Origin of the sequence: Anabaena sp. CCY 9402-a (genome assembly GCF_963920945.1) — a bacterium.
GTDB lineage: Bacteria > Cyanobacteriota > Cyanobacteriia > Cyanobacteriales > Nostocaceae > Trichormus > Trichormus minutissimus.
This window is the reverse complement of sequence record NZ_CAWUDL010000007.1, coordinates 1-57671: the sequence shown is the minus strand read 5'-3', so window position 1 is coordinate 57671 and position 57671 is coordinate 1. Positions and strand designations below refer to the sequence as shown.

The following is a 57671-nucleotide window of genomic DNA, read 5'->3' as shown; positions in this document are numbered from 1 at the left end:
TGTTTATTAACTTGCACGTTATTTAAATAGTAGTGAGTAGTGAGTAATGAGTAATGAGTAATGAGTATGGAAATAATTTTGAATTTTGAATTTTTAATTGGAGCGAAGCGACTTGACTAAATCTCCAACTCCAAATAAATTACTTCCCTGGCTGGATGTCTTAGCAATTACAGCTTGGGGCGTGTTGATGTTGAGATATTGGCTAAATGGCAAGCTGAACCTGCTAATTCACCCCAACTTCTTTAGTTTAGTGGTATTAGGTGGTGTTGCGTTGATCGCCCTTGGTTTATTGAAAGCAAAAGAACTATGGCGATCGCGTCGGCGACAGCGTGATGTGATACCGAACCCTCAGCACATTAATTTTTTTGCCCCTGGTTGGGGTAGTAGCTTGCTGTTAATCACAGCGATATTAGGTTTAATCATCACACCCCAAGTCTTTGCTAGTGATAAAGCACTCCAGAGAGGAGTGACAGATTTATTGTCAACCTCTCGCGTTCAGCCCCAAGCCTTTCGTGCTTCCATTCGTCCAGAAGAGCGATCGCTTGTAGACTGGGTACGCACACTCAGCGTTTACCCTGAACCAGACTCATATACAGGTCAAAAAGTCAAGGTTCAAGGATTTGTTATCCACCCACCAGAGATAGGTAAAGAATACATATTTGTAGCCAGATTTGTACTGACTTGCTGTGCTGCTGATGCTTATCCTATAGGCTTACCTGTCAAACTCTCAACAGGTCAAGAGAGATACTCCCCTGACACCTGGCTAGAGATAGAAGGCAAAATGATGACAGAAACTATAAGCGGTAAACGCCAACTCACCATAGCCGCGAGTTCCTTGAAAAAGATTCCCCAACCAGAAAATCCCTATAGCTATTAGTAGGTGACAGGTGATAGGGGCGCAGGAGGTAGAGGTTATTCAATAGACCTCTTGCATAAATGCTGAAGCTGTCATGTTGAGCGAAGCGAAACATCTCAAAGATTCTACATTTCATTCAGAATGACTAAAAAAGCTTTTCTCCAACCATTAGATAGGGTAGCAATTGCCTGGATGTTGCTGCTAAGTTTGCTGATTGGACTACTCATTTTGCAAGGTGATGTCGTAGCAGCACGCGTGCGAGATTTTACTTGGCAAAGTCAGCAAATAGGGGCAGAAGATATCTCTTTTACTCTCACTTTTAGCCGTCCCATGAACATAAAAAGCGTGGAGGATAACTTAAAGATTGAACCACCGCTAGCAGGTAAAATTAGTTGGGCAGGACGGCGGATGGTTTATACGCTGCTGACACCTGCACCCTACGGCACGAATTATAAAGTAGAGTTGCAAGGAGCTAAAGATAGATTTGCTGATCCAGAAGATAACAAGCTAGTCATACAGCCTTTTTCGGGGCAGTTTAGCACTCGCGATCGCGTGATTCTCTATATAGGAGCTGACCAAGAAGATAAAGGACGCTTGGTTCTTTACAACTTAACGGAAGATCAAAAAAAAGTCCTGACCCCTAAAGAATTAGTCGTGATGGACTTTAAAGCCTTCCCCGATGGTGAAAAAATTCTGTTCTCGGCTCGCACCAGTAATAATCAAGACTTACTATCAGCCAAAATATATACTGTTACAACCGGAATTTCTGCCAAATCTGACACTAGAGCCGCAGCAGCAGGTCTGATTGAGCTAGTTTTAGACAATAAAGACTATCAAAATCTCAAATTCGACTTGTCGGCAGATGGGCAAACAATAGTTGTGCAACGGGGAAATAGAAATAACCCCAGCGACTTTGGACTGTGGTTTATGCCAGCTAACAGCAAACCTGGGGAAAAACCTCAGCCCCAACGCCTACAAAGTCAACCAGGAGGGGACTTTATTATTACTCCTGATAGTAAAGCTGTAGCTGTTGCCCAAGGACAGGGAGCAGCTATTTTAGCTCTTCAAAAAGATGCCAGCAAACCCTTAGATTTTCTGCCGCAGTTTGGGCTAGTGCAGGCATTTTCTAAAGATGGTTCTCAGGCAGCAATGGTCAAGTTTAATACAGATTTCACAAGAGATTTGTTTTTAGTCACCAACCAAGGTACTCAGAAATCCTTATTAAAAACTACTGGTTCTATTCTCAGTTGTCAGTTTGACCCTGCTTCACCCACTCTTTACTGCTTGTTGACACAACTTGTCTCTCAAGATCAATACATAGAACAACCTTATTTAGTAGCTATTGATCTCAAAAATAAACAGCAGAAACCATTGTTAGTGTTGCCTGTAGAACAAAGAAACGTCCAAATGAGTTTATCTCCCGATGGTTTGGCGTTGCTATTTGACCAAGTAGTTCCCGAAGCCAATGCTACTACAGCATCTGCCAACAACTTGAAAACCGATGATGGCGAGGCGATCGCTACTAGTAGTCTCTGGTTAATGCCCCTACTACCGATTTCTGATACAGCCATCAGCACTATTAAGCCAGAAAAGCTTCCACTCATTGGATTTCACCCTCGTTGGCTACCTTAACAATTCAAAATTCACTCATAGCCTACGGCTAGGCTTGCGCCTACAAAATTCAAAAATAATCCAGGGAAGCAAGTGATCAAAATGGGGCAGAGAAGTATTATTTTCCTTCACGCCCCACTTTAAATTTGATTTTCCCCATGTGTTAATCAATCCCAAATTTTAAATTTTTACCTTTTTTGTTGACTTGATAGAATATGTATTTGATAAATTATATACAGAGATAGCGTTTCTCCAGCGTGTGAATTCCTACCAGGGGGTTGCTACCACATCACTTCTAACCAAAGTCAAGCCAGCTTTAACCCAAATATTTAATATTTAAGTATCTGTACAGCAAATCATATATTTGTAGCATTTCATCTCAAAACCCCCTCGTTATCTAAGGTTGACGAGGGGTGAGTTGATAATGTTATAACGACATTAGTTATAGATGCAAAATGGGGAACACTGATCAATGATTAACTACTGACGCTAGGGGAAAATGACTTCGCTGTGAGATTAACCCCTAAGCAGTTAATCAGCAATGCTGAATATTGATAAGTGGGTGGTTCAAGAGTGATGAATGAAGCCGACACCTCAAATAACAGGACTGTGATGGAATCTCCTAATTCTTCTGCTAATTCTCTACAAACAGAACAAACGATCTGTCCTTTTTACTCAGTTGTGCCTGCTGACAATACAGTCGTTGCTAAATTTCCACTCCTTAAACCCGCAGCAGATGAACAGCATCATCCCCAAACTCCCGACTTTCCCCAAGATACCACTAACCAAAAAGATTGGGTTGTAGAGCCTGATAGTGACAAGCAAACACAGGTCGCAGATGAATTTCACCAGCTGCTGGCATTAAATGAAGAGCTGCGTGCAGCTAATAATGACTTGTACCAGCAAGTAGAAAATCTTAAAGATGACTTGGCTGAGTCAGAAAAAGCTTTGCAGTGGCAGAAAAGACGCTCTAGTGTCACGGAATCTATGCTTAATCAACAAGCACAGGAACTGTCTGCGGCTCAAGAACAGATTCAATCGCTATTCCAACAGCTAGAAACTACATCTCAAACTGCACAGCGTCAAGAAATTCTGATCGATAGTTATAAAGCACAATTACAAATTAGTCAACAACGCATTGCTCAGTTAGAACGAGAATGCGCCTTATTACAAACTAACTATAGCGAACAATCTCAGCAGGTCTTGCAATCAGAAAATGCTTGTCGGGAGCTACGTACTAGGTTAATGCGACAGCAACGTCAGACTTTGCAATTTAAAGCAGCACTGGAAAAATCACTAGAGACATCTATTCCTAGTTATGACTCTCCTGATACAGCTAATGATAAGCCTGAAAATCCAGTCACCCATAAATCGCGTTTTGCGAGGAAAGCTCGTTCTCTATTTCCTAACGCGCAGCCGATTCAACCTTGGTCAGCAGAATCTGAATCTTTAGAAGAAAATGCTGCTCAGGTGAAGAGTGAGCCTTCATTACCACCTCCATTTAGCGGCGATTACGCTGTTCCTAATCCTTCCCCTGTTTGGAATTGGCCAGTCAAGCCAGAGACCCCCCCAGCCTCAGAGCCAACTTTATCAAGGGATGCTGTAGAAAATGAGTCTTTGATTAAACCTGAAGATGTTTCCTCTGTAACTCCATCATCCGAGCTAGATGAGCAAATAGATAGTCTCATCCAAATGTTTTTTGCATCCCAGTCTGGAACTAAATCCGCAACACCACCAGCATCAGATCCTCTTCCAGACAGCCAACCCGTAGAGACTCAGGTATGGGAAACTTGGGCTACAGATGTTGAAGATGATGAAATACCAGAAACCACACCAGAACCGAAACCAGAATCGCCAGTGGAGACATTTACAAGCATCACCCTCCCCACAAATAATTCCGCAACATTATCCTTCACTTTATCCCCCACGGACGCAGAGAACCTTGCTGAAGCACCAGAGTATTTTCATCCAGAACGATCTCTAGTAGATGAGGGGGAATTACCGTTAAGTGATTTACCCCCCGAATTATTGGGTGACTTTGCTGGTGACGATCTTCCTCAATCACCTTCACCAGTGGTATATCCCCAGCATCCACCGAAGAAACGCAAGTCTTTAGCATCCGTGGAACTACCAAATTTTAAGCAAAATGGTCAATAAATAGGGAACAAATCAAGTTAAAATTCAAAATTCAAAATTAACATCCTCTTAATTTTGAATTTTGCGGAAAGTTCTGTAGGCGGGTTTCCCAACCTAGGAACGCCACTTGCTACAAGCCGGGAAACCCCGAAGTTGCTCCACTTGGGCAAAGCCCTTGGCGCAGCCTCTCGTAGAGAAGACCGCACTTCTCTTCGTCCAAGGCAGTGGCTCAAATTTTCAAGACGAATTTTGAATTGGTATTACGCCCCCCCACAGCGCAGAGTCTTGTTGTGTAATTCCTGATTTGCAACCTGCTGGGGCGATCGCGGTCTACCTGTGGTGATAGCGTAGTTAATAGTTAATAACCACAGCCATGCTCCCGGATAACGCAGTTCTAGCCGAGGTTTCACCCAGATGAGAAAACTAGGCAACCAAGCACTCAGTAAAGCACTAACTAGGGCATAACGACCAAAATTAACATAAGTTCCTAGCCACCTGAGCAAATCTTTAGGGCCAGCTAGTTCCCAAATCCACCACAGTAAGGCAGGATTTTTGCTAGCTGCTTTCAGTGCTAGGCGGTTGAAGGTCAACCAAGTACACCTATCTTTGATGAAATTATCAGCTACCTCTGGAGGTTCATCTGCTAATAACCCAAAGAAGGTATTCAGCATGGCATTGATGCGCTGGGGTGGTAAAAATTGCCCAGTAGGAACCATCATCCCTTTAGAAAATAGCCAAGTTACAGAAACGTTGCTTTGATAGGCGCGAATTAAGTTTAAATGACGACGAGTCAATAGATCATGCTGTAAAGCGACATTTAACAGGGTGGTAAGACGCTCTAAGTTACGTACTAGAGAACCAAATCCAGTGAATACCAAGGGTGATTGTAAAGATGCGGCATCACCGATCGCAATTAATCTATCAAATGCAACTTGGCGATCGCTACTACCGACACTAAAATGTCCCGGTATGTAGCCAAATGTCGGCTTTTTCCAGACCAGTTGTTCCATATCACATCGGCGGTACTCTGGTAAAATTGTGAAGAAATCTTCATACATCTCCAACAAAGAACCAGGGTTTTCTGGGTTGACTTCGTGGTAGTGAAATAGATAGATTGTCAGTTCTTCACCCGCACCAGGAAACAATTCCCAAATTAATTGTCTACCCCGCGAAATATCGCCGTGGCTGTAAAGCACGTCTCCATACTGAGAATCCCAAACACCAGGCTCAAAGCCCTTGTCAATAACTGCTCCCACTGTCGGACAGACACTATCAAAGGCACGTCCACCGTTTAATTGCCAAGCGATGGGGGAAGCAGTTCCCATTGCATCGACTAAAAGCCGACCGCTTACCTGCTTTTCTTCTTGCGTCGGTAAATGCTTCAGATGGACTAGAACTTGTGAGTCATGAATATCAGCCCGGAGAAATTCCGTCTCATCCCAGATTTCGCCACCTGCGGCCTTTAACTTCTGCCCACACAAACGCAGTAACTTATCTGAGTCTAGAGATACATTTAACACCGTAGGCGTGTGTAAGATAGGCGATCGCAGTTTAACTGGATTATTACCATCAAAAAACTTATTAAATCCGTCCTTATATTCGCGGACAATAATCGTTTCTAATTCAGCTGGCGTGAACAAACCCAAGTTAACCAAACTTTGAAGTTCATCACGGGAAATATTCCATTCCCGATTCATCCGGCCAAAAGGCAGACGTTCCACTAGTAAGACTTTGTAACCCAGTTGTGCCATCACCGCCGCATGAATTACCCCCAGTGCGCCCCCGATATAGATCAAGTCGTAGTGATGATTGGGTATTTCTCTGTCCCCTGTCCCCTGTCCCCTGTCACCTATACAAGAGAACACCACCTGACGCGGCTGCTTGGGATTTCGCACCCCTTCACGCCATCTTTGTTCCCACCAGTAAGCACGGTTGAGGTCATATTCCCCATTGGGCATTTTTTGAAAAAATTTGACCGTCAAAGGATAGTAAGGGGCTAGTGCTGCAAAAATCGACTGTTGGGATAAATCGATTGCTGGCGGTTCTGGATATTGATGGGGAAAACGTTTTCTGATTTCTGTCGTTAAGCTTTGCACAAGAGCTTTTTCTTGAGGAAGTGGTGTATCTGCCCAACAAAAAACCTTGAGGTAAGTAGTTCTCTGGACAGACCAAACAAATACAGAAATTTCTTTCGGTAAATTTTCGGAAAAATTAGCACTACTTGTTGTATATTTACTAGATATTTTCAGGCGAAATCCATTGGGAGTCAGTATTTTCTCCCAATTTCCTGGGTCAAACTCTGATTGCAGCCAACTGCATACAGTTGCTGTATCTGAAATCGGCACTTCGAGATAAAGAATTTCTTTCATGTTTTTCTGACATCTCCGGTCAATCTACTTACCCAGGCAGATATGCGAAAGGCATACAGTACGCTAAACTCCGCCCTATCGGTTTCAATAAAGATTCAGTAAAGAATTTTTAATAATTTGTCAAAAATTTTTTTCCATTTTGTAATTTTGATCAACCTACGCCATGAATTATCCCATTCCAGATAGTCCCCAAGAAATTTTTGCTTTAAAACAAAAGCCTGTAGATGAAGAATTAGTTGCCTCTGCGATCGCTGGAGTGATTAAAATCGTCCGTTCTCAAGGTCAATCTTTAGAAGAATTAACAGCACAGTTACTAGCTGATGACCCTCTGTTAGACCAACAACAACGGCGTTGGCTGAGTAAATTGGTCAGCCAGGCTTGGGAGAGTTTTACTTGAGGCCGCAGGAGACAGTCCTATTGAAACAAGTTTGATAGCCAAAGATAAAAGATGTCTTTTCCCCCATAGCCTTACACCTCCTTCTAAGAAACACAAAGAGTGGGGAAAGAAGGTGTTTGTTTCATGAATAAAGGGTAATATGCCGCCCATGCGTTGCTTTCAAGTCAAAACATAAGTTAAACTCTACAGTCTTTGTTGATCAAAAGTTAGGTTAATTCAGATTCAGTTTATATAGCTGGAAAATCTAATTGTAGGTGTAAAGTGCTGCCATCCGAATCAGATGATTGTACTAATATTTAAACTTACTGGATTTGTGAAATGAAAACGCGATCGCTGAAGTTATTCAAAAATGTACTTTTTCCCTTGACAGGTTAAAGGCTCAGGTAGGAATTTTAGTAGGTAGGGATGATCAAATATAATTGATAGAACCTGGACACATAAAACTTAGGCATGAAGCTGTGACAGAACCTGGAAGTTACAAAGATACAGTAAATTTACCCAAGACTAAATTTGATATGCGGGCGAACGCCATCAAGCGTGAACCGGAGATACAGAAGTTCTGGGAAGATAATAAAATTTTTGAGAGCCTGTCACAAAATAACCCAGGCGAATTATTTATACTGCACGATGGGCCTCCCTACGCTAACGGCTCACTTCATATTGGTCATGCCTTAAATAAAATTCTCAAAGATATTATTAATCGCTACCAACTCCTACAAGGGCGTAAGGTGCGTTATGTCCCTGGTTGGGATTGTCACGGCTTACCAATTGAATTGAAAGTTTTGCAAAATCTCAAGTCAGCAGAACGACAAAATTTAACACCTCTGCAATTACGGCAAAAAGCTCAAGAGTTTGCCTTGACTACGGTTGATGACCAACGCCAGAATTTTAAACGCTACGGTGTTTGGGGTGACTGGGATCATCCATATTTGACGCTGAAGCCGGAATATGAAGCGGCGCAAATTGGCGTGTTTGGGCAGATGTATTTAAAAGGCTACATCTATCGGGGTTTGAAGCCGGTTCACTGGAGTCCTAGTTCTAAGACGGCGTTGGCTGAGGCAGAGTTGGAATATCCGGAAGGGCATACTTCGAGGAGTATTTATGCTGCGTTTGCTGTGACTGGTTTGGCTGAGGCTGTTAAACCAGTTTTGGGTGAGTATTTGCCTGATTTGGGTGTGGCTATCTGGACTACTACCCCTTGGACAATTCCAGGGAATTTGGGTGTGGCGGTTAATGGTGAGTTGAATTATGCTTTGGTGGAAGTTGCACGCCCAGACGCAGAGGCGCAGAGAGGATTTAAGTATCTGATTGTGGCGGCGGATTTGGTGGAACGTTTGGCTGCTACTATTTCGGCTGAGTTGACTGTAAAAGCCACATTCAAGGGGAAAGATTTAGAACATACTACTTACCGTCATCCTTTATTTGATAGGGAAAGTCCGGTGGTTGTGGGTGGTGACTATATCACGACTGAATCGGGTACTGGGTTGGTACATACTGCCCCTGGTCATGGTCAAGAAGATTACATTGTGGGTCTGCGTTATGGTCTGCCGATTCTTGCACCGGTGGATGATAATGGCAACTTCACTGAGGAAGCGGGACAGTTTGCTGGGTTGAATGTCTTGGGTGATGGGAATCAGGCGGTGATTGATGCGCTGGCGGCTGCGGGTTCGCTGTTGAAGGAGGAGGCTTACGCCCACAAGTATCCTTACGACTGGCGGACAAAAAAGCCGACGATTTTCCGCGCGACTGAACAATGGTTTGCTTCAGTGGCTGGATTTCGGGATGAGGCACTGAAGGCGATCGCTGCTGTAAAATGGATTCCAGCCCAAGGTGAAAATCGCATCACGCCCATGATAGCGGAACGTTCTGATTGGTGTATCTCCCGTCAGCGTTCTTGGGGTGTTCCTATTCCGGTTTTCTACGATGAGGAAACCGGCGAACCTTTACTGAATGAAGAAACCATCAACCACGTCCAAGCGATAATTGCTGAAAAAGGTTCTGATGCTTGGTGGGAACTGTCGGTAGGGGAATTATTACCAGAGTCCTACAGAAATAATGGTCGGTCTTACCGCAGAGGTACAGACACTATGGATGTCTGGTTTGATTCAGGCTCATCTTGGGCAGCTGTAGTTAAGCAACGTCCAGAGTTACGCTATCCGGCTGATATGTATTTGGAAGGTTCAGACCAACATCGCGGTTGGTTTCAGTCGAGTTTGCTGACTAGCGTAGCGGTAAATGACATTGCACCTTATAAAACTGTGTTAACTCACGGCTTTGTTCTAGATGAACAAGGACGGAAGATGAGTAAATCGGTGGGTAATGTGGTTGACCCCCAGGTGATGATGCTGGGTGGAAAAAACCAGAAACAAGAACCACCCTATGGTGCTGATGTGTTGCGGTTGTGGGTGTCGTCGGTGGATTACACTGCTGATGTGCGTTTGGGTGGCAATATCATTAAGCAACTCAACGATGTCAGAGGTAAAATTCGCAATACGGCGCGGTTCTTGTTGGGTAGTTTGCATGATTTTGACCCGGAAAAAGATGCTGTACCCTTTGAGGAGTTACCGCAGCTAGATAAGTATATGCTGCACCGCATCGGGGAAGTATTCCAGGAAGTAACGGACGCTTTTGAAAGTTTCCAATTCTTCCGCTTCTTCCAAACTGTGCAGAATTTCTGCGTGGTGGATTTATCCAACTTCTATTTAGATGTGGCAAAAGATAGGTTGTATATCAGTGCAACCGATGCTTTCCGCCGTCGCAGTTGTCAGACAGTCATACATATCGCTTTAGAGAATTTAGCACGAGCGATCGCACCAGTTCTATGTCACACTGCTGAAGATATCTGGCAATTTCTCCCCTACAAAACACCTTATAAATCAGTGTTTCAAGCTGGTTGGGTGCAGGTAAATGAGAAATGGCATAATCCAGAATTGGGCGAATTTTGGGAAGCACTGCGACAACTCCGCACCGATGTTAACAAAGTTTTAGAACAAGCCAGGGTAGAAAAAATGATTGGTTCTTCCCTAGAAGCTAAAGCGTTGATTCATATACCACACAAACAGTTAGGTGATGCAATCAAAGCCTTTAACCCAATCAAGGGTAACGGTATTGATGAACTGCGGTATTTATTGCTGACATCTCAGGTGGAAGTATTAGACACTGCGGAAGGATTGCAAGGATTAAAATTTACCGCGCAAACAGAAGACTGGGGAATTGGGATAGTGAATGCAGAGGGGGAAAAATGCGATCGCTGTTGGAACTATTCCACCCATGTGGGAGAATCAGCAGAGCATCCCCTGTTATGTGAAAGATGCGTTCCTGCCTTAGCTGGTAAATTCTAAAAATTGATATACCTAAATATGGATAATGTTCCGTATTTAGGTATATTTTTGCCAAAAAACTTGATTTTTCACCACAAAAACGAAAAATGATACTTCTTGCTCCCCTCTCCGCGTCGGAGAGGGGCTGGGGGTGAGGTCAAAAAGACTTGTCAAACTCGCGGAGAATTTACCACAAACTATCGTCATCTAGTTTATCTAAAGCTGCGATGTCAGCTTGAAATTCCTCTGGTACATCATCCCATGCTGGTGGACTTCCTACCTGTAAAGCATGAACTATTACCTCTTCAATGGGACGATTTTGAGCGTGGGCAGTATTGACTAAACGTTGATAGAGTATTTGTGGAATTTGCAGCGTAATTGTTTCTGTGGCCATTGCTCAATTTCCTACCCATGCCTTGATTAAACCATCTTGATTTTAGTTTAATGGCGGATCGCCCTGGGACTACTCTACTACTATATAAGAATCAGCAGAGCATCTGTTATAGTGCGATCGCTGTGTTTCCGCTTTAGCTGGTGATTTTTAATTGTTTCACCACCAATGTTGCTTGCTAATTCTACTGAAATGAGAAAGCATTTACAGCAAATGAGTTAACAAACTGCGGTTTGCTTGCTGAATCTACTGAAATGAGTAAGCATTTACAACAAATGAGTTAACAAACTGCGGTTTGCTTGCTGAATCTACTGAAATGAGTAAGCATTTACAACAAATGAGTTAACAAACTGCGGTTTGCTTGCTGAATCTACCGAAATGAGCAAGCATTTGCAGCAAATGAGTTAACAAACTATGGTTTGCTTGCTGAATCTACCGAAATGAGCAAGCATTTGCAGCAAATGAGTTAACAAACTATGGTTTGCTTGCTGAATCTACCGAAATGGACTAATCAACAGCTTTAAGTGGTGAATAGATATTTCTCTATGTCTAGGTATTTTGAGATTAAAAAACTGATTTTTTCACCACAGAGACACAGAGAAGAAAATATTTAGCTGTCCCCTGTCCCCTGTCCCCTGTCACCTATCACCTATTATCCCCTGTCCCTAAAAATTCTAAATATCCTTGGCTGAGTTCTTTGACGGCTAAATCATAAAACTGTTTACCATGTTCTGGTGTGGCTAAAGCAGGGTTAGAACCCATGCGTCCATCTGGGTAACGCAATCTAAAATCTGTGGCACTATAAATTTTATGTCCAGATGCAACTTCTGGTGATAAGTATGCTTGTTTAATCGCTTCTGGATAGACGTATTGGGTGACAGCTACTTCACTAGGGGTAGCGTGAGAACCTTCTTCATCCCCATATAATTCTTTTGCTAGTTTGTAGACAGAACTGCACATAAACCAATTCGCAACCTGACATTGCACCTCTTGTGCATTCTTAATCTGCAAATCTTCCAGATGGGCGTAAGTTTCAGAAAATGCAGCTTTGAGGGTGGCGATGTTACCACCGTGTCCGTTAATGAAGTAGAACTTAGTAAAACCTGCTTTAGCTAGACTAGTTACATAGTCGCGCACTACTTGAATTAAGGTGCTGGGACGCAAACTAATAGAACCAGGAAAAGCTGTGTGATGTAATGCCATCCCTACATTGATTGTAGGGGCAACGATCGCCTGTGTCACTTCACCCACTCCACGCGCGATCGCTTCTGCACAAATCGCATCAGTCCCAATTAAACCCGTAGGGCCATGTTGTTCTGTTGAACCAATGGGAAAAATAATCCCTCTGGATGTTTGCAAATAGGTTTCAACTTCTTGCCAAGTGCTTAAGTGTAGTAACATTTTTGCTAAATATCCTCATAAGAATGTTGTTAATCAGCCAATACGTCTCAGTTCAAGGTAATTTAGGGATACAAAACCCCTCCTTTTTATCTTTAACCTAAGTTATATTTCTCTATTTTTCTATGACTCAAATAGTCACGGGTGACTCTACATAAATATTTGGTTCTTGCATAGTGAACTCAATTCCATGATTGATTAACTTTTTAGAGATTTTTTCATTGGCTAATTCTAAAAGACGCTTACGCAATTGCAATGAGTTATCACTAGAACCCAAAATAAAAAATGTCACTCTGGTACGAGTAATTTCCTTGGTTGAATGGTGATTTAAAAAAGTAATACTGGTACTTCCTGGGTCAATCCCAAACAAGGAATTGGTACTCTCAACAATTACTTGCTGAACTAAGGCTTGTTCTTTCTCTGCAAGTAAATGTAAAAAATCAAGGTAAAGTAAAACCATGATTTTCTTTCCGCGAGTAATATTTTCTATTTCTAAATTCGCCAAGATAGAATTTGGAATAATAAATAAGGTACTTTTGGCGGCTGTACGAATTTTAGTGGAACGTATACCAATTGATTCCACTCTACCAAACAAACCTTCAGGAATTTGTGGCGATCTTTGCAACCGGATATATTCCCCAGGAACGAAGGGTCTATCTAAATACAACACTATTGTTCCTAACAATTGTTCAAGGGTTTTCTGAGCCGCAAAAGCCACGGCTAAACCACCAATTCCTAAGCCAGTTAATAACCCGATTAAATTAAACTGTTGGCTTTGGGCAAATGCTAATACAGCAATAAATCCAATAATGACGTTTGCTAAAGTTTCAAATACCAAAAGTAATTCGTCTACTTCTCTCCCAAATTTCCGCACTAATTCGATGCCATACACACGAATAAATTGACGGAATAAGCTTGATGCTAGCCACGCCAGACTAACAATAACAGCTAAATCTACAATTGGTGACAAAAATCTATAAACTGATGTATATTCTTCAATCCATGATAAGGATAAGGAAATAAGAATTAATGTACCTGCAATTTTAAATGAGTTCCTAATTGGTTCAATTAAGTTGTTGTAAATACTAGCAACTTGCTGCGGAGCAAAACGCTGAATAATAATTCGCACGAAGCTAGGGGTATAGCGTCCTACTAACCATGATAAGAGAATAAAAAAGAAAAATATACCAAACTTAGTCAGAGCATATATTGTAGTGTCCCGTTGCAGAAACTTGAGAATCAGGTTAGAAAGTGCTGTCATCATTTCTAAATGGTAATTGGTGAATCCACATAAATCGTTGGTTCTTCTATCTCAAAAGCAATACCATATTCTTTTAAATATTGAGTGATGCTTTGAGTAGCCAAATCTAGAAGTTGACGACGCAATTCCATTGAGACATCGCCAGAACCTAAAATGAAGAAAGCAACTTGTGCTTGTGTGATCTCTACATCTGTCAAATGAGTAATATTTTTAAAAGTGATGTCTGTATTGCGAGAGTCTATCCCGAAAATATCGCTGGTACTTTCGAGGATGACCTGACGAATTAAAGCTCTTTCTTGACTACTAACCACGCGAAAGAATTTTAAATAAAGAATAGACATTACTTTCTTAGCACCAGTGAAGTTTTCAATATTCACTTGTGTCAGGGAACTATTGGGAACTATGACTAATGTGCCTTTACCAGAGGTTCTAATGCGGGTAGACCTTAAGCCAATTGACTCAACTCTACCAAAAGTTCCATCAGGTAAACCAATATAATCATCAATCACAAAAGGTCTATCAAGATAGAGAACAATTCCACCTAAAACTTGTTCTAATGTTTTTTGAGCGGCGAAGGCTACTGCTAAACCACCAATACCTAAACTGGCTAGTAACCCTAAAATATTAATTTGATGTGTTTGCGCGTAGACGAAAATAGCTACAAATACAATTACCAGATTAGCTAACCACTTGAAAAGAATTAGTGACTCGCTACTGACTTTTTGTCCACTCTTAAAAGCAGCATTTAATAAGTAGAAATCAAAGAAGTTTTTAAATACTTGTGCTGCTAACCAACTGGTAGCGATCGCAAAGATTAAGCTATTGATAATTTCAAAGGAACTAGTACCCTGATTTTTGGGTAATATAGCTGTAAAAGTCTCAATAATGCCAATTATAATCACAACAGTTATTAAACCCTCATTTGGCTTAATTAACTTTTGATAAGGATCACTAAGTTGTACATTAGATAAGTTCTCCCAAAATGACTTAATCTGTCCTATGAATAAACGTCCGGCTATAAATATAAAACATCCTAATAATAGACCGAATAAACCAATTTGTAGCTCTCCAATTGTCAGATTTTTGGGTAAATAAATCAGCATTTATCTCAATTATGACACAAATTAATACTAGGCAAATCTCTCAAATATTTGCCATGATATGATTAGGTCTCTAATTATTAAAGACCTAATCATATTCACAGTGCATTGTACAACAGTCAGTTCACTCATTTAGATGCTGAGAAACTGAAAGCCACAAGTAAACACTGGAAAGGTAAGCTACAGCTATGATGCAGATAGTAGAGACAAATTCAAAATCATTCATGATTTTTAATAAATTTAGAGTGCGTGAGAAGTGAACAAGTTAAATTAGAAACGTTGAAACTGTGCATTTGCTTCTCAAAATGCAGCAAAAACAAATTTTCAACCAAATTTTGGCTTAATCAAGGATAATTAGGTCATAACACTGATGAAGCTTCTTCTGTAGGGTCAGTTTAGATATGACTAACCTCAGACAATCTGCATCACTGATTGACCGGAAAAATAAATGCAACTTTTGAACAAAATGCCAAAGTTTTGCCGAAAAGAGAACAATATCATCCTATTTGGGAATTAATTCCCATTAGATACATCATCAAATCTAAAATTTGATGGAAACTTATACCTATAAAGAACTCTCAGTAGCACAGATTTTAAAATAATTCCTGGCTGCTGTTAGCAAAATCTGGGTATAGCCCATGCTTCTATTTTTGGTAGAATTTCCTCAACTCTGTTGAGGTAGATGGCTAAATAGTAGTGATGAATTACACTGGTTTTATTTTTGGCTAGCTTTTCACCAAAACTGTAACTGTGCTACTAACTCTTAACTACTGTATATATCAGCAGCATCAACAAGGTAGCTAGCATCTCTTAGCCAATGACTATGATGACGATTTTTTGAACTACATTTACTCTATTTTAAAGCAAATTGGCAAAACTTGGCAAAAAAATATAGTTGAAAATTTAGATATGGAAATAAATCAACCTATGTTAACTAATGTAAAACTATCGAAATCGATTTCGTAGTCAGGACTTTAGCTATTCACTAACAAATAAATTTCTTGCTGAAACAATTTTTAGCATATTCTTTTCCATTCACACATATTTACTTTTGAGTCTAAAAAATATTTCTGCTCATTTAAACATTACTCAAGATGAGTTACCTAAATAGTTTTTATACTTTTAACATCTACGAGTAAAGGTAAAGTGATCATGTATTCTAAGATTCAATTTGTTGTAAATGCTGTCAGTCTAACTACTGTGGCTTTAGTTTGTTTGGGTATCAGTCATTCATCTGCTGCACAGCCCCCTAGACCACTCTTAACTAGTGACAGTACAATTAACCAATTAAAGTCCTCAACCACTTTTACTGATATTGCTGGTGTTTCCGGCGAGACAGAAATTAGACAACTAGCAGCACTAGGAGTATTAGAAAGTACATCAGGTCAGTTTAAACCACAAGCACCAATTACTCGTGGTCAATTTGTTGCTTGGCTAGTCAAGACTTATAACCAGCTACACAAAGAGCCAATTACTATACCTGAGAACACCAGTTCAGCTTTTCCTGATGTTGCTTCCTCTGATTCCCACTTCACTTTTATTCAAGCAGCTTACAATGCAGGTTTTCTGGCTAGTTTTGATGATGGTAACTTTAGACCTGATGATCTTTTGACACGAGAGCAGATGATTGCGCTCAAAACAACTCTAGATTCTACTGGTAGAGATAATCGTTCACCCGCTACGCTGCGTAACTTCATCGGTAAAACCAAAGGGTTTACTGATGTTGAGGAAATTAGCGAAAAGTATCTTTCTCACATTGCTTTTGATTTAGGTAATGCGGCTACTAGCAGAAACTTTACGCGTGTTTATGGTATGACAACTCGCATATATGCACCCCAAAAAGCCGTGACGCGGGCTGAAGCAGCCGTACTTCTATCTCGGTTTCGGAAGGGTGGAACAGTAGAACAGGCTTTAAAACGCAGAAACAGATAGAACTATTTAATTTGATGAATACTTTTGTAGGTATGGAGTCGCTACGAGTTTTCAAATATAGGGATACAACAATTTATCGATTCTGCAACTTTAGCAACACTCGCTGCGAAACTCCATACAATTTCTCACTACTTGATGAGATGGTTACTTTTTTTGCAAAGTTGAGAAGTTTAGATTACAAGGGAAATAACCCTGATGGTTCACTTTTAGCTAATCAAATAAATAATGCTTTTTTACGTCGCTTTTAATTTCCCATGTACAAGACATTCCCGCCGGGAAGGTTACTAAATCTCCTTTACCCATCTGCACTGGTTCACCGCCATCAGGCGTAACAATTACATCACCTTCTAAAAAATAACAAGTTTCTTGAGTATCATAAGTCCAAGGAAATCGGGATATTTCTTTTTGCCAAACTCCCCATTTGAATACACCCAATTGGTGTAGTTTTTCTTGACTTGGTTGATGCTCAATTTTGATTTCCATATCACACTTTCTCGATTTTTAGATTAGCAGTAGGACTGTATATCCTCTCCACATTTATCTACTAAATAACACAAAGCACGAAAACGCAAACCAACTAACTGATCGTATAGGGGATTCAGCTTACACATTGGAGGAATGTGGGCTATTTTACGACCAAATAACATCACGTCACGCTCAAAAGGACACTGAGCAGGAATATATTTGGCGAGAAAGTAAGCTAATTTACGATTGTGTATTTCTAGTGCGTCAAGCCTTTGACGCAAAGGTTCTAACAAATCAAATTTTAGGGAAATATCTGCTTTTGGGGAGATACCTTCATGTTTAATGAAAGCAGATAGAACAATATGTTGATTTTTTGTCTTGATTACACTCATAAACTCAGCCTTTTGGTGAGAATAAATTACTTATCAATTGTGCAGCTTACCATACAATCTGTTCTCACGAATTATGTTTCGTGCAGATAAATTAAGATAAGCACAAATGTAGGTTAATTTTTAGGAAGTTTGTCGGAAAACGGGTAACTAATTGATATTTAAACTTACTGAATGGGTGAGAACTGTCCCGTTAAATACAAAATAACAAAGAAAATATAAAAGTGGTATTTCTTTAACTTATCGACTTCTGATATTGCTAATAGCAATTTCATATGTCTAGGGAAAATCTCCGGTTGGGAAACTATACAGTGTATGGAAATGTACTTTTATAAGTAGAAATGCTACTTTGCTGAAGTTTTAGTAATGTTTAGTGGGGTTTAGGCTTTACGGACAATTGATTGTAGGCTATTGAGTATCAAATAAATTGTCATCTACGCTACATAAGCTGACCTGAATATTATTTAATAAGTTCCCCCTTAACCTTTGATAAGCATAAACTAACTTAGGAAGAAAAGTGATTGATTAATATCTGAGGTAAGTTGCTTTTCTCTCAAAAGTAAATTACCCTCTTTTATGGGAAAAATAACAGGCGATCGCAAGAATAGTATTTTTAAACGCAGAGGGGCGCGGAGGTTCACGCGGAGGGGCGCGGAGATTTTATTAGTCCTCCGAATCCTAATAGCCAAACTACCACTACAATCCAGTGGATGAGGACGATGATCCAAAAACAGCCGGTGAGTGCATAGGCGACTGTGCAGCATAGTCCTAAGAGTCCGGCTAAGGTGAGAAAAATGGGGTGAAAGAATGTGGGAATTCCAGCCGGGAAGAAAGTTTTGGCGTTGAGGGGATGGTAAATAAGAAACAGCAAGAGTATGAATGTTGCCCACAATGCCCATTTATACCAGTTGATGACTTCTATGGGATGGGGAAGGGGTAAAACCCGAAATACCAATTCTTCGGTGATGGCTGGTGTAATGGCTGCTTGTAATGCGATCGCCATTTTCTCTTTTTTCTGAGTCGGCGTGAAACTCCAACGCAAGAAGCCTGACTTTAAACCCAAAGGTAAAGCGATCGCCGCATAAATTAAGAGGGTTACTCCCATTACTAGCCAATCTTGGGTTCGGGGTATAACGACAGATGCTAGTAGTCGATTGAGAAAAATGGTGATGGGTGCAATGTTTGTTCCCGGAATTTTCAGATACCCTAATCCCATTGTAGGTGCTAAGGGGGCTATATCGGGGTTCACTCCACCAATTTGATTTGTTCTGAGAAACCACAGTTTCGCACCATTTCTTAAGAATAAGGCCGCGAGTTCGTCGTGTGCTTGTCTGGGTAGCATAGTCCGCCAACTTGTTAACGCCGCCCAAATACTGCGATCGCGTTCTGCTTGTTTCCCATCACTAGTCCCCATTAAATAGTCTGCACTACTTCGCCAGTCGGCACGAACGATCCCCAATGGTGTTAATTGCCGTTCCAAAGCTTTACCCAGACTGACTAACTGCTGAAAGCGTAATGTCTGGGGATCATCGGGATGATTATCTAGCCATTGCTGAATTGCTGAGTTGGATTTAACTTGCCCAGTGATGACTTGAATAGCAATATACAGTGCTTGGCTGGCATCTTGGACGCAAGAAGTCGCCGGGGAGACTGTCGCACTACCTGTACCATCACCTGTGCGATAACGCGCCATCATGATTTGCAACTGTTGGAGAAATTCTGTGGCGGGGGAAAGTTTAATCCCCGCGAAATTATAGTCTTGGGTGACAGGTGCAAACTTAATTAGTACGTCAGAAATGGGGCGTGTGGCTGCCCATCCCCATTGTAAGTTTCCCATATAATCAGCCCAGGAATGTTTACCTGCAATGATCCCATCGGCATTGTTAGCGTAAATCTGGGCATATTCAATGGCAAACTGTAATTCTTGGGTGATGGGTTCACTCACTACCTGCGCCATGCCAAAGGCAAAGTGTCCGGTGACTGTAAAAACTGGGAATCCTTCGGCTTTTTTACCGCCAATCCCGCCGAAGTTGTGTAAGACGATGGCTTTATCTCCTTCTCGCCAGTCTAATAAGGCTTTGGGTGATGAGTTGGCGTTGGGATCAAGCAAAACCTTGGTGATCTTACCTTGTTCTGGGGGTGTAATCTGCCAATTTTGATCCTTGGTGTAGATTAGTCCTGCTTCTTGCCCTAATACTATTTTACTAGGCTGGAGTCGAAGGAGCGATCGCGGGACTAATCCCTGAACAATAAATATTCCTTGGGGATCTTTCGCACCATATATATACCAGCCGGCTATTCCTGCTGGAGAAGTTTCGATTTGTCTAGGGGTGGATGGTGGTAGATTACGTGTATCAAATACCTGTTGGGGAATCCGAATAGTTTCTTCCACACCATCGAATTGGCGAGACACTCGATTGTAATGGCGCACACGGAAGAAATCACTAGCACAAGGCGAACTCCCCGGACAAACTGAGGGCGCAGGATATTGTGGGCTAGTTGGTTCTGGATTTAATATTTTGACTAAGCCATAGAACCTACCCGTTACTAGTGCAGGTTCATCGGCAATTTGCAGACGGGGTTGACCATTAGCTGTCACTACCTCAGCATCATCTAAAGAGACAATTACATCGTCATTAGGTCTTGCACCAGCGAGTGATTGCAACGCCCCCACCTGGAGACGACCATCTAAACGCGCCGGATGGATATTACCTGCTGTTTCGCTGTTTTTGGTGCTTTCAGTAAAATTCACATCTCGCTGTACAGCCTGGAAGTAAGACTTTAACTGGGGTTTGTCTTGCCATTCCAAGCGGATGATTTTACCCATTAAGGACTGCGCTTCGGAGGGTGCGTGTTGTACTTCCATCCATACCCAATCCTCTCCCGGTTGGATTTGTTGTGATGCGGGTAAGATTAACCTGCCTACCCACTTAGCAACAGGTTGATATAAATCAGGGTTGACAGTCTGATTCAGGGGATAAAACTGAGTTTGATTAAAGCTTTGACGTTTGTGGATAGCGTAATTGCTTTCTTGTCTGACTATTGGTTGTGGACGTGGATAAAAAAGGAAGATAGCGATCGCACTTATGATCACCAGTAGCACGAACATCCCCAAGCGAAATTTTGTCCTTTGGTGCGATCGTTGTCTGCTAGACGGTTTTTCATTTGGCATTGCCCTGATTTAATACCCTTATTAGTAGTGATTGTCTATGTTAAAGCCTGCTGATCCCCCTTGGGATTAGTCTGCTGGGTTGCGCCCCAACGTAGCTGATCGCTTATGGTGAGGCATAAATTACCTATAAAAATATGATATTTGTCTATTTACCATAAGACAAATATCATATTTTTATGTCGGTTTTATTTTAATAATTTAACGGCAAAATCTTTCTTTTTCAAAATATATGTTGTAATTTATTAAATGAGAATACAACATCAAAATCACAACATTAAAAACTGTGATAGTGTCATTAATAAATATGATCCAATTGAGTATTTTTGAAATACAGATAGGGAGACATTTTGTGTGGGCTTGTCTCCTGACTTAAGCAAACTCTGACTTTTCACATTATGAGGAAAAGTCAACGCAAAACCTAACCCCCTAACCCCTTCCCTACTAGGAATAATTGTCCCTAAACTTTACTACAGAAAGTCTGCATATTAAGTTATAAATTCAGTTTATATAAGCTACATAGACAACATCTCAGCAACAATTTTAATTCATCAACACAAAGGATTTCTGAATATGAATTTACCTTCCCTTTCTGCTGGTAACTGGTTGCAAATTGGTCTATCTCTGACAGGTTTAATTGGCTGCTTAACCTTGGGATCTGCTCCAGCATCAGCACAAGTCTTAATAGAAGACCCTATCGCCGACTTCGGCTCTGGAGATGCTGGAGCTTTTGCAGGTGTAGCAATATATGTTACCCCTAGTGCTTATTTGTCTACAATTGCGGCTGAAGCAGTTGCTCCTACAGGAACTTATTTTAGAGGAATTAATGGTACTGGTATGTTAACAGTTACAGCAACCTCATATATAGATCCGATTACTCATGTGGCATATCCAAGCCTAACACTTCATACAGGTGGACTAGGTGTTCTCCCATATGATGCAGGTGGAGGCTCTATACGAGGTGCTGTAGTTGAAAGACTAAGATTTGGCAATCTTACATTGGATGAATTTACTGCTCTTGTTAGGGCTGCTGTTGGTAATGATGGGTTAGAATAATACCCTTTCTATAGTAATCCTAAATCATTGATAAAAGTGGAGAAGCCTGGTTTCTTTTAGCAAGAAACCAGGCTTATGTATTCAAGGCAGATAACAATATAACTTTTTCCAGGCTTTTAAAACCTAAAATCTCCTTCTAAACGGGCTTCAAATATATCTCCACTCATCCCAATACGAGACTTCCAAGACATACTACTACTAGGAGTATTATGCTGAATGATCAAACCATAGGAAACATCATTAACTCTATTTTGTACACCTCGCTCAATACTTATAAAATTCTGTAGATAAACTCCCAAAGACCACTGTGGATTTATTTGTTTAATGCCTTCTAATGTGTAAAAAAACTGGTCTCTTATTTCTACAGAGGTGCTAAATTCTAACCCTGTATTTAATACCAATTTCCCCTGGAAGAATCCCGAAGGTATGAAGCTAGATTCATCATTCAGCAATATAAACCCTGTAGATAAAGAATAATTCAAATTTCTATCTTGACGAGAAAAAAAGTAGCTCAAATTCAGGTAATTAGGATTTTGGAAATTAGCCGCACTATTCCAATTAAATTGCAAAGATGGAATATGATTAGTAATAGCTTGAGTTTTACCCTCTACATCAACCTCTACAGAGGTATTGATATAATTCAATGCGCCATTAGCATAAATACCCATTGTTGGCTCTAAGAACCCAAAGTTATTGGTTACATTAAAGGTAGTATCTGCATTTAGGTTAAACCACATACCTGAATTAACACTATAATTCCATTTACTAGAAGAACCAGTCAATAAAATTTCTATAGTAGGTAAATATAAGTATCCACTAAAAGCTTGTAAATCAGTCATAATTTGACCATCTTGACTTAATTCAATCCGGTCAAAAGCAATATCGAACAACCGGAGATCAATCGGTAATGATGTCATATCAGATGAACTTAAGCTTTGGGAAAACTGCTGACCATTAGGATCAGTTAAAGTTACCTGTAGAGCTGATGAGCGATTGCTTGTTCCTTGAGAGGGAATAGGTGCATTTACAGATGTTAAACGACCAAAACTGTTATTAGAAACTTCAGCCTTAGAAATGAAAGTCTCTCCTTCTCTCCAAGTACGCTTTCCATCTAGAAACTGAACTAATCGCCGATGATTACCAGTACGAATTTGTAAAATATTGGAACTATTTGGTGTAATTGTACTGGGAAATGTCAATTTTCCAGAAACTTGTTCTAACCCACTCGTGCGATTACCTAGAAACAAGCTTCTATTTAGTCTTTGGTTAATTTCTCTTCTTTGCTCTGGTGTTGCTTTTGAGTCTAGATTTGCAAAATTCTCTTGTCGAGAGAAACGTTCTTGAGCTTCCTGTAAACTTTGCGTTAAATGAGGAAAATCGATTAACCCAAAAATTCCTCCCATGAGCATTCCTAATGTAGAGTTAGCAGTTTGTAATTCATCTATTTCTCTTTCACCAAATGACAAAGATAAAGAAATTCCTGGATTTGTAGAAATATTAGTATAAGTTGCTTTAGCCTCTAAAGGATCATACTCCAATAGAGTACGATTCTGAGAATAGCTAAAATAAAATCTATGCCAATCATTGTTTTCAGTTTTCTCTCTAATTCCTCTATTATTTTGTCTCTCACTTAAAGAAACCCAATATAGAGAATTCAAGTAATATAAATTGCGTTGGTTATCAGTAATAGATGGATTAAGCAAAATATTATATAAATCGGAATTATCAAATTGTTCTCTATTACCAAATTTTATCCCTGGAGCAGATGTGATTGGCGGCTGAAATTGACTTCTTTCTCTAGTTAAAGGATTACCCCAAATAAAACCTGCATTTTCTAAAGTATCTTGAGGAATTACAGAGCCACGAGAAAGACTTACCTCTCCTAATAATGGTTGTAAATTGCTTGTGGGAAATGTTTGTAAAATTAATGGGTCTTTATCTGCATTAAAGCTAGAGATATTTGGGACAAGAGAACTTATAGAATTATTTTGATTACTTCTACTATTGATAATAATAGGAGCAGCTGGAACACCTACAGGATTATTCACCTCCGCAGCAATTGATTCAATAGAAAATTGATTAATACCAATTCCCTCTGTTAATTCTTGCAGTGATTCGGGAAGAGAGAAAACTGTTTGCATACCCCAAAGTTTTTGCGTCAATCTAATCGTCTGTCTAATTTCAGTATTACTTGATTCTCCTTGGTACAAAACTCCACTCTGCCAACCTTTGGTTTCTACTACAACCCGATTACCAGGTAAGACCCAATAGAATTGATCTTTTTGGGGAAAATCAGCAAACGTAAATCGGTTAAATATGGCATCTTCTGATGAAAATTTAATTGAAAAATCAATATATTTACTATTTTCAAGAGGATTAAATGTAGAAGAATAAAATGTAAAATCATCTCTAGGATCAATAATCCAAGGATATTTGAATACACTATTGCTAAGAGCGTTTAATATTAATAATTCTAAATCGTTTTTTGGCAATTTTGTATTAATATCTTGATCATCAAGAGTATTTGGTTCTATCTTGTCATTTTCATCATAATCAGAATCTGGATTCTGAAATGGTTTGATTCGATCTAAAATATTTATATCATTAGGATTAGGAATAACTCTAATTGGATCTTGAGATGAATTTTGTGTAATAAAATTAGAGTTTAAAGCTCCTGGAATTTTTTTTAATAAACTATTGTTAGATATTTTTTCTGTTGTATTGTCAACTGATTTACTAGATACTAACAAATTTATGTCTAGTTTTCTTTTTGCATTCACTTTACCTACCATAAAATTAGTCGTTAATAAAAGTGTGAATAGAGCTATATTAACAACTCTATTCAGATGATTTGATTTTGTAAACATGATAGTCCCAAATAAATAATCTAAGCTATATATGATCAGTGTCTAGATAGTTACATCAATAATTTGAACCTTTATGCAGACTTACATTTGCTACATTTAAAAGGGTATAAAATTAATGCTTAGATGAAAAATATCGGCTACTTAGATTTGCAGTTAAGGCTGAATTCTTGTGGAGCTATGATTACTATTTCACCTTCAAGCATATTTTGTATTTGGAGAGGTTTACATATAGCAAACATATTGCTGAAAATAGTAACCTAGTAAATTAATTAATCCTATTTAACTAAAGGCTGAATTAACTTGAATAGAGAAAAGGTATATTGGATAGTTTAATATTTTTGTGGCGAGATAATAATACCTAAGGTCTTTTTAAAAATGTCTTTTGGCTAAGAGTATGTTTGAAAAGTTTTGGGCGAAACAGGCTAAGTCCGGATGGTGCGCTGACTAACCAAAAATGAGGTTTTTCACACCCATGTAGGTGGGTTTTGTCTGTGTAGCCAAGCCACTACTTTGGGCAGGTTTCCCGACTTGTAGCAAGTGCTACGGGATTTATAATCGCCAGGATTAGTTGTAGAGATTCATGCTTTTTTATATTGCAATTTTGTCTTTTTTCTAGCAATAATTACTATCGCATTAGTAGATTTTTATTGAATACTGGTTATTTTGGTACATGGATATACAAAGAGAGTGCGATGGGCTACGTCCCTAATCACATCAAGTATCAAAAGGCTGAATTGAGGTTCTCTCTGGAGATTTATGAATTGATAACAGAAAATGCTTATATTCAGATTATTAAGATATTTTGCTACCAAATCATGTAAGTGAAACAAATAATTATGTCACATCCAATTACATCTATTGAGCAATTATTGACTGAATTAACTCCAGCAGCAGAGGCTAATATAATTGGGGGCGTTAAAATTGCAACTACCAAGAAAAGTGAAAATAATTCCACTAACATTACAATTGATAATGCTAGTGCTAAAGTTCGCGTTGAATTGGACAAAGCGTCACCAAATCAAAGTTTTAAGAATAAATTTGGTCAATGTAGCTCACATTTTGATGAATTTACTGGACAATTCACTTTTTCTTGTATGTTGAAAAACTCTAAGTAATTTAGAGCCTACCAAGGTAATCTACTTCCATCCCATGAGAAAAATTGTCCGCTATCGCTTTTTTGTAGTTGTTCAATAACAGCAAGTAGTTGGGTAACAGTGCGTTCAACTGAGAATAATTTCTCCGCAGATACATTTTTTTGGAAGGGACGAGAAAGCTGTGTATCAGTTGTACCAGGATGTAAAGTGACAACTATAGTTTGAGGACAACTTCTACCATACTCAATTGCCACATTTTTCATAAACATATTGAGTGCTGTTTTAGAGGCTCGATAGCCATACCATCCACCAAGTTGGTTATCACCTATGCTGGCTAATTTAGCTGATATAGTAGCAAATACAGCCAATTCATTATGGCGAAACAACGGTAAAAGATGTTTAGCCAAAAGTACAGCACCAACACTGTTGACTTGGAAGTAACGTAATAAATTATCGGCATTAATTTGTCTTAAACTTTTTTCGGGTTGTAAATCACTTTCATGTAGCAATCCCACACAGTTAATTACTAAATGTAATTTATCTATTTGAGTGCGTATCTGTTTTATAGTTTCAGCAATTTGTAATTCATCAGTAATATCTAACATTAAACAACTTAGACGACTAGAATATTGTTCAGCCAAATCTATTAACTCAGAAGCTGATTCTGCTTGACGATAGGTTACATAAATTTTGGTAACTCTGTTATCTTGGAGTAGTTTTTTTACAAAACCTAAACCAATCCCTTGGCTTGCTCCTACAATTAAGGCGTTGGTATGATTAATTTCATCAATAAAAGACATATAGTAATCCGTTTTGATTTTTTAAGTTATTTGTTTAGGAAGGGGACAGGGGATAGGTGACAGGGGATAGGTGACAGGTGACAGGTGACAGGTGACAGGTGACAGGTGACAGGTGACAGGGGATAGGAAAGGACTTAAGTGCAAGCGCAGGCTATACCTTACGTTAGGCTAGTACCAACGCTAATAATAATCAAACAAGAGTGATTTTAGTGATATTATTTACCGATGCAAAATCTACTAAAAATCCTATTAAGTACAGATTCAGTTACATCTTCTCCTGTGATTTCTCCTAGTGCTTGAATTGCACCTCTTAAATCAATTGTCCAAAAGTCTAAAGGTAACTGTTGAGCTATTGTCATCTGTACTTGTGCTAAAGCAATTTTAGCTTGAGTCAATGCAGCAGCTTGTCTTTGATTAATGGCTAAATCCATATCAGCAGCTTGTACTTTCCCTGTATGAACTATCTCTAGAATTGCTCTCTCTAGGGAATCGATGCCTTGATTTTGGGATGCTGTTGTGTGGACTATGTGATTAATATGCTGGGGATATGCTAGAGCATTAATGAGTTGCTTTTCTACTAAGTCAATTTTATTAATTACGAGAATCAACGGCCGGTGTTGTACTTGTTCGTAGATTTGTCGATCGCCATCTGTCCAACCTGTGGCCGCATCGATGGTAAACAAAACTAAATCTGCTGTGTTGGCAGCACGACGCGATCGCTCTACCCCTATCTTCTCTACTTGGTCTACTGTGTCTCGAATGCCTGCTGTATCTAGCACCTGCACGGGAATACCCCCCACGACTAGCTGAGATTCCACCACGTCGCGGGTTGTACCGGGTAAGTCTGTGACAATGGCGCGATCGCTCTGACTCCAAGCATTCAACAAGCTGGATTTACCCACATTCGGACGACCAACAATCGCCACTTTCAACCCTGTACGCAGCAGTTCACCTTGATCTTTGGTTGCTAGTAATTTGGTGATTTCTGCGGCAATGCTGTCAATATCTGATATTATCTGTTTATCATCCAACGGGGGTAAATCTTCCTCAAAATCAATCCGAGCTTCAATCTCTGCCAAAATATCCAAACAATTAGCGCGTAACTGACGGATGGGATGGGCTAATTTTCCCTGTAACCCAGCTAAAGCAGTTTGAGCGGCTTGGGGTGATTTAGCTCCCACCAAATCAGCAATACTTTCGGCTTGAGTTAAATCTAATCGTCCATTCAAAAAGGCGCGGAGGGTAAATTCTCCTGGTTGTGCTAGCCTTGCGCCATTTTCCAAACACAACTGCAATACCTGCTGCACTGCCATAATCCCGCCATGACAGTGAAATTCCACCACATCTTCACGGGTGTAAGAACGGGGTGCTTTCATCATTAGTAGCAAGGCTTCATCTACCATCTGTTGCGTCTGGGGATGGCGGATATAACCGTAGAGAATGCGGTGACTTTCCCAAACCTGCTTTCCAGGGGCATAAAACAGAGTTTGAGCAATGGCTAGAGCGTGGAAACCAGACACCCGCACAATACCTACACTACCCTGTTGGGGGACAACAGCAGTAGCGATCGCGGCGATAGTTCCAGTAATAGCCAACAGTTCCGACATGAGCGACCTTTTGAGCAAGAGATTGCATATATATGGTTAGCGTAGCAGGGATTGGGCATTAGGCATTGGGCATTGACTTTTGTGCTTCCTACCTTTTTTTTTAAATCGTAAATATTTAGACTAATTTGAGATCAAATAGCAGGGTAAAATTTACCTGGACAGTAGAAATAACAAACAAAGGAAATAAAAATCCCTTTTAACTACCCCCCAGTCCCCAGTCCCCAGTCCCCACAAGTTGTTGAATTTTCAATTGATTCGTCCCCAATCCCTATTTTCAAATCAGAGAGGAATTGACAGTGGAGCAGAAAATTAACTGCGCTCAAGCCTGCGTTAACGGTTGTGTTTTAGGGGAGAAATGCCCAAACATTGAGTATAGAGAGGCTGCATCAAAATTTATCGCTGAGACTTCTTTAGACAGAATGCTAGAAATTGCGGAAGAACGTCTCAGGCGAAAAATGACAGAACCTCCGAAATGGGTGTTTCCCGAAGAACAGTAAGTATTGCTTGAGCATTAAATAGTATTTGGATCTATACCTAATTCTCGCAGCTTCGCCTCTAAGCGATCGCTGCGTTGTTTTTCTTGTTCAGCGCGTTGTTTTTCTTGTTCAAAACGCTGCATCTCCAATCGTGCAACTTCTTGAGGTGTGAGTACGATTTCCCCATCAGCAGTGTAAAAGCGTAAATTCTGCTGTTCAACCCCTAAATATAACTCTAATTGCTGACTCCATAGCCTACCTTGGGGGTTTGGTGCGATTGGCTCATATTTACCACCCATTAAAATAAACCCAGCAAATTCTAAATTATTGGGATCGAACCAAAAGTATTCCGGTGTGCGGAATATATCTTGATAGATTTGTTTTTTTAAGCCTCTGTCAGTAGACGAAGTAGAATCTGATAGTAGTTCTACAATCACGTTGGGATACTTACCTTCTTCTTCCCAAACAACCCAACTTTTACGTGGTTTGCGTTCTGTTCCTAACACCACGAAGAAATCCGGCCCGCGAAAGTGTTCGGATTTCAATTGTCTCGGACTATAAAAAATAGTCAGATTACCTGCAGCAAAAAAATCATTGCGGTCTTGCCACCACCATTCTAAGGTGTTTAATAACAGGATTAGTTGCTGTAAATGTAGATAACTTTCCAACTCTGGCTCATCACTGTATAAATCGCCTGGAGGAAAGATAACATTTTCTGGGTTTGTTAAATCTTTGGCTACAGACATGGCAGCAAATCTCTTACTCCTAATTAGTTTAGCCTAGCAATATTTGTAGATAGCTGTTGGTATTACTCAGGATTGAGATCAATCGCCAGAGCAATTTGATAAACTTGACGACGGTTAAGGGCAGTATATTTATTTAATTGTCGGCTAGCTTGCGATCGCGATATACCTTGACGCATTAATTGTTCTAGTTCGGCTTTGAGTTGTGCTTCTGTGAGTAGGGGTTGGCTGGGTGGATTCCCTGCTAATACTAGAGTATATTCACCTTGGGGTTCTTTTTGTTGATAGTGGGCGATCGCATCTCCAATACTTCCCCGCCAAAATTCCTCATACAATTTAGTTAACTCCCGCGCCATCACAATTTGGCGATCGCTTCCCCAAATGTCTGCTAAGTCTTGTAAAGTATCTCGTAAACGGTGGGGCGATTCATAGAAAATTATAGTGCGAGATTCTGTCTGTAAAGTCTCTAAATGTTCTCGCCGTTGCTGACTTTTCGCAGGTAAAAAACCCTCAAACACAAACTTATCTGTGGGTAGTCCCGCCGCACTCAACGCTGTAATCGCTGCACTCGCACCAGGAATGGGAACTACGGGAATCGTTGCTTCAATACAAGCCTTCACCAATTCATACCCCGGATCAGAAATTCCTGGCATACCCGCATCACTAACTAAAGCGATCGCTTTTCCACTCTGCAAATGCTCTATTAATTCTGGGATGCGACTACTACTATTATGCTCATGGTAACTTGTCTGGGGTGTTTTCACCTGTAAATGTTGTAGTAATTTCCCCGTGTGGCGCGTATCCTCTGCGGCAATCAAATCCACGTTCTGCAAAATCCGCACCGCCCGCAAGGTAATATCTTCTAAGTTACCAATGGGTGTGCCTACTATATATAGTGTTCCTGGTTTGGGATCGGTTTGCATTTAAAATTCAAAATTCAAAATTCAAAATTAATTAAATAACTTCTGGGGATTGGGGATTGGAGATTGGGGAGAAGAACTAATGACTAATCACGCCTTATTTGTGGGTTTAATCACTTTAGATTTAATTTACTTAGCTGAATCTGCCCCACAAAATAATCAAAAGTTAGTTGCATCTGACTACACTGTAGCAGCAGGCGGCCCAGCTACCAATGCGGCTGTCACTTTTAGTTATCTAGGGAATCAAGCTACAGTTTTGGGTGTGTTGGGTTCGCATCCCATGACGCAGTTAATTCGAGGAGATTTAACTATATATAATGTAGCGATCGCTGATCTTGACCCTACGATCAATACAGCACCGCCTGTATCTTCAATTATTGTCACCCAATCCACCGGGGAACGGGCGGTAATTTCCATCAATGCTGTCAAGACTCCCGCCAGTAGTAGCTCGATTCCAGCAGATATCTTACATAATATACATATAGTCCTGATTGATGGACATCAGATGCAGGTAGGATATGCGATCGCCAAAATGGCTAAGGCTCATCATATCCCTGTAGTGATTGATGGTGGTAGTTGGAAAAGCGGATTTGAGCAAGTCTTACCCTTCGTCGATTACGCCGTTTGTTCAGCTAACTTTCACCCTCCCAATTGTCACTCCGAAGCAGAAGTTTTTGCCTATCTCCGCGCCTGGGGTATTCCCCACATCGCCATTACTCACGGAGAAAAACCAATTGCCTACTCAAGTCATGGTAAACTTGGTAGCATAGCTGTACCTTCTATCCAGCCAGTTGATACACTAGGGGCTGGAGACATTTTTCACGGGGCTTTTTGCAACTTTATTTTACAAGCAAGTTTTACTGATGCCCTTGATCAAGCCGCTAAAGTTGCAGGTGAAGCTTGTAAATTCTTTGGTACGCGTCGCTGGATGGATTTGAGGAGAGAATGAAAGATTTACAAGAAATACTAGCGATCGCTCGTGCCATCGGTTGGGGTGCAGCAGATATATTACAATCTTATTATCACGGCACTGCCACAGACCCTAATCTGGACGTGCAGTATAAACAAAATGAACCTGTCACCGTCGCTGATGTCGCAGTTAGTCAATACATTCTCCAAAAACTACAAGCGGCCTTGGGTAATGAAGATTTTGCTTACATCAGCGAAGAAACCTATAAATCCAAAATAGATACAGATACAGACTCTGCACCTGATTGGGTATGGATTATTGACCCTTTAGATGGTACGCGTGATTTTATCGACAAAACTGGGGATTATGCAGTTCACATCGCTTTAGTCAAAGCACATAGACCAGTCTTAGCAGTGGTTGCAGTGCCAGAAAAAGCAAAACTATACTATGCTACCCAAGGAGGCGGAACATTTGTAGAAACCCGCAACGGTGCTGTTCCCCTAAAATTACTATTTAGTAACAATACTAAGCAAATTGAAGATTTAACTTTAGTTGTCAGTCGTTCTCATCGCAATCAACGCTTAGATTATTTACTGCAAAACTTGCCCTTACGCCATCAAAAAGCCGTCGGTAGCGTCGGTTGTAAAATAGCCACCATTCTCGAACAACAAGCAGACATTTACATTTCCCTTTCTGGCAAGTCTGCCCCCAAAGATTGGGATATGGCAGCACCAGAACTGATTTTGACAGAAGCTGGCGGACAGTTTACTCATTTCAATGGTAATCCGCTACAGTACAATACTGGCGATATCAATCAATGGGGTGGATTGCTCGCTAGTAATAGTCAGCATCATCATATTTTGTGTCAAGAAGCAGCAAAAATATTAGAGCAGTTAGCAAATGCTGCAAATTAGGATAAATTCCAGGTCATGCACTACTCAAAACTTTTGGTTTCTATCGGCTACTTCGTCAGAGCCAATATTTAATCGCTGTGCTATCCTTGTCAATATAAGAATTATTTTCGGTTGAGTAACTACTTTTGATGTCTAAAAAGCGTCTCTCCGAATTTAAGTCTCTACACTTGTTTAATTCGGAGACATTGTATGTCAATTTACGTAGGTAACTTGTCCTATCAAGTTACAGAAGATGACCTGAAGCGTGCCTTCGCAGAATATGGGAAGGTTAACCGCGTTCAGCTACCAACTGATCGTGAAACTGGTCGTCCTCGTGGTTTTGCCTTTGTAGAAATGGAAACAGAGACTGAAGAAAATGCTGCCATTGAAGCCCTTGATGGTGCTGAATGGATGGGGCGCGATCTAAAAGTTAATAAAGCTAAACCGCGTGAAGAAAGAAGTTCTCCTCGTGGTGGTGGTGGTGGTAATTGGGGTAATAACAACCGTAGCGATCGCCGCTACTAGAAATTTTTCTAAACAATTAACTTCAGAGTCTCCAGCAGATAAAGCCAAAGGCTCAACTCTGCTGGATTATTTTTTGTCTCCAGTCTTCAACTATAAGAATATAGACTGCTTATTTAGGTTTTGAAGAAAATGTTGCGTGTTTATCATTTGCTTATAGGTGCTTTTTTATTAATTTCTCTTCCCGTGGGAGCTAAATTTATTTTACCCCAATTTTCGGACAACAAAATAGCAACAACAACCCCAAGTGTTACACCTCCAAGCACTACATCAACAAAAACCAGCATTAAAGCAGAAAATATTTGGCAAAAACTTTTAAGTAAAACTACTGCTCCCAATGGTTGGGAAGTTAAACCTTGTCAGGACAATGTTGCTTTGCTGTGTGTATCTGAGCAAGGTGAACGTTTGGGTACAGTAGAAATTGTGGTTTATCCAGTCAACAATAATCCAGAATTTCAAAAGCATTTAACAGCATCTGGTATTCCTTTAGGTTCTCAAGCAGACTACCAAAATCAGGAATATCAAGCAAAAGTAATCAAAGTTCTCCAAGCTTGGGTTGCAGACTTCAACACTAGCTTTGTCAAAAACCGTCAAGGCGTTTACGGTAATAACGTTGTTTTCTCCACCTATCCACCGCAACAAGTCAAAATAGGTAAACTCCCTGGTATCCGCTATGGTTTGGTGGGAATTAAGTCAGAGGGTGGAGTAGAAGAGCAGCATATTGGCCATGTTACCTACGATGGTGCAAAGTTGTATGTCGTAACTACATCTTTTGCTCCAGGTACAGGTAAGTTTGCCAAGCTGGAGAATTTGGCAATCTTTCAACCATATCTATATGCGATCGCAGAAAATTTAAACTTACCGATGAAGGGTTCAGGCACAAAACCCTAATAATAGGTAATAGCCCAGAAAAACTGGATTTGAGCTATTACCTATGATTTAAATCTCTGCTACAGCTCGTTCAATTAAACGACGTGCGAGAGTCTGCGTACCTGTATGTTCGTAGTAATTGGTGGCTACATCTAAAAATGCTGCTAGATAATCTAACTTGTCATCAGCAAGTTGCATAAAACCTTGCAAATTACCGACAACTTTTTGAGGGGTTAAATTATTAGCAGAGACAATACCATTCATCCAACCTTTAACTGATTCAAAGCTTTCGCCAATAAAATTGAGCTTACTACCGGCATTGTTACCAGGAATCATATCCTTCATGCTTTGGAAAGTGGAATTTTGATCCAACTCCTGGGGACTGGTTTGGTTCAATCCAGATAAAGCTTTATCGATAAAGTCTGGCCCTAAGGGTATCAAACCATCAATACAAACTAAAGCCACCATGCGAATTAGGGACTCACCACTGTACTCTCCTAAAGAAGCGACAAAATCGCCAATGCTATCACCGGGGATGCCATTAATTTGGCAGAAGGCAACTAATTCAGCTACTAATTTCAGGGATAAATCGATAGTTTGGGCTTTGTCTGGTTTGGGAGTAATTGAGTTTAAGAAACCCAAAAGTGGGATTTTTTCACCAACTTTGTTAGCTAAAGCGGCTGCACCTAAAGCTTTATCTGTACCATCAACAGTTTGATAAAGCCATAAAGCTTTTTGATATCCTTGGGAGCGATCATTGTAAAGATAAATCGCCCGTTCGCCAATTTGCTGAATTAAATCTTCGTCGGTTTCACCAGTGACGGTTTTAATAGTATTGACAAAGCCCACTGTATTTTGCCACTCACCAGGAGCAACAAAATCTAAAGCATTTAACATCGAAATAGTCAAGCCACTAGTTGGTAGTTCATCAACCAACTCAAAAATTGGTTTGCTCACAAAAATCTCCTGATTTAGTTTTTTTTATGTCTAATTGCATGGGTGCAGACTATTTGAGTTTGGCGAGTCCGTCAAGATTAAATTTTTCTAACCAGTCGGCGCGATCTCTGGCGGTAAATGATGGTGAACGAGACAATACTTTTACCTGATATTTACCTACTAAAACCGCAGTTTGCGTATTACCTACCAATACCGATGGATAACCACCAATTTCTTTGCTGCTGTTCGAGAATTTAGCGGCTGCACCTGGTGTGCTTGTGGTGTCAGAAATAGATAACATTGCTAAGTCTTTGCCGTCTTTTTTCAATTTGGCTTCAGCAAAGCCTTTTTTCTCTTGGGTGTAAACTCGCTGATAACCAGCTTCCTCGGCAGGGAAAAATTTGTTTAATTTACTTCCCTGAGTTGCGTTTTTAGCAACCGCTTGACCACTTTTTTGTTTGCTACTTTCTTGTTGTACCTGATCAAAGCGGCTTGGTGCTTGGGCTGTACAAGCTGTAGTCAGTAAGACAACTGACAGCAACACAACAGCTAAAATCTTACGTCCACGGGGAAAAATCATCTCTAGGTTCTCCATATACTTGAGCTTTGAGGCAATTATCTGCGCTGCTTTGAGTTTCCACTCAGAAACTTTACTTTTTGATAACTATTGTAGAGACGCGATGAATCACGTCTTAATCTAAGAATGGATTATTTCTCTCGGTAGGCGATCGCCGCATAAAATGGATCTCCCCCAGTCACCCCTAACCACTGCAAGAAATTGGGTGCTGTAGATTGACGCACAATGATTTCCGGCGTGGTGAATCCGGGTACGGAAGCAAAGTAGCCTTTGACTAGTTCTACTCGCCCTAGTTCGGAAGCATCCCGCCAAGCTTGAATCGCCTTTTGAAAGAACATCCGATTAGAAAAGCTAAAAATTGCCACACCACCAGGTTTCAGGATGCGGTGAATTTCGGCAAAAATGGCTTCTGGATATTGTAAGTATTGTACGGAAACGCAATTAATCACAGCATCAAAATCTTGATCTGGTAGGGGTATAGCCGGATTGTCGTTGAGATTCTGGACAAAGTAGTGATTTAACCGAGGATTCCGTCCTAATTCTTCGGCGTTGAGTCCGTGTCCCTCAACATGGGTAAATTGCATCTCATCGGGTAAATGGGACACCCAACTGCTCATCATATCTAGGATGCGGGTATTGGGTTTGAGTCTTTCTCTATATAAATCAGTTAATTGTTGGATAAAGCCTTCATCGACATGGGTGACAAAGCGGGGATACTCATAAAACAGCTTATCGTTTGTATCGTCTAATTTGAGGCGTTGATCTGGTTTTAACAACATAGAAGTCTATTTCGGTAAATTTTTTCGGGAAATTGGTGCAACTTCAGGTATTCTTTTGAACAAGCACTATTGAATTTATTTTAATAAAATCCAGATAAATCCTCGCATCTACGCAGCATCCAATGTTGTATAAACTACCTTTTTTAAAGCCTATTTGGCGACAAATCAGCCTATCCACGACATTCCCTTACGTTAGCTTGCTGGTTTGGACAATCCCCTTATTACTCTTCAGTTCTGGGGAGAACAGCGTCATGGCGCATGATGAGGGGCTTTATGCTTGGCGATCGCGTCAGATGTTTGATGCTGATGACTGGATCGCACCTTGGGGGAATGCTCATCATAAAACCCCTGGGCCATATTGGTTAATTGGCATATTTTACAAATTATTAGGAATCAGCGAATTTAGCACCAGATTACCTAACATAATATTGGGGATTTTTTGCCTATTATTAACATACGAAATTGGCAAAATTATGCTGAGTCAAAAATTAGCTTGGCTAGCTGCTGCTATTTTAAGCGTGACATTTCTCTGGTTACAATACTGTCGCTTAGGTACTCCTGATATCCCAACTATTTTTTTGGTACTTTTTGCTATTTATGCTTTTATCCAAGCGGAATTATCTCCTAAATATAGATATATTTGGGGTTTTATTGCTGGGTTAAGTTTAAGCTTAGGCTTCTTGATGAGAAGCTTTATGATTTTTCTACCGATGGTGGCTTTATTGCCCTATTTAATTGGTGAACATCGCCGCCATCGTCATTTACTCAACCCATTTTTGTATGTTGGTCTAATTGTAGGTTTAATCCCGACATTAATTTGGTTCTGGTTTAATTGGCAACGCTACGGCAATAATAGTTTTGCAGCTTTATTTGGTTTTGTTTTAGAGTTAGGTTCTCAAGAACGTGCTGGTAATGGCATCATATTCTACCTTTGGAATATCCCTGTAAATGCCTTTCCTTGGGCATTTTTCAGTCTTTTGGGATTAGTTTTAGTTATCCGCCGTCCTATTTCTCGCTATCAACTTATACTCGTTGGTTTTCCTGTTGTTTTATTTGCCCAATTGAGTATTTTTTCTACTCGTTTATCTCACTACAGTCTCACCCTTTATCCTTTTATTGCCTTATTAGCGGCTGTAGGTTTAGATGGGTTGGGGAGAATTTATCAGTTGGGATATGTCAATCGAAAACCTCTATTGCAAAAGGCGAATATTCCCCGGACTCTGAGTTATGCTTCTGGCTTACTCGGTATTCTCTTTATATTTGCATCCATAGTTGCATTTGCTTGGGGCGATCGCAAATATGCAACTCTCGGTTTAATTCTGGGTTTAAGTTGGTTAATTGTGCCAGTGGTCTGGATCAGTCGTTACCACTTGGGTTGCAAGTTTCTCACGGCTGGTTATTGGATAGCTGGTTGGTTAATTCCCTGTTGGTTAGGTTTAGCAGTTGCTAGTGGCTTTGGTTTATTGGGTGATTATAACCCTGCTTACAGGACTTTTTTCCAAAAACCTGCGATCGCTTCTATTTTACAAACCCATCCCATATATTTTGTGCAATTAGGTGGTAAGAATGCTGTGCTACTCAGGTTTTATACTCCTGTTCACGGTCAAAAAGTAGAAACAATTGCCCAAGTACCGCCCTCTAGCTATGCTTGGGTTTACAAACAACCATCTTCTCAAATATCCCCACCACACCGGGTAATCGGATCAATACAAGATTACAAGTTAATCCAAATCTTACCCTAATGAGGAAAGCAGAACCCATAGGTTAGGAGCAAAGGAGAACGCAAGACACAAAAATCTGTCAATATCAGGATAGTATAGTTCCCTGTCCTCAGATTATGGTTCAAACAATCCAGGCAAAAGACATTACCCTACTGGAATTAGAGACAAAATTTGGACTCCAATTTATTGAGAATGAGCAATTTTTCCTAGAATGGCAAGATAAACTACCAGAAATTACCAGTATTGAAAAACAACAACTTGACCGAGTTAAAGCCAGTTATTCTAATTTGCTCAAGTACCCTCCCTTACTAGAAAACACCGTCAAAATGGTGGTGTTATCTCCTCTGTTAGATTTAGCCGACTTTTATCTCTCTCCATTTCACGTCAAATCGGAAAAATCTGTAGAAATTTCTGCTAAAAATGAAGACGTTACTGTTAAAGGACAGATTGATGTTTTAGTTTTGTTTGAACAGCTAGTGGTAATAGTTATAGAATCCAAACAAGCAGCTTTTTCTGTGGAAGTCGGGAAACCTCAACTTTTAGCTTATATGCTGGCGTTATCTAACTCTGATCAACCAATATATGGGCTAATATGCAATGGTAGTAGTTTACTTTTCGTTAAATTGATTAAGCAAGAAACGCCAAAATATGCTTTGTCTCGCTTGTTTTATATCTTTAATCCAGGAAATGAATTGTATTCAGTTTTAAGTGTGTTAAAACGATTGGGTCAATTAGTTAGAAATAGCAGTTGAGTAGATGTGAAGATACAATGATAACGATTATCGTTATATCCCACAAACTCGGCAATGGAAACTACTCCACCACAGTTACCCAGCAAAATTGACTTGGCAATTATTGGTGCTGGCCCTCATTCGTTAACATTTATTACCCATTTGCTACAAAAACGGCCAAAAATGAAGGGTAGGTTTTTGGTATTTGACCCTAGTGGCAGATGGCTGAGTCGATGGCAGCAGCAGTTTGCAGCTTTAGATATACCACATTTGCGATCGCCTGCGGTACATCATCCCGACCCCAACCCGTTTGCTTTACGAAAATTTGCCCAATCTCGTCCCCAAGAATTATTTCCCCCCTACGACTTACCAGGGACTCGGCTGTTTGAAGACTTATGCAATGATGTGATTCATCGTTGGGATTTACAAGATTTAGTTGTACCTGCCAAAGTAACACGTCTTGAACCCTTACATCAGGGTTTTCGTTTGTGGTTGGAAGATGGTGACTCAATTCTTGCCAAGCGGGTTATATTAGCTACCAACAATAGTCAACTTCAGATTCCCGACTGGGTAAATCACATAGCATCAGAATATCCCCAAGATAAACTCTGTCACTCCCAACAAGTAGATTTACGACAATTACATTTAGCGGGTGAAAGAGTCTTAATTGTCGGTGGTGGTTTAACCAGTGGACATTTAGCCGTTGGTGCGATGACTCGCGGTGCGAAAGTCCAATTGATGATTCGGCGACAGTTGCAAGCCAAATTATTTGACGCTGAACCTGGTTGGTTAGGGCCAAAATACTTAAAGGCATTTTTCGCTGAGTCAGATTATCAACAGCGATCGCAAATGATTCAGCAAGCGCGGAATGGCGGTTCTGTAACACCAGCAATGGCTATGCAATTACGGCGATCTGTACGTGCTGGTCATGGGAGAATAGATGAATATTGCCAAATTGTTGCGGCTCAATGGTTAGATAATCATTGGCAGGTAAAATGCAATGATGATAGTGAATATGAGTGCGATCGTATTTGGCTTTCCACTGGTAGTAAATTTGACGTTCAGGCTGAACCATTATTACAAGAAGTTTTAAATGCGTACCCGATTCCTGTAGTCAACGGCTTACCTATTTTAGATACTTGTCTGCGTTGGCCTGGTTGTGAATTATTTTTGATGGGAGGGTTAGCAGCTTTACAGATAGGGCCGACAGCACGAAATTTATCAGGTGCGAGAATGGCTAGTGAAAAAATTGTACCAGCAATTATCAAGCCGAGTGTGGTTCTTCCTCATCCTAAAACTGCTTAACTTTTTTCTTCTCTATAAATAAATTTAGGGAATTGTATCCGACTTGTTTTTGTCAAAACCAAGATTCAACGGACAATGTTTTTACTTGTTGAATTCTCTGAAAGTCGCTGTCGGTTGATACAACGCTAAGACCATGTTGTAAGGCTACAGCCGTAATCCAAAGGTCATTTTCATCAAAGCCCAGGTCTGTCACCTGAGTTTTTCTCCGCTTGATTTTTTCCTTGGGGCCAAATTGTCTCATCAAGGCTGCTTTGAGTTGACCGTAAATATTAGCCGTATCTTCTGTTACATTGTAGATACGTATATCTTCGAGAAATTCTGTTAAATAAGCTAGATTAACTTCCCTTTTGGCAGAATTTTCCATCATATATGTAAGTTCTCCCTGCACAATTACGCAGGTAGCAATGTTTATTTCTCGAACCTCAGTTATTCGGCGAATGATGTTTGGGTTGCCAAGAATGATAGCACTACAGTGGTTAGTATCTAACAGGTACATTACTCAAAAGGATTTAAATCATAATCGAACTGGGCTTTACCACGAGTCACGTAAACAGACTGAAGACACTCATCGAAGTCATCACCTACCCAATTACCTGCGTGTCGGAGGATGGAACGGCCAGAAGCCGGCCTGTAGGTTAGTTGAGAGCTATCTGTCAGGTTTTCTTTTTGTTGATTTAGGGTATCGGAACTTGCTATTTCTGACTTGATACGCAGAGAATCTGTACCTTTTTTTACTTCTGTTTGCTTACTTTTTAAAAAACGTAGAAAATCAAGAGTTTCCTCTAGGAGTGACTCTGGAGATGATTCAATTTCTTGGAGCAGGATTTTTTTGATAGTCATAATGGTAATAATTTAAGGTTGTGACTGTTGAATTCTGGGTGGAAAAATTAAGTATGTTCCGCCTAAACCTTCTACAATGGTGCGTGTATTGGCAAACATCATCTTTTGATAGGTATCTGCATCACTTCCCGGTTCTCCTAGCCCCTTCGTATATAGTTGTCTTTCTGATAATTTAACATTTGCTTCTGCTGCTACAGACTCCATTAACTCAGGATTAACTGTTGTCTCTAGAAAAATTGTTGGTACTTTCGACTTTTGGATGTATTGCACCAAATTTTTGACACGTTGATTTGTAGCTTGTTCTTCATTGCCAAAACTGGCTGAAGGAATACCATAAGCTTTGGTGTAATAATCTATGGCATTATTGGTTGTGACAACTTTCAGTTTATCTTTAGGAATACTGGCAATTCTTGATTTGATCCAACTATCTATCTGTGTGAGTTCAATTATGATTCGTTTGGTATTTTCTTGATAAATATCTGCATCTCTGGGGGATAATTTCTTTAAGTTGTTATTAATAACTTCCACCATTTTGATTGCATTTTGGGGATGATGCCAAATATAAGGATTAATGACTGGGCGACCATTTACCTGAAATTGTCGTGCTTTAGGAAGTGCAACTTGATTAACAGCTATTTTAGTAGTTGGAGTTTTTGTCGCTGTAATTATTTTAGTTAATGCTGGCTCTAGATTATAACCATTATAAAAAATTAATTTTGCTTCTTCAATCGCTGTCAGGTCTTCTGGTTTTGGTTGATAATCTTGGGCATTTGTATTAGGAGGAATTATACAGGTAAGATTAATTGTATTTTCTGCAATTTGTTTGGCCAAGTCACAAAGTACACTGGTAGTAACTACAACTTTAGGAAGATTTTCATCGACTGTGGTAGAAGTCTGAGTGAAGGATGTATTTACAGCTTGATTTCCACATCCGAAAAATCCAACTGTTAAAAAGAAAAATCCAAGTCGTAAGCAAATATTGTTTAGTAGTTTTTTTGACATATTTCAACCATGCTGAATGTGTAAAACAGCTAATTTTCATGAGTAGCAATTATTTGTTTACTACTAGTTTTTTGATCAAAAAATTAAATAAACATACACAGTAAAGGCACAGAAATGCTGTGCCTAAGATGATATTTATAATTGTTAACGGGATTAAAAATCTATAGATGGCAATTTACCTTGTAAAAGTTGAAATTTAGACTGAACGCAATTAGCACAATTACAACCTAATTGTTCGGTAATAGGATTAGATGTTTGAGTCAAATGTGGGACAGCTATTTCTGAAAATGGTTGTATATATTCTACTGTCAGTATTGGGGTGGTAGATATGGATTTGACACTAGCATTAGCTGGGTTGGCTGCCACTAGTATAGATGACAGAATCACAGGAAAGGCAAGCAAAAACAGTTTGAATCGGTTCATACTTTCAATATTAAAGACTGCTGTTGATACAGCATAGCCAATTTTATTGATAAGCTTCAACATTAGTAACTGTGTAGGACTTAACTACGCCCAAAGCCTTGACCGCGTAATACTTTTGACCAAATGAAGATTTCTCCTTTGTCACCACCTGCGGCTAATAATTTACCTTGGGGATGCCAAGCTAAGGTAGAAAAGCCATCAGCAACGCCTGTGAGGATTTGGGATACTTGCTGGGCTTTGTTCCACAAACACAACCAACCGTCAGTCGCCGCCGAAGCCAAAAGAGAACTTTGAGGTGCAAAAGCGATCGCATTAATCACACCCACATGATTAGTCAAAACCCGCGCTTCCCAACCCAAGTTCTCATCCTCTAGCTTTTCCCAGACCACAATCCCTTCTACGCTGGAAGTAGCTAACAATGGCGCACCGACTTTAGTAGCGATTTCTGACCAAGCCAATTGACGAATCTTACCAGGGAAGCCACGCATCACCCAAGGGTCGGGATTGTTCCATTCCAAAACAGTGACACTGCGATCCATGTTACCGGAGGCGAGAAATTTGCCATCAGTTGACCAACCCATAGCGACGCTGACAGTTGGCATACTGAGAAGATATGGTTCTTCCTCCCAGTTTTGAGAATGCCAAATTTTAACTCCTTGGTTTCCACCAATGGCGAGATATTCCCCATCAATCCGCCAATCAATACTCAATGCGGAGGAGTCAGAAAAATTCAACGTAACAATCACCTCACGATTATCCGCATCCCAAACTTGGACGTAACGCCCTAAACTAAAAGCCAACTGGTTATTAACATGATTCCAAGCTAGCTTATCCACCCAAGCAGGGGCATTTTCTAAGGTGGTAATTAATTCCTGTCCCTGCCAAATTCTCACCCGTCCATCCTGTCCCCCAACAGCTAAAAATTGACCATCCCTGGAGAAAGCCACACAATCAACTGATTGACCTTCACCAGTTTGCAAAGTTGTTAATTTGCCATCTTGCCACAGTACCACTTCCCCAGCCGCCGAGGTTGCAGCTAGAGTATCACCTAATGGCGACCAGGCGATCGCAGTTACATACTCTGCGAGTGTCCCGGAATAGTGTTCTTCAAATTCTTTTGATTTGCTAGTTGTGAGGTTCATAGTGCTAGGGATTGGGGACTAGGAATTTTAGATTTTGCGGAAAGTTCTGTAGGCGGGTTTCCCGCCGTAGGAAACTTTTCAAGACGTATTTTAGATTTTGGATTGAATAATCTAAATCCAAAATTGCAAATCCACTCATTGAAAAGCTGGGGACTGGGGATTAGAAAGCAGAGGAGTAGGGGAAGCAGGGGAGCAGAGAGGAATACTAATAATTAATTTCACGCTCTTTACTCCCTACTCAGCACTCAGCACTCACTACTCAGCTGCCATACAAGCAAGAAAATCTTGTTTCAATTGGGCTTCATCGAGATTGCGACCGATGAAAACCAATTCGTTTTTCCGTTTCTCGCTAGCTTTCCAGGGTCTATCAGGTCTGCCATCCAATATCATATGCACACCTTGGAAGACAAATCTATTATCCTCCCCAGCAATATTTAATATGCCTTTCATCCGAAAGATATCTGGGCCTTGGGTACGCAATAATTCTGAAAGCCAAGCATTTAATTTCTGCCCATCCAGTTCCCCTGAATCTACCAAGGCTACAGAAAAAATACTATCATCATGTTCGTGGGTATCTTCACCCAAAAAATTGGGATCTATTTCTAATGCGCGATCTAAATCAAACGCATTCACACCTAATAAAGCATCCATTGCTAATTCTGAATTTTGGGTGCGGTAGATTTTCGCCATCGCATTCATCGACCGAATCCGCTTTTCTAATTCATCTAATTCTGCTGGCGTAACTAAATCTGTTTTATTAAGTAAAATTACATCGGCAAAGGCAATCTGTTCTTGAGCTTCATCTGCATCCCAGTGCTGCCAGATATGCTTGGCATCAACTACTGTCACCACTGCATCTAAAGCCAGTTGGCTTTGCATATCTTCATCTACAAAGAATGTCTGAATTACTGGTGCAGGGTCGGCTAACCCAGTAGTTTCTATAACTAAATGGTCAAACTTATCGCGTCGCTTCATCAAATTATTAATGATGCGAATTAAATCCCCTCTGACGGTACAACAAATACAGCCATTATTCATTTCAAATATTTCTTCGTCAGCATCAATTACTAATTGATTATCAATGCCGACTTCCCCAAATTCATTAACAATCACAGCCACTTTTTTGCCGTGTTCGTAGGTGAGGATGTGATTAAGTAGAGTTGTTTTACCTGCTCCTAAATAGCCGGTCAAAACAGTCACGGGAACTGAATTTATCATTACGTCAGCAACCATACTTTTAAAACCTCTTATCTCACTTATGGATAATCATTATCACCCATCATAAATCCTTTTATATTTTTGTGTGAATTTGCCATTAATGCAAGCTGCAATCCACACTATTTGCTGTTTTTGGCATCTGTATTTAGTTATAAATATTCACAATTCACCAGGATTGAGGACTTCTATTTTTAACAAATTCTTCATTGACAAACCCATAAAGAGCATGATAATCATTATCGTTAGTAAAAATTATACTTTCAGGGAGAACCCTAGTGGTTTCAAAATACACTAGCTTTTGGCACAAGCAAGCTTATATTGCTGTGGGCTTTTTGGCTGTTGCGCCATTAGTTGTATCTACAGCTATTGCACCTGCACAAGCTCATGATGACACTGAATATTACATTGGCTTAGATGGGTTACATATTCTTTTAAGCGGGACATATGCAGGATTAGATAACCCGAACTACAACCGTTTGACCTTCTTATCTGCACACCGGGAAGCAAACCCTGCGAGTAATCATTTTCATGGTATTGGGACTTATAGCTACTTAGGTGCTGTAGATAGCCCAAGTATTAATTCAACCAGTGCTAATAACAGAATTCCTGAGACTTATACAGGAATTCCACCACTAAAATTATTACCGGGTACAGGGATTTATTCTGGTCGCTTGATTAGCTCTGATACTCATGAAGAATATAGCAATCTAAACATCCAATCCATAACATCTTTAGCAGGTGCTTTAGAAGCAGACGACCAGTATTTATTTAATAGTTCTGGTGGTCGTTGGCAGTCGTCTCTGACGGGTGCAACAATTGGTCTACAGTTGCTGGAAATTAGTAGTGGATTGAATATTGCGAATGAGGCAGGTGAAAATATCCTCAATTCTCTTGGTGATATTTATACCCTCGGTGGTGGTGATGATTTTTCCTTCACCCCTACTTTTTGGACTCAGAAAACAGCAACACCCGGTACTTATTCCGCAACATTTAAGCTGGTAGATTTAAGCGATAACTATTTAGAGTCTGGTACATTTAGCTTAGATTTTCGAGTTGAGAAAGTACCAGAACCTTCTACTACTATTGCTTTAGGATTCGCTGGTTTATTAGCTTTGTCTATCTCTCATCTGAAAAAACGCACTGTAAAAAGTTTGAATTAGTAAGTCTGTGGGAAGAAATCAAACTAACTATGTATTTTGCAATGTGAAATACTTGTGATTGAGTTCGTAGTAAGGACTTTAGTGCTTAAAAAAGGGCTAAAGCCCTTACTACAAACCTTTAATGATGTAAAAAATCCTCAATGGCTGCAAAAATCTCTGCTGGGTATTCCTCGTGCATTCCCAAAGAACCGGGAAGTACAACACTTCTAACCCCTGGGAGTGCCGCGACAACTTCCATTTCGGCGCGTGATTTGGGGGGACTTGATTCTGCAATCACTACCATGATGGGAACAGATAAGGACTGTACAAGTGCTAGAAAATCGGATTGATTGTGTACTGCGTCAATATTACCAGTTACAAAAGCCGCAGAAGCAAACCTAGCACCTGGTTTTTGGGTGGATTGCCATTTCTTCTCCATGAAACTGGGTGTGAGTTTCGCTGTATCGACAAAGACATGGCGACGATACATAAACCGTAAGAATGAGGGCGTGGTATTGAGTTTGTAGAGAATTTGACCGACAATAGGCGATCGCACTAATCCCCTAACTACACCAGCTAACATTGGATTTGCCCCCATTGTCGGTAAAGGGCCGCGCCAAGTCGGTGCAATCAAGACAATTTTTGAGAAAGTATCTGGCTGTTGGTGCGCTAGTTGCAACACATAACCAGCAGCATGACCAGCTGCTATGACAGTTATAGGAATCGAAAAAACAGCCTGGACAAAATCCCCTAGAAATTGCTGATAAATCTCTGGTCGGTAATCTATACTAGGGCGTGAAGATTGCCCAAAACCCGGCCAGTCTATAGCTACTACTTGAAAATGAGGAGCTAGTAGCCTAGCCAATCCAGCCATTTCTTGACGGGTGGATACGCTGCTAAAAGCTGGCAATAGTAATAGAGGTGAACCATTGCCCAGAGTTTCATAAACAACACGCAATGGTTGATTTTCCCATTGCCAGACATATTCTTGAACTACTCCACCAAATCCAGTAGGGTCATAGGTTGATAATAAACTGGTAGACATCGCACTAAATATTGGGTAGTTGTCACAATACTTTTAGTTTGGCAGGTCTAACTTACATTCCAACGCTTTTTTTTGCATAGTTTTAAAAATGTTATAAAACCCATTAGCGCGGGAAGGGGTGAGGCTGACATTTAAACCAGTGGCTTGGATAAAATCTGGTGTAAGTTCCACAATCGCCGTAGGTGCTAGTTCGTTTAAGCCTTCAATTAATAGGGCGAGTAATCCTTTCGTCAATTGTGAATCAGAATCCCCCTGATATGTCACCTTACCATCATGCAAAGTTGCAGTCACATATACTTGCGAAACACAACCAGGGACTTTATTTTCTGGGACTTTATCAGTTTCTGGGAACTCTGGCATCTTTTGAGCATACCAGATGAGTTGTTCATAGCGTCGCTTTGGGTCTGTCGCCCGTTGAAAACGCTGGACAATTTTAGCTAGAGCAGGCGGTAAAGAGTCTAAAGTTGAAGACATAACAGCAGTTGCGAATAATCGGTCTTTCTTTGAGTGTAGATTATCTTCAATCTAGGCGATCGCAGAATTGCCCAGCTACGCCAAAAAAAGATGGTGAACAGAAATAACCCCGATTTTCTCAAAATTCGGGGTTATGGAATCTATCAAAACTGAATCACATTACTTACTTAGCAGTGGGTTCAGAAGTTGCAGCAAGCATTTTTGCAGCATTTTCTTCGCTTTCTAGAATACCGAATTCAATCAACAACTCTTCTAGTTCTTCCATCTCAATTGGGGTAGGAATCTGAAGATTCTTGTTGTTGACGATTTTGGTAGCCAATGTCCGGTATTCGTTACCTTGTGCGCTATCTGGTGCGTACTCGTTAACGGTCATCCGGCGCAACTCAGCGTGTTGAACAATGTTGTCACGAGGTACGTAGTGAATCATTTGGGTGTTCAACCGTTTTGCCAGAGTTTCGATCAATTCGATTTCTCTGTCAACGTTCCGGCTGTTACAAATCAAACCACCTAAACGTACACCACCTGTGTGGGCATATTTCAAAATACCGCGAGCGATGTTGTTTGCAGCGTACATCGCCATCATTTCACCTGATGTCACGATGTAGATTTCTTGTGCTTTGTTTTCGCGGATAGGCATCGCGAAACCACCACATACAACGTCACCTAGTACGTCATAAGATACAAAGTCAACGTCTTGGTAAGCACCATTTTCTTCTAAGAAGTTGATGGCGGTGATAATACCACGACCAGCACAACCTACACCGGGTTCTGGTCCACCAGACTCCACGCACTTCACACCACGGAAGCCGGTTAACATTACTTCTTCGAGTTCTAGGTCTTCAACTGCGCCACGTTCAGCAGCCAAGTGCAGAACTGTGGTTTGAGCTTTAGAGTGCAGCATCAAACGGGTGGAGTCAGCTTTAGGGTCACAACCTACAATCAGGATGCGTTGACCCATTTCTGCCATTGCTGCCAAGGTGTTTTGAGAAGTAGTAGACTTACCAATACCGCCCTTACCGTAGAAAGCTATTTGTCTGATTTTTTTGTCAATACTCATGGTTTGTGTTTTCCTACAATAACTGTGAATGCAAAGTTCTAGAGTAAATATTGGTAAGAGGTTGCACAGATGAGGGTTTCTCTCTCAGGAATATTGCAAGTATTACTGTACTCACTACTGAGTCCAGAAAAGCTTGACATAGACATTGCAGTTAATTGTCATAAATCACCATCGGTTGCTCAAGCCTTAAGAGTGGTTACAGCAGGAATATTTATCCAGGTTTTTTTCCCTGAACCCAACTAACCAACATTGCAATCCACTCTGAATGGTGCTGACAACCTTCCTGATTTCGTATATGTCAATACCTTACATTAGCAACCTCAAACACTAGGATTTGGGCAATGTATTGGTGACTGTTGACAATATGCTTAAATTCCTAAATCTTGGGGAACGATATTTACTCTGCCTCAAGTTTTTACGCCCAAAGTGAGTAACTACTAGAACATAGTTTGCTAATAGGAATAGTTAATTCCCATTGCACGATATTCAGTAACCGTTCTGATTTTTTTTAGATTGCCAGGGTGTACTAAGAGTCTTTCTTCCCAGTCTCCTAGAGTAATTATTTCTGGCAGGTAATACTAGCTTGTCTAGCCAACTCTCACTAGTTATTACCTAAGCAAGTTATCACTGACTTCAAGTTTGTACTAATGCGACAATCCTGTTTATCTGGCTGATTTATACCGTTACCAAAAGGTGTAACGATATTGAAGTGGATTTACCAGAGCAAAAGGACTTGATTAAGTCGCAATATTACTTGCGAAGTCTTTTTGCGTGCTTGCTTTTTTGATTCCTGTTGTCATCCTAACATAGTTTTACTAATTTATTCATTCGATATTAAATTATTTTTTCTGGACATATTATTGTTTTGATTATTTCGCTGAAACATGAGTCTGGGCTTTATTTTTAAACAAAATGGCAGGTATTAATAAGGTACAAAGGAATAGTAAAAAGCGTAATTCATTTTACATAAGGCAAGAGATAAACCTGCTTAATTTGAACTTTTTTGTGCTTGAAAATTGTTTTTGATGAATTCGTATTTTTTATTAATCTTGTGATTATTAATTGCCAGTTTTATTTTATATTTTAGCTAAAATTGAATAGTTTTTTAAGTTATTTGATGATTTTAAATACAGAAATCATAATTGATTAAATATCAAGGATAAAAGAATTTGAATTAAGTAGGGTGTAACACCAGGTCAAAGCTGAACTTTGCATCATGATGCGAGTTGTTTAACTCCAACCTGATTTGAGAAATATTCATTTGTTGTGCATACAGATATTAGAGGCAAAAAGAAGCTTCATTTCATCAGCTAGTTGCAACTATGGGAAAAATGTAAAAACTGTTGATATTGGGTTTAAATAATAATTGCGTTGGCGTAGCGTCTCGTAGAGAAGGTAGAGATGGCGTAGTCACCTAGCAAATTCATACATTATGATAATATTCATTAAGATGTAATGGCAAGCACAAAATAAATATCTTTTGTGTGTATATAAATAGGTTTCTCCAGCATCATCTCAATCTACCTACCAAATTGATCCCCAGATTTATGAAGTATTGAAAATGAATGTTAAATATTAATGCAAAATAGCAATTTCTCTTGAATTTATTGCGAGATTTTTCAGATGATATTTTCAATTATTCGATTAAATTTCAGGAGCATAAATTCAGGTGTTAACTTCAACCTTACTCGCTGCTGCCACCGCACCCCTGGAATGGAGTCCCACAGTTGGGATTTTCATGATTATTGCCAATATCATTGCCATTACCTTTGGCAAATTCAGCATCAAGTATCCCAGTTCAGAACCAGCTTTACCTTCTTCTAATCTCTTCGGTGGCTTTGGTTTACCCGCTTTATTAGCAACTACAGCCTTTGGCCACATCTTAGGAGTAGGTCTGATTTTAGGACTACATTACCTAGGTAGATTTTAGGATAAAAACTTAGGAAGTAAACAGTAGAAATCAGCAAAATATTTTTGCTGATTTGAGGTTATTTTCTACTTACCTAAATAATGTAGTTATTGATTGTTGTGTCTGTATCTATGAGCCAGGGAATATATTCTCTGGCTCTTTTCTATTTGTTAGTTGGCTGCTACTAAAGGCTGAAGTGTGTTAACTTTCCGCCGTACTGATTCCCCTGTCAGCAGTTCTACAACATCCATCCCATTGCCAATTACACCCGGTACACTGGGATACCCAGCACTTGCACCCACTAAAAACAGGTTTGGTAATTCCGTCGTGTATCCTATGCGATTTAATCCTACTTGTTGGGGTACTAATTTCGCCCCATAAATATTACCTTCTGGTTGTCCTAGATAATATTCGCTGGTGGTAGGTGTACCGTAAACCTTCATGCGCGTGTAATTGTCTATGTCAGGAATCAAATCCCTAACACTGTGCATGATTTGTTGGTAAACTTCACGTTTTTTGGCTTTGTAAGCTTGTAAGTCAGTTTTGTGCAGATGTTCAAAAGGTGCGTAAGGGCAAACGGTGGCAATTTCTAGAATATGATGTCCTTCTGGGGCTATTCCCGGTTCATCAGATTTCATAGTTGGACAAGACAAGAAAATCCACGGTTGGCTAAAGTCACCTTGCAATTGTTGTTGATATTCTCTATTTAAGTTACCTGTAGGATAGTACCAAGTATTCCAATTACCGATGCCATAACGTTCTGGTTGAAAGCGGCTATCTAAACCCAGGTAGATATTAAAAGCACTAGCTGAATATTCATAGCCAGTCAACCGCCGACGTTCCCTATGGCTGATGGCTTCATTCTCGTGCATCAACTCTACTGTTAATTTGGGGTCAAGGTCGCTAATATAAGCCTTGGTAGCACGATAGATTTTGCCATCAGCTAATACACTATGAACACTACCGTTACTGACTTGGATATGATTAACCGTGGTAGCATAGGCAATTACACCCCCACTGGCGGTAATGGCATCAACAATGGTGTCTACAAAGTGCTTAAAGTGATGTTTGGGATAATAAGCACCTTCGGAATAGTCCCAAACTAGGGAAGTATGGGTAAGAAGGGCTATTTCTTGGGGTGGTAGTGCATAGTCGCCACTTTGTCCGGCTAGGATGGCTTGTAATTTAGGTGATAACCCGACATGATTATATAAATCTTGCAGAGTCCAACTGCGCTTGCGAAAAAGATTGAAATATTTTGGCAACTTTAACCAGTTAGACCATTTTTGATCATACCAACGCACTTCTTGCCCTAAGCTGCGAATTTCGTGATGGAGTTGCTGAATTTCATCACAGTAGCGGTTGATAGCATTAGCTTCTTCTGGGAAGGTGGAAAGCAATCGGGAACGCAGACTTTCCCACCCTAGGGGAATCCTAAAATCTGCCTCTGGTGTGATGATGCGATCTATGCAATCTGGATTTAGGCTATTAAAGGGTACATCTCGGTTAATATAGTTGAGAAATTGCGCGATCGCTTGATCACTACCACATTGAGAAATATAATGCACATCAGCACAAAAACTATATTCCCCATAATCAAAGGTGTGACAGCAACCGCCAGGTAAATAGTGTTTTTCTAAAACTGCGACATTATATCCCTGACGTGTTAAGCAAGCGGCTGTTGCTAATCCACCTAATCCAGCTCCTAAAATTACATAATCAAAGATTTCCATGTTACCCTCCTCTGGTAATCTTGATTGCTTTTGATTTAAGTGGTCTGATTTTTATAAAGGGTAGGTTTCTCAACCCACCCCCAACTACCTCACCGCAAGCGAGGCTACGGTCTACACACAAATTTTAAGTAGTTGATGAATCCGGGTTTTACGAGTCGTGATGTTTCTGAGTGATGGGTATTCGGTCAATACTGTTCGGATAAGAGAGTATAGGGGATTGGATTGAGGAACGTAGCAAGATACCGCAGAGGAACTCAACATTTGCACGTATTTGTTGGGTTACTCTACGATTAGGCTTACGTGCGCCAACGCAAAGCCTTAATTGAACCGTATTGTGGATTGGCTAGGAAACAATAGCTAGTATGTAGTTACCCTGAAATTCTCAAATTCAGGAAAGATTTAGCCTGTGATTTTTATTAAGTGGCAGATACTGATTGGCTAAGTAGTGCTGATCAATCTTGGTAGGGTGAATTTGGGATTGATGTACTTTAGTTTATCTAGAATCTCAAGCTTTGTTCAAGAACTTTTGTCTTTCTTAATAATTTTTTAAAATATCATAAAAACTACTTAATCTGCGGGAAACCTGAAAGTAAGTGTTTTAGTTTTTGTCAGCTTTTTGGATACATTAGCCGAACGCCTGGGTAATTCTAATAACTTTAGTTAACCGCAGCTAAAGGCTGTGTGGGAATTTCTATGCAAAACTTACAACCTTTACCAGGTTCAGAAATACAGTTAATTTTACCGCCGTGTTCTTCCACTATAATTTTATAGCTAATAGATAAACCTAACCCAGTACCTTGTCCTGGTTGTTTGGTGGTAAAGAATGGTTCAAAAATCCGCGATCGCACATTTTCTAGAATGCCACAACCATTGTCAGCAATACTAATGAAGATTGTATGATTTTCTATAACTTTTGTAGATATTTTAATTTGGGGCGTGACAGTAATTTTATCCAAAGACATGGCAGATTCTAGAGCATCTATAGAATTATTAATAATATTCATAAATACCTGATTCATCTGCGCTGCGTAACACACTACTTCAGATAATTCACCATACTCTTTTATGACTTCTATCGCTGGAAAATCATTTTTAGCTTCCAGCCGATGTTGTAAAATTAACAGAGTGCTGTCGATCCCTTCATGCAGGTCAACAGGTTTCATTTTCGCTTCGTCAAGTCTGGCAAAACTACGTAATGATAAAACTAACTGAGAAATTCGTTCTGCACCTATCATCATTGATTTGAGAATTTTTGGTAAATCATCAGCAATAAAATCTAAGTCTAATTCTGCTATCTGCTCTTGAAATTCTTTCTTAGGCTGGGGATAATTTTTTTTGTAGCCATCCACTAATTTAAATAAATTTTCTGTGTGTTCATTCACGTATGTGATGTTACCGTAAATGAAACTAATTGGATTGTTAATTTCATGGGCTATTCCAGCTACTAATTGCCCCAAACTCGCCATCTTTTCACTTTGAATTAACTGGCTTTGTGTTTCTTGTAATTCTTTTAGTGCGTGAGCAATTGCTTCCTTTTGGCACTTGGTTTGTTCTAGTAACTCCGCCTGTTGAATCCCCACACCTAATTGAGTGCTAATCTGCACTAATAAATCTATTTCATCCTCTTGCCATTCATGAGGTTGAGTATTTTGATAAGCACCTAATAATCCCCATAGTTGCTCACCTTGAAAAATTGGCACAACTATGTATGCTCTAGCTTTCATTGTTTTAATCAAAGCCAGATGATGTTGAGAATAATTTCGGCTGTGAATATCATTAATAGCAATAATTTTGCCGTTAGCGAAATCGCCTCCTTGGGTTTTTTGTAAGTAATCATCTGCGATCGCATCTACAATTTTGCTGACTGGTGTCCAACCATCAGCTAATGATTCCGCAACAAATTCACCACTCCAATCAGACTGAAAACGATAGATGATGACGCGATCTACTTCCAATAACCGCCGGACTTCTTGAGTGCTGGTAATAAAAATAGTATTCAAGTCCAGGGAACGGCGGATTTTTTCTACTGTCGCCGCTAAAGCTTTTTCCCTGGCTGCGGCTTTGCGTTCTCGTTCGGCGGCTTTTGCTAGTTGTTCAGCTTGCACTTGCACCTGTTGCAAAGTTTCGGCTTGTTGTAGTGCTATGCCTAGCTGTACACCAACTTGAGCTAATAAGTTGGTTTCTTCTTCTTGCCAATAACGCAGTCGCGAGTTTTGATAGGCTACTAACAAACCCCACAGTTTTTCACCTTGGCAAATCGGCACAAAAATTTCATTACGAGCATAGTTCCCTGGTTGTGTTTCTGGTGACAGCAAGCGTTCTGTAGGAGGTTGTGGTTTGATTATTGGTTGCCAACCATTAAGAAGGGAATCAGCCACAAATTCACCACTCCAATCAGGATGAAAGCGATAAATTGCTACTCTTTCGACTCCTAGTAAACCTCGTACCTCTTGAGTAGTGGTTGTAAAAATGATTTCAATATCTAGAGAGTGGCGGATTTTTTCTACAGTGTTTGCTAATGCTCGTTGGCGTTCCGCAGCTTTGCTGAGTTCTGCGGCTTGGATTTGCATTTGTTGTAAGTATTCCGCTTGCTGTAAAGCTACACCTAATTGAGTGCTAACTTGAGTAAGTAAGTAAACTTCATCTTCTTGCCAATCACGAATCCCAGTGTTTTGGTAAACTGCTAACAAACCCCACAGCTTTTGTCCGTGATATATGGCAATGATTACATAGGCTCTGGCTTGATAAATTTCTAATACATTGAGGTAACACTCACTAAACCCTGCATTGTAAATATCAGGACAAACGCGATACACTTCACCTCTGGTGAAACGACCACCTTCTGTATCTTGTAAGTAAGTATCTGCTACTGGAGTTTTGGCTAACTCTTTAGCACTACATTCACTGACATTTTCTTTTAATTCTGGTCTTTGTAACTGTTCATCGATCAGGGAAATCCAACCCTCTCTCACAGATTCAAAAACAAACTCCCCAGTCCAATCGGGATTGAAGCGATAGATGGCTACACGGTCAGTATTGATGAGTTTTCTGATTTCTGCGGTACTGGTGCGGAAAATGGTTTCTAAATCTAGGGATTGGCGAATTTTTTCAATGGCGATCGCAATTGTTTTTTGCCACTCTACGGCTTTTTCTCTGGCTTGAGCTTGTGCTAGTTGTGCTGATTGTGCTTTGGCTTGTTCTATATAATCTGCTTGCTGTAAAGCCACTGCCAAATGTTCAGCAATTAACTGCACAAACTCAATTTCGGCAGTTTCCCATTGTCGAGTGCTACTACACTGATGAATGCACAATAACCCCCACAAGTCTTGACATTTGATTAAGGGAACAACAATATTGGCACGTACTTGGAATTTCTCCAGCATCTGAACGTAACAATCACTGATTCCAGCTTCATGGATATCAGCCATTGCTGTAATTTTACCCTGCTGATGCAGCCTAGCAAATTCCTCTGTAAGACAGTGATCGCCCAATTTGGTTGTTAATAAGGCACTCCATTCATCTCCCACATCTTCGTAGATAAATTCTCCTTCCCATCCCAAATTAGGAGTAAAACGAAACACCCCAACTCTGTCTGTATTCAGAGATTGGCGGACTTCAGTAACTGTAACTTTGAAGATAGTATTTATATCCAGAGACTCACGAATTTGGGCTATTACTCTAGATAAGGCTGTTTTCATAATCTGTCTTAAAAATGGGAAGAAGGAATTGGAAATTAGAAATGAAGTTCTATATCATAATTCCCTAGGCAGAAGTAAATTTAACAGTAAAAATTTAAAGACACGATAAATAAATACCGTGTCCCTGGGAAAATATTCTTGAAAAAACTGTGCTTTGTTCACTAGTGAATCATCGCCGCTTAGTAGTGGTGCGTCGGAGTTCACGTTTTTCGTTCTCTTGAAGACGGCGATCGCGCCATTCTGCCAAGGTTAAATAGCCAACGCCACCAGTAACTACTACTAGCAGCACTAAGGCGACTAAAGCCAAAATACTCAGAACTGGACTTTCCACAATGCCTCTATAGTCCGTTACGACCCCATACTACCATTGCAATTGACCAAGTAAACACAACTAGTAGTGATACCCAACCCAATGTCAAAATCGCCATAGTTTTACTTCTGAAATTTTTTACAAAACGTCTCTAATATTTATCATACTGGTTACTGGGGACTGGGTACTGGGCAATTTTCCCATCTTTATCTCAACTAAAGATGAATCATGAATTCATACCTAATCTCTCATCCCAATTTTCAATCTTGATTATGAACCGAATTTTAGATCATCAATACATGGCAGAACGGCTAGAATCCCTTAAAGCCGGAATTATTGGGGGTTTGGCTTTGGGTTTGGCTTTCTTAATTACTAGTTTTGTCAATACCCTGGTGCTGGCCAAGTATTTTCCCATACTCGTAAGTCTGCAAAGAGATTTTAATTGGTATTGGTTAATGAGTGGGGCGATCGCTGGTTTTTCTGGTTTACTATTCGGTGTGACTTACCGCTATATCATCCGCACCGATCAAAATCCACACTTGAACTCTGGCGGTGTGTTGGCTTTTGGTTTGGTGCGCGGCTTAACTCAAATCGAAGGGTTAAATGCTAGTAGTACAGTTTTACCCTTTGTTGTATTAGTAGGTGAAAGTATATTGTGGTTTGCAATGGCGGCGATCGCGCTTGATATTGCTCTCCAACGCTCTTGGGTAAAACCTTTTAGGTAAAACTGTATTTACCCCTGAAATAAAAGTTAATTTTGAATTTTGAATGGTTGAGGCGATGGGCTGCGCCCCGCCGGATACTGTTGGCGAAAGTGTTACAAACGGATAAACAAAGGTGTTACAACTAAAAGCCGCAACCACAGATTGAAGGTTTGAGCTTGCGTAATATTTTAAAATACAAAAATGTATTACATTCGCCAACAGTATCCCCGCCGTAGGCGATCGCTAACAGTGCTTTATGGTTTTAAATAATCCTTGGGGTTTTCAGCTACCCAACCCAGAGAAGAACTCGAACGAATTTCAAAATGCAGATGGGATTGTTTACCCGTTGGTTGTCCAGTTGTGCCTACAGTTCCCAGTAACTGACCTTTATTGATTTGTTGACCAACTTTAACTTGAATACTATCAAGATGGGCATAACGGCTTTGCAGTCCGCCATTATGGTTAATGATGACTAGATTACCGTAAGTACCCTGTTCTTGAGCAAATACTACCTTACCTGCGGCGATCGCTTCGACAGGAGTTCCCACATCTGCCAACAAATCTATGCCGCTATGGAAGAATACATCACCTGTATTCGGGTTAATTTGCCAGCCATAGGGTAACGTCACCTCTCTCGCCTGCTGTAAAGGATAGCCAGATAGCTGAACTGAGGTAGTGAACACAGCATTTTTGGGAGTTGCAGTAAAACCATTAGGCGACCAATTTACCCCAGGTACAAAAACAATTCTGGGGTCTTGTTGACAACCATTTACCTCAAATAGAGCATCAGGACGAACTTTAAATCTTGTCGCTATTTGTCGCCAAGTTTGACCGCGAGGTACTTCCACCACCACCCCATTGAAAGGAGGAATTTGTAATTCACTACCCACAGTCGGAAGCGAACCATCCTGAAGAGATGGATTCATCCCCACAATCGTTTCAGGAATGAGATTGTAACGCTGTGCAATGCTAACCAAAGTATCACCACGAACCACTTTATGCCGCCGAAAACGAGACAAAGCGGAAATTGGGCAACCCTCAACAGCAGCACTAGCACTGTTTGAGTTTGGCAATATAGCTGTTGTCAGTCCCAAAGCACTAACTAAGCTACAAAGAAGAGCAAAACGATCGGGAAAATTCATGGATACAAGATAAGACAGCCTTAACTTTAAATTCTAGTTCGGGAATTAGGAATTGGGAATTGTCTTTTTCTCCCCCTGCTCCCCCTTCTTTCGTTTCCCCAGTCCCCAGTCCCCAGTCCCCTTCCTCAAAACTGGAGTTTAGACTAAATCGGTCATGTTCAAGAAAAAAAGGGAGTCTGATTAGACCTATCTTTAAAATAAATTTTATAGGAAAATAAACAGAGAAGATAAAAA

51 protein-coding genes (1 of these 51 running past the window's edge) are annotated in these 57671 nt (G+C 40.2%); 21 read left to right on the top strand and 30 right to left on the bottom strand.

Annotated elements, in window-relative coordinates; translation table 11 throughout:
• From ACM0OR_RS04470 to ACM0OR_RS04455, 4 genes are all read left to right on the top strand, one after another.
• Window positions 1–26, top strand: partial view of a permease gene (locus tag ACM0OR_RS04470; RefSeq protein ID WP_323264872.1) — the 3' portion only. Its footprint begins 1030 nt before the window's first position; the window shows 26 of its 1056 coding nt (coding positions 1031–1056); its start codon lies off the left edge, out of view; its stop codon occupies window positions 24–26.
• Window positions 27–112: 86 nt separating this feature from the next.
• On the top strand, window positions 113–877 hold the full coding sequence (locus tag ACM0OR_RS04465; RefSeq protein ID WP_414575162.1) for a TIGR03943 family putative permease subunit: 765 nt from the start codon (window positions 113–115) through the stop codon (window positions 875–877).
• A 120-nt stretch (window positions 878–997) separates the two neighbouring features.
• Complete coding sequence (locus tag ACM0OR_RS04460; RefSeq protein WP_414575161.1) at window positions 998–2488, top strand: hypothetical protein; 1491 nt, start codon at window positions 998–1000, stop codon at window positions 2486–2488.
• 555 nt (window positions 2489–3043) lie between these two features.
• A complete protein-coding gene (locus tag ACM0OR_RS04455) occupies window positions 3044–4624 on the top strand; it encodes a hypothetical protein (protein ID WP_414575160.1) in 1581 nt (526 codons plus the stop codon).
• Between the two features lie 239 nt (window positions 4625–4863).
• Here the strand turns inward: ACM0OR_RS04455 and ACM0OR_RS04450 are convergent, their stop codons facing one another.
• Window positions 4864–6972 carry an NAD(P)/FAD-dependent oxidoreductase gene (locus ACM0OR_RS04450; RefSeq protein ID WP_414575158.1) on the bottom strand — a complete coding sequence of 703 codons (2109 nt, stop codon included), beginning with the start codon at window positions 6970–6972 and terminating at the stop codon, window positions 4864–4866.
• Between the two features lie 163 nt (window positions 6973–7135).
• On the opposite strand from ACM0OR_RS04450, the gene ACM0OR_RS04445 reads away from it, so the two are divergent.
• Both ACM0OR_RS04445 and ileS read left to right on the top strand, forming a co-directional pair.
• Complete coding sequence (locus tag ACM0OR_RS04445) at window positions 7136–7369, top strand: hypothetical protein (protein WP_190700517.1); 234 nt, start codon at window positions 7136–7138, stop codon at window positions 7367–7369.
• Between the two features lie 458 nt (window positions 7370–7827).
• Complete coding sequence (ileS, locus tag ACM0OR_RS04440; RefSeq protein WP_414575157.1) at window positions 7828–10710, top strand: isoleucine--tRNA ligase; 2883 nt, start codon at window positions 7828–7830, stop codon at window positions 10708–10710.
• Between the two features lie 166 nt (window positions 10711–10876).
• Here ileS and ACM0OR_RS04435 read toward each other — a convergent pair whose 3' ends face one another.
• From ACM0OR_RS04435 to ACM0OR_RS04420, 4 genes are all read right to left on the bottom strand, one after another.
• A complete protein-coding gene (locus tag ACM0OR_RS04435) occupies window positions 10877–11083 on the bottom strand; it encodes a hypothetical protein (RefSeq protein WP_323264878.1) in 207 nt (68 codons plus the stop codon).
• A 642-nt stretch (window positions 11084–11725) separates the two neighbouring features.
• A complete protein-coding gene (locus ACM0OR_RS04430; RefSeq protein ID WP_414575156.1) occupies window positions 11726–12481 on the bottom strand; it encodes a creatininase family protein in 756 nt (251 codons plus the stop codon).
• 127 nt (window positions 12482–12608) lie between these two features.
• Complete coding sequence (locus tag ACM0OR_RS04425) at window positions 12609–13739, bottom strand: mechanosensitive ion channel family protein (RefSeq protein ID WP_414575203.1); 1131 nt, start codon at window positions 13737–13739, stop codon at window positions 12609–12611.
• A gap of 5 nt (window positions 13740–13744) precedes the next feature.
• Complete coding sequence (locus ACM0OR_RS04420) at window positions 13745–14842, bottom strand: mechanosensitive ion channel family protein (protein ID WP_414575155.1); 1098 nt, start codon at window positions 14840–14842, stop codon at window positions 13745–13747.
• A gap of 1149 nt (window positions 14843–15991) precedes the next feature.
• Here ACM0OR_RS04420 and ACM0OR_RS04415 point away from each other — a divergent pair.
• On the top strand, window positions 15992–16771 hold the full coding sequence (locus ACM0OR_RS04415; RefSeq protein WP_414575154.1) for an S-layer homology domain-containing protein: 780 nt from the start codon (window positions 15992–15994) through the stop codon (window positions 16769–16771).
• Window positions 16772–16981: 210 nt separating this feature from the next.
• Here ACM0OR_RS04415 and ACM0OR_RS04410 read toward each other — a convergent pair whose 3' ends face one another.
• The 3 genes from ACM0OR_RS04410 to ACM0OR_RS04400 all read right to left on the bottom strand — a co-directional run bounded on the left by ACM0OR_RS04410 (window position 16982) and on the right by ACM0OR_RS04400 (window position 20797).
• Window positions 16982–17254 carry a cupin domain-containing protein gene (locus ACM0OR_RS04410; protein WP_323264882.1) on the bottom strand — a complete coding sequence of 91 codons (273 nt, stop codon included), beginning with the start codon at window positions 17252–17254 and terminating at the stop codon, window positions 16982–16984.
• A gap of 23 nt (window positions 17255–17277) precedes the next feature.
• Window positions 17278–17628: a Mo-dependent nitrogenase C-terminal domain-containing protein gene (locus tag ACM0OR_RS04405; protein WP_414575153.1), complete on the bottom strand. Its 351-nt coding sequence runs from the start codon at window positions 17626–17628 to the stop codon at window positions 17278–17280.
• A gap of 634 nt (window positions 17629–18262) precedes the next feature.
• On the bottom strand, window positions 18263–20797 hold the full coding sequence (locus ACM0OR_RS04400; RefSeq protein ID WP_414575151.1) for a type II CAAX prenyl endopeptidase Rce1 family protein: 2535 nt from the start codon (window positions 20795–20797) through the stop codon (window positions 18263–18265).
• A gap of 570 nt (window positions 20798–21367) precedes the next feature.
• On the opposite strand from ACM0OR_RS04400, the gene ACM0OR_RS04395 reads away from it, so the two are divergent.
• A complete protein-coding gene (locus ACM0OR_RS04395; protein WP_323264884.1) occupies window positions 21368–21850 on the top strand; it encodes a hypothetical protein in 483 nt (160 codons plus the stop codon).
• 116 nt (window positions 21851–21966) lie between these two features.
• On the opposite strand, the gene ACM0OR_RS04390 is transcribed toward ACM0OR_RS04395, so the two are convergent.
• A complete protein-coding gene (locus ACM0OR_RS04390; protein WP_414575150.1) occupies window positions 21967–24717 on the bottom strand; it encodes a hypothetical protein in 2751 nt (916 codons plus the stop codon).
• An 836-nt stretch (window positions 24718–25553) separates the two neighbouring features.
• Here ACM0OR_RS04390 and ACM0OR_RS04385 point away from each other — a divergent pair.
• Entirely contained in the window at window positions 25554–25832 is a 279-nt protein-coding gene (locus ACM0OR_RS04385; RefSeq protein WP_414575149.1) for a hypothetical protein, read from the top strand.
• 8 nt (window positions 25833–25840) lie between these two features.
• Here ACM0OR_RS04385 and ACM0OR_RS04380 read toward each other — a convergent pair whose 3' ends face one another.
• Together ACM0OR_RS04380 and mnmE are read right to left on the bottom strand one after the other, a co-directional pair.
• On the bottom strand, window positions 25841–26611 hold the full coding sequence (locus ACM0OR_RS04380; protein WP_414575148.1) for an SDR family NAD(P)-dependent oxidoreductase: 771 nt from the start codon (window positions 26609–26611) through the stop codon (window positions 25841–25843).
• 215 nt (window positions 26612–26826) lie between these two features.
• Entirely contained in the window at window positions 26827–28218 is a 1392-nt protein-coding gene (gene mnmE, locus ACM0OR_RS04375; protein WP_414575147.1) for a tRNA uridine-5-carboxymethylaminomethyl(34) synthesis GTPase MnmE, read from the bottom strand.
• Between the two features lie 296 nt (window positions 28219–28514).
• On the opposite strand from mnmE, the gene ACM0OR_RS04370 reads away from it, so the two are divergent.
• The gene (locus tag ACM0OR_RS04370; protein WP_323264889.1) at window positions 28515–28715 is read left to right on the top strand and encodes a hypothetical protein; all 201 of its coding nucleotides are present in this window, start codon (window positions 28515–28517) and stop codon (window positions 28713–28715) included.
• 14 nt (window positions 28716–28729) lie between these two features.
• Here ACM0OR_RS04370 and ACM0OR_RS04365 read toward each other — a convergent pair whose 3' ends face one another.
• The gene (locus ACM0OR_RS04365) at window positions 28730–29440 is read right to left on the bottom strand and encodes a Uma2 family endonuclease (RefSeq protein ID WP_414575146.1); all 711 of its coding nucleotides are present in this window, start codon (window positions 29438–29440) and stop codon (window positions 28730–28732) included.
• A gap of 62 nt (window positions 29441–29502) precedes the next feature.
• Window positions 29503–30360, bottom strand: coding sequence for a 16S rRNA (cytidine(1402)-2'-O)-methyltransferase (gene rsmI / locus ACM0OR_RS04360; RefSeq protein WP_414575145.1), 858 nt, complete (start codon window positions 30358–30360; stop codon window positions 29503–29505).
• A gap of 79 nt (window positions 30361–30439) precedes the next feature.
• Between rsmI and ACM0OR_RS04355 the strand changes: the two genes are divergently transcribed.
• The 4 genes from ACM0OR_RS04355 to ACM0OR_RS04340 all read left to right on the top strand — a co-directional run bounded on the left by ACM0OR_RS04355 (window position 30440) and on the right by ACM0OR_RS04340 (window position 33573).
• On the top strand, window positions 30440–31306 hold the full coding sequence (locus ACM0OR_RS04355) for a sugar kinase (protein WP_414575144.1): 867 nt from the start codon (window positions 30440–30442) through the stop codon (window positions 31304–31306).
• The gene (locus tag ACM0OR_RS04350) at window positions 31303–32181 is read left to right on the top strand and encodes a 3'(2'),5'-bisphosphate nucleotidase CysQ family protein (RefSeq protein ID WP_414575142.1); all 879 of its coding nucleotides are present in this window, start codon (window positions 31303–31305) and stop codon (window positions 32179–32181) included. Before ACM0OR_RS04355 ends, ACM0OR_RS04350 begins: the two co-directional genes overlap by 4 nt.
• Window positions 32182–32370: 189 nt before the next feature.
• Entirely contained in the window at window positions 32371–32685 is a 315-nt protein-coding gene (locus tag ACM0OR_RS04345; RefSeq protein WP_323264894.1) for an RNA-binding protein, read from the top strand.
• A gap of 129 nt (window positions 32686–32814) precedes the next feature.
• A complete protein-coding gene (locus ACM0OR_RS04340) occupies window positions 32815–33573 on the top strand; it encodes a hypothetical protein (RefSeq protein WP_414575141.1) in 759 nt (252 codons plus the stop codon).
• 48 nt (window positions 33574–33621) lie between these two features.
• Here ACM0OR_RS04340 and ACM0OR_RS04335 read toward each other — a convergent pair whose 3' ends face one another.
• The 3 genes from ACM0OR_RS04335 to ACM0OR_RS04325 all read right to left on the bottom strand — a co-directional run bounded on the left by ACM0OR_RS04335 (window position 33622) and on the right by ACM0OR_RS04325 (window position 35844).
• A complete protein-coding gene (locus ACM0OR_RS04335; protein ID WP_323264896.1) occupies window positions 33622–34509 on the bottom strand; it encodes a hypothetical protein in 888 nt (295 codons plus the stop codon).
• A gap of 49 nt (window positions 34510–34558) precedes the next feature.
• Window positions 34559–35068 carry a hypothetical protein gene (locus ACM0OR_RS04330; protein WP_414575140.1) on the bottom strand — a complete coding sequence of 170 codons (510 nt, stop codon included), beginning with the start codon at window positions 35066–35068 and terminating at the stop codon, window positions 34559–34561.
• Window positions 35069–35196: 128 nt separating this feature from the next.
• Window positions 35197–35844, bottom strand: a complete 648-nt coding sequence (locus tag ACM0OR_RS04325; protein ID WP_414575138.1) for a class I SAM-dependent methyltransferase — start codon at window positions 35842–35844, stop codon at window positions 35197–35199.
• Window positions 35845–35966: 122 nt separating this feature from the next.
• Here ACM0OR_RS04325 and ACM0OR_RS04320 point away from each other — a divergent pair, with 122 nt between their 5' ends.
• The 3 genes from ACM0OR_RS04320 (at window position 35967) to ACM0OR_RS04310 (ending at window position 39601) form a co-directional block, all read left to right on the top strand.
• On the top strand, window positions 35967–37586 hold the full coding sequence (locus ACM0OR_RS04320) for an ArnT family glycosyltransferase (RefSeq protein WP_414575137.1): 1620 nt from the start codon (window positions 35967–35969) through the stop codon (window positions 37584–37586).
• Between the two features lie 95 nt (window positions 37587–37681).
• Window positions 37682–38317 (top strand): restriction endonuclease subunit R, encoded by a 636-nt coding sequence (locus tag ACM0OR_RS04315; RefSeq protein WP_414575136.1) that lies wholly within the window; start codon window positions 37682–37684, stop codon window positions 38315–38317.
• Between the two features lie 54 nt (window positions 38318–38371).
• Window positions 38372–39601, top strand: coding sequence for an FAD/NAD(P)-binding protein (locus ACM0OR_RS04310; RefSeq protein WP_414575135.1), 1230 nt, complete (start codon window positions 38372–38374; stop codon window positions 39599–39601).
• 52 nt (window positions 39602–39653) lie between these two features.
• On the opposite strand, the gene ACM0OR_RS04305 is transcribed toward ACM0OR_RS04310, so the two are convergent.
• From ACM0OR_RS04305 to ACM0OR_RS04280, 6 genes are all read right to left on the bottom strand, one after another.
• Window positions 39654–40097: a PIN domain-containing protein gene (locus ACM0OR_RS04305; protein WP_414575134.1), complete on the bottom strand. Its 444-nt coding sequence runs from the start codon at window positions 40095–40097 to the stop codon at window positions 39654–39656.
• The gene (locus ACM0OR_RS04300) at window positions 40097–40441 is read right to left on the bottom strand and encodes a DUF2281 domain-containing protein (protein WP_414575133.1); all 345 of its coding nucleotides are present in this window, start codon (window positions 40439–40441) and stop codon (window positions 40097–40099) included. Before ACM0OR_RS04300 ends, ACM0OR_RS04305 begins: the two co-directional genes overlap by 1 nt.
• A gap of 12 nt (window positions 40442–40453) precedes the next feature.
• Complete coding sequence (locus tag ACM0OR_RS04295; protein WP_414575132.1) at window positions 40454–41443, bottom strand: metal ABC transporter solute-binding protein, Zn/Mn family; 990 nt, start codon at window positions 41441–41443, stop codon at window positions 40454–40456.
• Between the two features lie 153 nt (window positions 41444–41596).
• Window positions 41597–41929 carry a hypothetical protein gene (locus tag ACM0OR_RS04290; protein WP_414575131.1) on the bottom strand — a complete coding sequence of 111 codons (333 nt, stop codon included), beginning with the start codon at window positions 41927–41929 and terminating at the stop codon, window positions 41597–41599.
• A gap of 17 nt (window positions 41930–41946) precedes the next feature.
• Complete coding sequence (locus ACM0OR_RS04285; protein ID WP_414575130.1) at window positions 41947–43008, bottom strand: WD40 repeat domain-containing protein; 1062 nt, start codon at window positions 43006–43008, stop codon at window positions 41947–41949.
• A 255-nt stretch (window positions 43009–43263) separates the two neighbouring features.
• Window positions 43264–44241: a GTP-binding protein gene (locus ACM0OR_RS04280; protein ID WP_323264905.1), complete on the bottom strand. Its 978-nt coding sequence runs from the start codon at window positions 44239–44241 to the stop codon at window positions 43264–43266.
• A gap of 260 nt (window positions 44242–44501) precedes the next feature.
• Here ACM0OR_RS04280 and ACM0OR_RS04275 point away from each other — a divergent pair, with 260 nt between their 5' ends.
• Window positions 44502–45386 carry an all3515 family Zur-repressed PEP-CTERM protein gene (locus tag ACM0OR_RS04275; RefSeq protein ID WP_414575129.1) on the top strand — a complete coding sequence of 295 codons (885 nt, stop codon included), beginning with the start codon at window positions 44502–44504 and terminating at the stop codon, window positions 45384–45386.
• A gap of 118 nt (window positions 45387–45504) precedes the next feature.
• Here ACM0OR_RS04275 and ACM0OR_RS04270 read toward each other — a convergent pair whose 3' ends face one another.
• The 3 genes from ACM0OR_RS04270 to nifH form a co-directional block, all read right to left on the bottom strand.
• Window positions 45505–46410, bottom strand: a complete 906-nt coding sequence (locus ACM0OR_RS04270) for an alpha/beta fold hydrolase (RefSeq protein ID WP_414575128.1) — start codon at window positions 46408–46410, stop codon at window positions 45505–45507.
• 33 nt (window positions 46411–46443) lie between these two features.
• Window positions 46444–46884, bottom strand: a complete 441-nt coding sequence (locus ACM0OR_RS04265) for a SufE family protein (RefSeq protein ID WP_414575127.1) — start codon at window positions 46882–46884, stop codon at window positions 46444–46446.
• Window positions 46885–47047: 163 nt separating this feature from the next.
• Complete coding sequence (gene nifH, locus ACM0OR_RS04260; RefSeq protein WP_323264909.1) at window positions 47048–47941, bottom strand: nitrogenase iron protein; 894 nt, start codon at window positions 47939–47941, stop codon at window positions 47048–47050.
• Window positions 47942–48010: 69 nt separating this feature from the next.
• Here nifH and ACM0OR_RS04255 point away from each other — a divergent pair, with 69 nt between their 5' ends.
• Together ACM0OR_RS04255 and psaK are read left to right on the top strand one after the other, a co-directional pair.
• On the top strand, window positions 48011–48184 hold the full coding sequence (locus ACM0OR_RS04255) for a hypothetical protein (protein ID WP_414575126.1): 174 nt from the start codon (window positions 48011–48013) through the stop codon (window positions 48182–48184).
• 1426 nt (window positions 48185–49610) lie between these two features.
• Window positions 49611–49871, top strand: coding sequence for a photosystem I reaction center subunit PsaK (gene psaK, locus ACM0OR_RS04250; protein ID WP_323264910.1), 261 nt, complete (start codon window positions 49611–49613; stop codon window positions 49869–49871).
• Window positions 49872–50020: 149 nt separating this feature from the next.
• Here psaK and ACM0OR_RS04245 read toward each other — a convergent pair whose 3' ends face one another.
• From ACM0OR_RS04245 to petN, 4 genes are all read right to left on the bottom strand, one after another.
• The gene (locus tag ACM0OR_RS04245; protein ID WP_414575125.1) at window positions 50021–51583 is read right to left on the bottom strand and encodes a phytoene desaturase family protein; all 1563 of its coding nucleotides are present in this window, start codon (window positions 51581–51583) and stop codon (window positions 50021–50023) included.
• Between the two features lie 656 nt (window positions 51584–52239).
• Complete coding sequence (locus ACM0OR_RS04240; protein ID WP_414575124.1) at window positions 52240–55281, bottom strand: GAF domain-containing protein; 3042 nt, start codon at window positions 55279–55281, stop codon at window positions 52240–52242.
• Between the two features lie 169 nt (window positions 55282–55450).
• On the bottom strand, window positions 55451–55612 hold the full coding sequence (locus ACM0OR_RS04235; protein WP_414575122.1) for a hypothetical protein: 162 nt from the start codon (window positions 55610–55612) through the stop codon (window positions 55451–55453).
• A gap of 7 nt (window positions 55613–55619) precedes the next feature.
• Window positions 55620–55709, bottom strand: coding sequence for a cytochrome b6-f complex subunit PetN (petN, locus tag ACM0OR_RS04230; RefSeq protein ID WP_010998401.1), 90 nt, complete (start codon window positions 55707–55709; stop codon window positions 55620–55622).
• Window positions 55710–55863: 154 nt separating this feature from the next.
• Here petN and ACM0OR_RS04225 point away from each other — a divergent pair, with 154 nt between their 5' ends.
• Window positions 55864–56316: a hypothetical protein gene (locus ACM0OR_RS04225; RefSeq protein WP_190700420.1), complete on the top strand. Its 453-nt coding sequence runs from the start codon at window positions 55864–55866 to the stop codon at window positions 56314–56316.
• A 233-nt stretch (window positions 56317–56549) separates the two neighbouring features.
• Here the strand turns inward: ACM0OR_RS04225 and ACM0OR_RS04220 are convergent, their stop codons facing one another.
• Complete coding sequence (locus ACM0OR_RS04220) at window positions 56550–57437, bottom strand: LysM peptidoglycan-binding domain-containing M23 family metallopeptidase (RefSeq protein ID WP_414575121.1); 888 nt, start codon at window positions 57435–57437, stop codon at window positions 56550–56552.
• Window positions 57438–57671 lie beyond the last annotated feature (234 nt).

Bases quoted from the DNA above. Each gene is read 5' to 3' on its own strand.
- ACM0OR_RS04255 (WP_414575126.1), top strand. From the start codon at position 48,011: ATGAGGGTTTCTCTCTCAGGAATATTGCAAGTATTACTGTACTCACTA.
- ACM0OR_RS04400 (WP_414575151.1), bottom strand. From the start codon at position 20,797: ATGCCAAATGAAAAACCGTCTAGCAGACAACGATCGCACCAAAGGACA.
- rsmI (WP_414575145.1), bottom strand. From the start codon at position 30,360: ATGCAAACCGATCCCAAACCAGGAACACTATATATAGTAGGCACACCC.
- ACM0OR_RS04340 (WP_414575141.1), top strand. From the start codon at position 32,815: ATGTTGCGTGTTTATCATTTGCTTATAGGTGCTTTTTTATTAATTTCT.
- ACM0OR_RS04315 (WP_414575136.1), top strand. From the start codon at position 37,682: ATGGTTCAAACAATCCAGGCAAAAGACATTACCCTACTGGAATTAGAG.
- ACM0OR_RS04220 (WP_414575121.1), bottom strand. From the start codon at position 57,437: ATGAATTTTCCCGATCGTTTTGCTCTTCTTTGTAGCTTAGTTAGTGCT.
- ACM0OR_RS04415 (WP_414575154.1), top strand. From the start codon at position 15,992: ATGTATTCTAAGATTCAATTTGTTGTAAATGCTGTCAGTCTAACTACT.
- mnmE (WP_414575147.1), bottom strand. From the start codon at position 28,218: ATGTCGGAACTGTTGGCTATTACTGGAACTATCGCCGCGATCGCTACT.
- ACM0OR_RS04430 (WP_414575156.1), bottom strand. From the start codon at position 12,481: ATGTTACTACACTTAAGCACTTGGCAAGAAGTTGAAACCTATTTGCAA.
- ACM0OR_RS04245 (WP_414575125.1), bottom strand. From the start codon at position 51,583: ATGGAAATCTTTGATTATGTAATTTTAGGAGCTGGATTAGGTGGATTA.
- ACM0OR_RS04265 (WP_414575127.1), bottom strand. From the start codon at position 46,884: ATGTCTTCAACTTTAGACTCTTTACCGCCTGCTCTAGCTAAAATTGTC.
- ACM0OR_RS04270 (WP_414575128.1), bottom strand. From the start codon at position 46,410: ATGTCTACCAGTTTATTATCAACCTATGACCCTACTGGATTTGGTGGA.
- ACM0OR_RS04420 (WP_414575155.1), bottom strand. From the start codon at position 14,842: ATGCTGATTTATTTACCCAAAAATCTGACAATTGGAGAGCTACAAATT.
- ACM0OR_RS04350 (WP_414575142.1), top strand. From the start codon at position 31,303: ATGAAAGATTTACAAGAAATACTAGCGATCGCTCGTGCCATCGGTTGG.
- ACM0OR_RS04300 (WP_414575133.1), bottom strand. From the start codon at position 40,441: ATGACTATCAAAAAAATCCTGCTCCAAGAAATTGAATCATCTCCAGAG.
- ACM0OR_RS04460 (WP_414575161.1), top strand. From the start codon at position 998: ATGACTAAAAAAGCTTTTCTCCAACCATTAGATAGGGTAGCAATTGCC.
- ACM0OR_RS04455 (WP_414575160.1), top strand. From the start codon at position 3,044: ATGAATGAAGCCGACACCTCAAATAACAGGACTGTGATGGAATCTCCT.
- ACM0OR_RS04295 (WP_414575132.1), bottom strand. From the start codon at position 41,443: ATGTCAAAAAAACTACTAAACAATATTTGCTTACGACTTGGATTTTTC.
- ACM0OR_RS04385 (WP_414575149.1), top strand. From the start codon at position 25,554: ATGTCACATCCAATTACATCTATTGAGCAATTATTGACTGAATTAACT.
- ACM0OR_RS04305 (WP_414575134.1), bottom strand. From the start codon at position 40,097: ATGTACCTGTTAGATACTAACCACTGTAGTGCTATCATTCTTGGCAAC.
- nifH (WP_323264909.1), bottom strand. From the start codon at position 47,941: ATGAGTATTGACAAAAAAATCAGACAAATAGCTTTCTACGGTAAGGGC.
- ACM0OR_RS04355 (WP_414575144.1), top strand. From the start codon at position 30,440: ATGACTAATCACGCCTTATTTGTGGGTTTAATCACTTTAGATTTAATT.
- ACM0OR_RS04435 (WP_323264878.1), bottom strand. From the start codon at position 11,083: ATGGCCACAGAAACAATTACGCTGCAAATTCCACAAATACTCTATCAA.
- ACM0OR_RS04345 (WP_323264894.1), top strand. From the start codon at position 32,371: ATGTCAATTTACGTAGGTAACTTGTCCTATCAAGTTACAGAAGATGAC.
- ACM0OR_RS04405 (WP_414575153.1), bottom strand. From the start codon at position 17,628: ATGAGTGTAATCAAGACAAAAAATCAACATATTGTTCTATCTGCTTTC.
- ACM0OR_RS04365 (WP_414575146.1), bottom strand. From the start codon at position 29,440: ATGTCTGTAGCCAAAGATTTAACAAACCCAGAAAATGTTATCTTTCCT.
- petN (WP_010998401.1), bottom strand. From the start codon at position 55,709: ATGGCGATTTTGACATTGGGTTGGGTATCACTACTAGTTGTGTTTACT.
- ACM0OR_RS04395 (WP_323264884.1), top strand. From the start codon at position 21,368: ATGAATTTACCTTCCCTTTCTGCTGGTAACTGGTTGCAAATTGGTCTA.
- ACM0OR_RS04425 (WP_414575203.1), bottom strand. From the start codon at position 13,739: ATGACAGCACTTTCTAACCTGATTCTCAAGTTTCTGCAACGGGACACT.
- ACM0OR_RS04320 (WP_414575137.1), top strand. From the start codon at position 35,967: ATGTTGTATAAACTACCTTTTTTAAAGCCTATTTGGCGACAAATCAGC.
- ACM0OR_RS04450 (WP_414575158.1), bottom strand. From the start codon at position 6,972: ATGAAAGAAATTCTTTATCTCGAAGTGCCGATTTCAGATACAGCAACT.
- ACM0OR_RS04280 (WP_323264905.1), bottom strand. From the start codon at position 44,241: ATGGTTGCTGACGTAATGATAAATTCAGTTCCCGTGACTGTTTTGACC.
- ACM0OR_RS04410 (WP_323264882.1), bottom strand. From the start codon at position 17,254: ATGGAAATCAAAATTGAGCATCAACCAAGTCAAGAAAAACTACACCAA.
- ACM0OR_RS04325 (WP_414575138.1), bottom strand. From the start codon at position 35,844: ATGTTGTTAAAACCAGATCAACGCCTCAAATTAGACGATACAAACGAT.
- ACM0OR_RS04285 (WP_414575130.1), bottom strand. From the start codon at position 43,008: ATGAACCTCACAACTAGCAAATCAAAAGAATTTGAAGAACACTATTCC.
- ACM0OR_RS04290 (WP_414575131.1), bottom strand. From the start codon at position 41,929: ATGTTGAAGCTTATCAATAAAATTGGCTATGCTGTATCAACAGCAGTC.
- ACM0OR_RS04225 (WP_190700420.1), top strand. From the start codon at position 55,864: ATGAACCGAATTTTAGATCATCAATACATGGCAGAACGGCTAGAATCC.
- ACM0OR_RS04240 (WP_414575124.1), bottom strand. From the start codon at position 55,281: ATGAAAACAGCCTTATCTAGAGTAATAGCCCAAATTCGTGAGTCTCTG.
- ACM0OR_RS04445 (WP_190700517.1), top strand. From the start codon at position 7,136: ATGAATTATCCCATTCCAGATAGTCCCCAAGAAATTTTTGCTTTAAAA.
- ACM0OR_RS04380 (WP_414575148.1), bottom strand. From the start codon at position 26,611: ATGTCTTTTATTGATGAAATTAATCATACCAACGCCTTAATTGTAGGA.
- ACM0OR_RS04390 (WP_414575150.1), bottom strand. From the start codon at position 24,717: ATGTTTACAAAATCAAATCATCTGAATAGAGTTGTTAATATAGCTCTA.
- ACM0OR_RS04310 (WP_414575135.1), top strand. From the start codon at position 38,372: ATGGAAACTACTCCACCACAGTTACCCAGCAAAATTGACTTGGCAATT.
- ACM0OR_RS04330 (WP_414575140.1), bottom strand. From the start codon at position 35,068: ATGATTTTTCCCCGTGGACGTAAGATTTTAGCTGTTGTGTTGCTGTCA.